General features: G+C 69.7%; 54 protein-coding genes, 1 tRNA gene and 1 pseudogene (1 of these 56 running past the window's edge). 17 read left to right on the forward strand and 39 right to left on the reverse strand.

Annotated features, from left to right (window positions below; all coding sequences use genetic code 11):
* Positions 1 to 24: 24 nt before the first annotated feature.
* Positions 25 to 1,476 (reverse strand): annotated as a pseudogene (gene murA, locus BDK92_RS11750) (UDP-N-acetylglucosamine 1-carboxyvinyltransferase); the annotation flags it as partial.
* A gap of 166 nt (positions 1,477 to 1,642) precedes the next feature.
* On the opposite strand from murA, the gene BDK92_RS11760 reads away from it, so the two are divergent.
* Both BDK92_RS11760 and BDK92_RS11765 read left to right on the forward strand, forming a co-directional pair.
* Positions 1,643 to 2,215, forward strand: coding sequence for a cob(I)yrinic acid a,c-diamide adenosyltransferase (locus tag BDK92_RS11760; protein ID WP_121156745.1), 573 nt, complete (start codon positions 1,643 to 1,645; stop codon positions 2,213 to 2,215).
* 137 nt (positions 2,216 to 2,352) lie between these two features.
* On the forward strand, positions 2,353 to 3,003 hold the full coding sequence (locus BDK92_RS11765; RefSeq protein WP_211349188.1) for a class I SAM-dependent methyltransferase: 651 nt from the start codon (positions 2,353 to 2,355) through the stop codon (positions 3,001 to 3,003).
* 155 nt (positions 3,004 to 3,158) lie between these two features.
* Here the strand turns inward: BDK92_RS11765 and BDK92_RS11770 are convergent, their stop codons facing one another.
* From BDK92_RS11770 to prmC, 16 genes are all read right to left on the reverse strand, one after another.
* Positions 3,159 to 3,614, reverse strand: a complete 456-nt coding sequence (locus tag BDK92_RS11770) for a DUF2550 domain-containing protein (protein ID WP_121156746.1) — start codon at positions 3,612 to 3,614, stop codon at positions 3,159 to 3,161.
* A gap of 12 nt (positions 3,615 to 3,626) precedes the next feature.
* Positions 3,627 to 3,911: a F0F1 ATP synthase subunit epsilon gene (locus BDK92_RS11775; protein ID WP_121156747.1), complete on the reverse strand. Its 285-nt coding sequence runs from the start codon at positions 3,909 to 3,911 to the stop codon at positions 3,627 to 3,629.
* Between the two features lie 142 nt (positions 3,912 to 4,053).
* Complete coding sequence (locus BDK92_RS11780) at positions 4,054 to 5,181, reverse strand: LCP family protein (protein WP_121156748.1); 1,128 nt, start codon at positions 5,179 to 5,181, stop codon at positions 4,054 to 4,056.
* Between the two features lie 192 nt (positions 5,182 to 5,373).
* Positions 5,374 to 6,810, reverse strand: a complete 1,437-nt coding sequence (gene atpD / locus BDK92_RS11785) for a F0F1 ATP synthase subunit beta (protein ID WP_121156749.1) — start codon at positions 6,808 to 6,810, stop codon at positions 5,374 to 5,376.
* A complete protein-coding gene (locus tag BDK92_RS11790) occupies positions 6,810 to 7,739 on the reverse strand; it encodes a F0F1 ATP synthase subunit gamma (protein ID WP_121156750.1) in 930 nt (309 codons plus the stop codon). Before BDK92_RS11790 ends, atpD begins: the two co-directional genes overlap by 1 nt.
* Before the next feature lie 9 nt (positions 7,740 to 7,748).
* Complete coding sequence (gene atpA, locus BDK92_RS11795; protein WP_121156751.1) at positions 7,749 to 9,401, reverse strand: F0F1 ATP synthase subunit alpha; 1,653 nt, start codon at positions 9,399 to 9,401, stop codon at positions 7,749 to 7,751.
* A 66-nt stretch (positions 9,402 to 9,467) separates the two neighbouring features.
* Positions 9,468 to 10,289 (reverse strand): F0F1 ATP synthase subunit delta, encoded by an 822-nt coding sequence (locus BDK92_RS11800; RefSeq protein ID WP_121156752.1) that lies wholly within the window; start codon positions 10,287 to 10,289, stop codon positions 9,468 to 9,470.
* Positions 10,289 to 10,825: a F0F1 ATP synthase subunit B gene (locus BDK92_RS11805; RefSeq protein WP_121156753.1), complete on the reverse strand. Its 537-nt coding sequence runs from the start codon at positions 10,823 to 10,825 to the stop codon at positions 10,289 to 10,291. Before BDK92_RS11805 ends, BDK92_RS11800 begins: the two co-directional genes overlap by 1 nt.
* Positions 10,826 to 10,857: 32 nt before the next feature.
* Positions 10,858 to 11,088, reverse strand: coding sequence for an ATP synthase F0 subunit C (locus BDK92_RS11810; protein WP_121156754.1), 231 nt, complete (start codon positions 11,086 to 11,088; stop codon positions 10,858 to 10,860).
* A gap of 68 nt (positions 11,089 to 11,156) precedes the next feature.
* Positions 11,157 to 11,951, reverse strand: a complete 795-nt coding sequence (gene atpB / locus BDK92_RS11815; protein ID WP_121156755.1) for a F0F1 ATP synthase subunit A — start codon at positions 11,949 to 11,951, stop codon at positions 11,157 to 11,159.
* Between the two features lie 12 nt (positions 11,952 to 11,963).
* Positions 11,964 to 12,206: an AtpZ/AtpI family protein gene (locus BDK92_RS11820; protein WP_121156756.1), complete on the reverse strand. Its 243-nt coding sequence runs from the start codon at positions 12,204 to 12,206 to the stop codon at positions 11,964 to 11,966.
* Positions 12,207 to 12,356: 150 nt separating this feature from the next.
* A complete protein-coding gene (locus tag BDK92_RS11825; protein ID WP_121162002.1) occupies positions 12,357 to 12,797 on the reverse strand; it encodes a hypothetical protein in 441 nt (146 codons plus the stop codon).
* 82 nt (positions 12,798 to 12,879) lie between these two features.
* A complete protein-coding gene (locus BDK92_RS11830) occupies positions 12,880 to 14,157 on the reverse strand; it encodes a serine hydroxymethyltransferase (RefSeq protein ID WP_121156757.1) in 1,278 nt (425 codons plus the stop codon).
* 121 nt (positions 14,158 to 14,278) lie between these two features.
* Positions 14,279 to 14,902, reverse strand: coding sequence for an arsenate reductase/protein-tyrosine-phosphatase family protein (locus tag BDK92_RS11835; protein WP_121156758.1), 624 nt, complete (start codon positions 14,900 to 14,902; stop codon positions 14,279 to 14,281).
* Positions 14,903 to 15,547 (reverse strand): L-threonylcarbamoyladenylate synthase, encoded by a 645-nt coding sequence (locus BDK92_RS11840; protein WP_121162004.1) that lies wholly within the window; start codon positions 15,545 to 15,547, stop codon positions 14,903 to 14,905.
* A complete protein-coding gene (gene prmC, locus BDK92_RS11845) occupies positions 15,547 to 16,524 on the reverse strand; it encodes a peptide chain release factor N(5)-glutamine methyltransferase (protein ID WP_121156759.1) in 978 nt (325 codons plus the stop codon). Before prmC ends, BDK92_RS11840 begins: the two co-directional genes overlap by 1 nt.
* Positions 16,525 to 16,597: 73 nt before the next feature.
* Between prmC and BDK92_RS11850 the strand changes: the two genes are divergently transcribed.
* Positions 16,598 to 18,154 carry a GGDEF domain-containing protein gene (locus BDK92_RS11850; protein ID WP_121156760.1) on the forward strand — a complete coding sequence of 519 codons (1,557 nt, stop codon included), beginning with the start codon at positions 16,598 to 16,600 and terminating at the stop codon, positions 18,152 to 18,154.
* 51 nt (positions 18,155 to 18,205) lie between these two features.
* Here BDK92_RS11850 and prfA read toward each other — a convergent pair whose 3' ends face one another.
* On the reverse strand, positions 18,206 to 19,294 hold the full coding sequence (gene prfA / locus BDK92_RS11855; RefSeq protein ID WP_121156761.1) for a peptide chain release factor 1: 1,089 nt from the start codon (positions 19,292 to 19,294) through the stop codon (positions 18,206 to 18,208).
* Between the two features lie 137 nt (positions 19,295 to 19,431).
* Complete coding sequence (gene rpmE, locus BDK92_RS11860; protein WP_121156762.1) at positions 19,432 to 19,656, reverse strand: 50S ribosomal protein L31; 225 nt, start codon at positions 19,654 to 19,656, stop codon at positions 19,432 to 19,434.
* 213 nt (positions 19,657 to 19,869) lie between these two features.
* Between rpmE and BDK92_RS11865 the strand changes: the two genes are divergently transcribed.
* Together BDK92_RS11865 and BDK92_RS11870 are read left to right on the forward strand one after the other, a co-directional pair.
* Positions 19,870 to 20,961 carry an RNA ligase gene (locus tag BDK92_RS11865; protein WP_246016975.1) on the forward strand — a complete coding sequence of 364 codons (1,092 nt, stop codon included), beginning with the start codon at positions 19,870 to 19,872 and terminating at the stop codon, positions 20,959 to 20,961.
* A gap of 3 nt (positions 20,962 to 20,964) precedes the next feature.
* A complete protein-coding gene (locus tag BDK92_RS11870) occupies positions 20,965 to 21,861 on the forward strand; it encodes a phosphatase domain-containing protein (protein ID WP_121156764.1) in 897 nt (298 codons plus the stop codon).
* A gap of 69 nt (positions 21,862 to 21,930) precedes the next feature.
* Here the strand turns inward: BDK92_RS11870 and rho are convergent, their stop codons facing one another.
* The 6 genes from rho to BDK92_RS11900 form a co-directional block, all read right to left on the reverse strand.
* Positions 21,931 to 23,955 (reverse strand): transcription termination factor Rho, encoded by a 2,025-nt coding sequence (gene rho, locus BDK92_RS11875; protein WP_121156765.1) that lies wholly within the window; start codon positions 23,953 to 23,955, stop codon positions 21,931 to 21,933.
* Between the two features lie 296 nt (positions 23,956 to 24,251).
* The gene (gene thrB / locus BDK92_RS11880) at positions 24,252 to 25,295 is read right to left on the reverse strand and encodes a homoserine kinase (protein WP_121156766.1); all 1,044 of its coding nucleotides are present in this window, start codon (positions 25,293 to 25,295) and stop codon (positions 24,252 to 24,254) included.
* An 81-nt stretch (positions 25,296 to 25,376) separates the two neighbouring features.
* Positions 25,377 to 25,583, reverse strand: a complete 207-nt coding sequence (locus tag BDK92_RS11885) for a type II toxin-antitoxin system antitoxin (protein WP_121156767.1) — start codon at positions 25,581 to 25,583, stop codon at positions 25,377 to 25,379.
* A 14-nt stretch (positions 25,584 to 25,597) separates the two neighbouring features.
* Positions 25,598 to 26,455, reverse strand: coding sequence for an SPFH domain-containing protein (locus BDK92_RS11890; protein WP_121156768.1), 858 nt, complete (start codon positions 26,453 to 26,455; stop codon positions 25,598 to 25,600).
* An 80-nt stretch (positions 26,456 to 26,535) separates the two neighbouring features.
* Positions 26,536 to 27,783 (reverse strand): MFS transporter, encoded by a 1,248-nt coding sequence (locus tag BDK92_RS11895; RefSeq protein ID WP_121156769.1) that lies wholly within the window; start codon positions 27,781 to 27,783, stop codon positions 26,536 to 26,538.
* A gap of 99 nt (positions 27,784 to 27,882) precedes the next feature.
* The gene (locus tag BDK92_RS11900) at positions 27,883 to 31,146 is read right to left on the reverse strand and encodes an efflux RND transporter permease subunit (protein ID WP_121156770.1); all 3,264 of its coding nucleotides are present in this window, start codon (positions 31,144 to 31,146) and stop codon (positions 27,883 to 27,885) included.
* Positions 31,147 to 31,240: 94 nt separating this feature from the next.
* On the opposite strand from BDK92_RS11900, the gene BDK92_RS11905 reads away from it, so the two are divergent.
* Positions 31,241 to 31,756, forward strand: coding sequence for a MarR family transcriptional regulator (locus BDK92_RS11905; RefSeq protein ID WP_246016976.1), 516 nt, complete (start codon positions 31,241 to 31,243; stop codon positions 31,754 to 31,756).
* Between the two features lie 19 nt (positions 31,757 to 31,775).
* Here the strand turns inward: BDK92_RS11905 and thrC are convergent, their stop codons facing one another.
* The 4 genes from thrC to argS form a co-directional block, all read right to left on the reverse strand.
* Positions 31,776 to 32,825 (reverse strand): threonine synthase, encoded by a 1,050-nt coding sequence (gene thrC, locus BDK92_RS11910; RefSeq protein WP_121162008.1) that lies wholly within the window; start codon positions 32,823 to 32,825, stop codon positions 31,776 to 31,778.
* A 128-nt stretch (positions 32,826 to 32,953) separates the two neighbouring features.
* Entirely contained in the window at positions 32,954 to 34,291 is a 1,338-nt protein-coding gene (locus tag BDK92_RS11915; protein ID WP_121156771.1) for a homoserine dehydrogenase, read from the reverse strand.
* A complete protein-coding gene (lysA, locus tag BDK92_RS11920; RefSeq protein ID WP_121156772.1) occupies positions 34,288 to 35,673 on the reverse strand; it encodes a diaminopimelate decarboxylase in 1,386 nt (461 codons plus the stop codon). Before lysA ends, BDK92_RS11915 begins: the two co-directional genes overlap by 4 nt.
* A gap of 5 nt (positions 35,674 to 35,678) precedes the next feature.
* Positions 35,679 to 37,346 (reverse strand): arginine--tRNA ligase, encoded by a 1,668-nt coding sequence (gene argS, locus BDK92_RS11925; RefSeq protein WP_121156773.1) that lies wholly within the window; start codon positions 37,344 to 37,346, stop codon positions 35,679 to 35,681.
* Between the two features lie 95 nt (positions 37,347 to 37,441).
* Between argS and BDK92_RS11930 the strand changes: the two genes are divergently transcribed.
* The 4 genes from BDK92_RS11930 (at position 37,442) to BDK92_RS11945 (ending at position 40,053) form a co-directional block, all read left to right on the forward strand.
* Positions 37,442 to 38,266 (forward strand): thioredoxin-like domain-containing protein, encoded by an 825-nt coding sequence (locus BDK92_RS11930; protein WP_121156774.1) that lies wholly within the window; start codon positions 37,442 to 37,444, stop codon positions 38,264 to 38,266.
* An 11-nt stretch (positions 38,267 to 38,277) separates the two neighbouring features.
* Positions 38,278 to 39,039 carry a DUF305 domain-containing protein gene (locus BDK92_RS11935; protein WP_211349189.1) on the forward strand — a complete coding sequence of 254 codons (762 nt, stop codon included), beginning with the start codon at positions 38,278 to 38,280 and terminating at the stop codon, positions 39,037 to 39,039.
* A 103-nt stretch (positions 39,040 to 39,142) separates the two neighbouring features.
* Positions 39,143 to 39,823: a winged helix-turn-helix domain-containing protein gene (locus BDK92_RS11940; RefSeq protein ID WP_121156775.1), complete on the forward strand. Its 681-nt coding sequence runs from the start codon at positions 39,143 to 39,145 to the stop codon at positions 39,821 to 39,823.
* A 155-nt stretch (positions 39,824 to 39,978) separates the two neighbouring features.
* Positions 39,979 to 40,053: transfer RNA gene (locus BDK92_RS11945), tRNA-Arg, on the forward strand.
* Between the two features lie 305 nt (positions 40,054 to 40,358).
* Here BDK92_RS11945 and BDK92_RS11950 read toward each other — a convergent pair.
* The 4 genes from BDK92_RS11950 to BDK92_RS11965 form a co-directional block, all read right to left on the reverse strand.
* Positions 40,359 to 40,652, reverse strand: a complete 294-nt coding sequence (locus BDK92_RS11950; RefSeq protein WP_095853412.1) for a DUF1330 domain-containing protein — start codon at positions 40,650 to 40,652, stop codon at positions 40,359 to 40,361.
* Between the two features lie 112 nt (positions 40,653 to 40,764).
* Positions 40,765 to 42,219, reverse strand: coding sequence for an MFS transporter (locus tag BDK92_RS11955; RefSeq protein WP_121156776.1), 1,455 nt, complete (start codon positions 42,217 to 42,219; stop codon positions 40,765 to 40,767).
* Positions 42,220 to 42,245: 26 nt separating this feature from the next.
* Positions 42,246 to 42,704, reverse strand: coding sequence for a MarR family winged helix-turn-helix transcriptional regulator (locus tag BDK92_RS11960; protein WP_229876805.1), 459 nt, complete (start codon positions 42,702 to 42,704; stop codon positions 42,246 to 42,248).
* A 294-nt stretch (positions 42,705 to 42,998) separates the two neighbouring features.
* A complete protein-coding gene (locus BDK92_RS11965; protein ID WP_121162012.1) occupies positions 42,999 to 44,069 on the reverse strand; it encodes an FAD-dependent monooxygenase in 1,071 nt (356 codons plus the stop codon).
* 66 nt (positions 44,070 to 44,135) lie between these two features.
* Between BDK92_RS11965 and BDK92_RS11970 the strand changes: the two genes are divergently transcribed.
* From BDK92_RS11970 to BDK92_RS11985, 3 genes are all read left to right on the forward strand, one after another.
* On the forward strand, positions 44,136 to 44,699 hold the full coding sequence (locus tag BDK92_RS11970) for a TetR/AcrR family transcriptional regulator (RefSeq protein WP_121156777.1): 564 nt from the start codon (positions 44,136 to 44,138) through the stop codon (positions 44,697 to 44,699).
* A gap of 210 nt (positions 44,700 to 44,909) precedes the next feature.
* Complete coding sequence (locus tag BDK92_RS11980) at positions 44,910 to 45,668, forward strand: class I SAM-dependent methyltransferase (RefSeq protein ID WP_121156779.1); 759 nt, start codon at positions 44,910 to 44,912, stop codon at positions 45,666 to 45,668.
* Between the two features lie 887 nt (positions 45,669 to 46,555).
* On the forward strand, positions 46,556 to 47,326 hold the full coding sequence (locus BDK92_RS11985; protein WP_147456965.1) for a hypothetical protein: 771 nt from the start codon (positions 46,556 to 46,558) through the stop codon (positions 47,324 to 47,326).
* A 247-nt stretch (positions 47,327 to 47,573) separates the two neighbouring features.
* Here the strand turns inward: BDK92_RS11985 and BDK92_RS38945 are convergent, their stop codons facing one another.
* From BDK92_RS38945 to BDK92_RS12000, 4 genes are read right to left on the reverse strand one after another with little or no spacing between them, the layout of a single operon-like run.
* A complete protein-coding gene (locus tag BDK92_RS38945; RefSeq protein WP_170208555.1) occupies positions 47,574 to 47,747 on the reverse strand; it encodes a hypothetical protein in 174 nt (57 codons plus the stop codon).
* Positions 47,744 to 48,001, reverse strand: a complete 258-nt coding sequence (locus BDK92_RS11990; RefSeq protein ID WP_121156781.1) for a hypothetical protein — start codon at positions 47,999 to 48,001, stop codon at positions 47,744 to 47,746. The genes BDK92_RS38945 and BDK92_RS11990 overlap by 4 nt, the downstream gene beginning before the upstream one ends.
* Entirely contained in the window at positions 47,967 to 48,281 is a 315-nt protein-coding gene (locus tag BDK92_RS11995; RefSeq protein ID WP_121156782.1) for a DivIVA domain-containing protein, read from the reverse strand. The genes BDK92_RS11990 and BDK92_RS11995 overlap by 35 nt, the downstream gene beginning before the upstream one ends.
* Positions 48,278 to 48,535, reverse strand: a complete 258-nt coding sequence (locus BDK92_RS12000; RefSeq protein WP_121156783.1) for a hypothetical protein — start codon at positions 48,533 to 48,535, stop codon at positions 48,278 to 48,280. The genes BDK92_RS11995 and BDK92_RS12000 overlap by 4 nt, the downstream gene beginning before the upstream one ends.
* Before the next feature lie 417 nt (positions 48,536 to 48,952).
* Between BDK92_RS12000 and BDK92_RS12005 the strand changes: the two genes are divergently transcribed.
* Together BDK92_RS12005 and BDK92_RS12010 are read left to right on the forward strand one after the other, a co-directional pair.
* The gene (locus BDK92_RS12005) at positions 48,953 to 49,825 is read left to right on the forward strand and encodes a helix-turn-helix domain-containing protein (protein ID WP_121156784.1); all 873 of its coding nucleotides are present in this window, start codon (positions 48,953 to 48,955) and stop codon (positions 49,823 to 49,825) included.
* Positions 49,826 to 49,854: 29 nt separating this feature from the next.
* A complete protein-coding gene (locus BDK92_RS12010) occupies positions 49,855 to 50,052 on the forward strand; it encodes a DUF397 domain-containing protein (RefSeq protein WP_121156785.1) in 198 nt (65 codons plus the stop codon).
* A gap of 151 nt (positions 50,053 to 50,203) precedes the next feature.
* Here BDK92_RS12010 and BDK92_RS12015 read toward each other — a convergent pair whose 3' ends face one another.
* Entirely contained in the window at positions 50,204 to 51,406 is a 1,203-nt protein-coding gene (locus tag BDK92_RS12015) for an erythromycin esterase family protein (protein ID WP_121156786.1), read from the reverse strand.
* Positions 51,407 to 51,636: 230 nt separating this feature from the next.
* Between BDK92_RS12015 and BDK92_RS12020 the strand changes: the two genes are divergently transcribed.
* Positions 51,637 to 52,614 carry an ATP-binding cassette domain-containing protein gene (locus tag BDK92_RS12020; protein ID WP_121156787.1) on the forward strand — a complete coding sequence of 326 codons (978 nt, stop codon included), beginning with the start codon at positions 51,637 to 51,639 and terminating at the stop codon, positions 52,612 to 52,614.
* Entirely contained in the window at positions 52,611 to 53,438 is an 828-nt protein-coding gene (locus BDK92_RS12025) for an ABC transporter permease (RefSeq protein ID WP_121156788.1), read from the forward strand. The genes BDK92_RS12020 and BDK92_RS12025 overlap by 4 nt, the downstream gene beginning before the upstream one ends.
* A gap of 1 nt (position 53,439) precedes the next feature.
* Here the strand turns inward: BDK92_RS12025 and BDK92_RS12030 are convergent, their stop codons facing one another.
* Positions 53,440 to 56,271, reverse strand: the 3' portion of a protein-coding gene (locus tag BDK92_RS12030) for an ATP-binding protein (RefSeq protein ID WP_121156789.1). 348 nt of this gene lie beyond the right edge of the window; the window shows 2,832 of its 3,180 coding nt (coding positions 349-3,180); its start codon lies off the right edge, out of view; it ends in the stop codon at positions 53,440 to 53,442.

A 56,271-nucleotide genomic window follows, 5' to 3' on the forward strand; every position in this document is an offset into this window, starting at 1 on the left:
TCGGCGTCAGCGGTGCCGCTCGGGTCAGAGGGTGAAGGCCTGCTCCGCCGGGGCGGTGGTCCGCTCGACCTCCACGCCGAGCGCGCGCAGGTCGGCGACGAAGTCCGGATAGCCCCGGTCGACATGGTGCACATGCGAGATCTCGGTCACCCCGTCCGCGCAGAGCCCGGCGATCACCAGGCCGGCGCCGGCCCGGATGTCGGTGGCCCGTACCGGGGCGCTGGAGAGACGCTCGCGGCCGCGTACCACCGCGTGGTGCCCGTCGGTCTTGATGTCGGCCCCGAGCCGGGCCATCTCGTTCACGAACATGAACCGGCCGTCGAAGATGTTCTCGGTGATCAGGGAGGCGCCCTCGCTGACCGAGGCCATCCCGATCGCCATCGGCAGCAGGTCGGTGGCGAAGCCCGGGAACGGCAGGGTGACCACGTCGACCGCGCGCGGCCGCCGGTCCATCCGGACCCGGAAGGCGTCGGTACGGGTCTCGACCAGTCCACCGGCGGAGATCACCTTGTCCAGCGCGATCTCCAGGAAACCGGGGCTGGCACCGGTCACGGTCACGTCCCCCTGGGTCATCGCCGCCGCGAACGCCCAGGTCCCGGCGACGATCCGGTCGCCGACCGTACGGTGCCGCACCGGGCGCAGCTCGCTGACGCCCTCGATCCGGATGGTGGAGGTGCCGGCGCCCTCGATCCTGGCCCCCATCGCGGAGAGCATCGCGCAGATGTCCACGATCTCCGGCTCCCGGGCCGCGTTGTCGATCTCCGTGGTCCCCTTGGCCAGCACCGCCGCCATGACCAGGTTCTCGGTCGCGCCGACGCTGGGAAAGTCCAGCCAGATGGTCGCCCCGTGCAGCCCGTTCGGTGCCGAGGCGATCACGAAGCCGTGTGAGCCGGATATTTCCGCACCCATCCTGGCCAGCCCCGACACGTGCATGTCCAGACCCCGCGAGCCGATCGCGTCCCCGCCGGGATGGGCCACCCGGACGTAACCGCGCCGGGCCAGCAACGGGCCGAGTACGCAGATCGACGCGCGCAGCCGGCGTACCAGGTCATAGTCGGCGTCGGTGCCCGGCTCCGCCGGTACGTCGATGGTGACCGTACGGGCCCGGCCGGGCGCCGCGCCGAGGTCGACCGCCGCCTGCGCCTCACCGCTGGGGGTGGTGGCGACGTCGCGAACCGGCCCGGCGCCGTCCACCGGCGGCACTTCCGCCGGTACCCCGTCCCCCACACCGACGACCGGGATGCCGTCGATGGTCCCGGTCGACGTGCCGTTGTCCTCCCCGAAGGAGACCTCGCAGCCGAGCCGGCGCAGCACCTCGCCCATGATCGCGATATCGGTGATCCGGGGTACGTTCGTGATCACGCTGCGGCCGGGGGCCAGCAGGGCCACCGCCATCAGTTTGAGCGCGGAGTTCTTGGCGCCCACGACGTGCACCTCACCGGCGAGTCGGGCACCGCCACTGACTCTGATCACGTCCACGTCGGCCATCGTAGAGTCGGCCGCCACCCCGGCCGTGACCCCTGCGGACAGGTCGGCCGGCACACCCGCCTCGCCGCCGGCCAGTGCGGGGCCGGGGTCGACTCCCCCACCCGGCACCGTCTGGGTGGGCGGCTCGCCGTCGGACCTCCGTACGCTGTCCGTCATGGCCGTTCACCTCACCCGCATCTACACCAGGACCGGCGACGCCGGCCAAACCAGGCTGAGCAACAACGAGCAGGTCGACAAGACGGATCCGCGGATCGCGGCGTACGCGGACGTGGACGAGTGCAACGCCGCGATCGGGGTGGCACTCGCGCTCGGGCAACTCCGCGACGACCTGGTCACGGTGCTGGCCGCGGTCCAGAACGACCTGTTCGACGTCGGAGCCGACCTGGCCACCCCGATCGAGCCCGACCCGGCGTATCCGCCGTTGCGGGTGACCGAGGAGTACGTGACCCGGTTGGAGGGCTGGTGCGACGAGTACAACGCGGAACTGGCCAAGCTCGACTCCTTCATCCTGCCCGGCGGTACCGCTGGGGCGGCCCTGCTGCACGTCGCGCGTACGGTGGCGCGGCGAGCCGAACGCGCTGCCTGGGCACTGGTGAACCACGATCAGGGACGAACCAGCATTCTTCCGGCAAAGTATCTCAACCGGCTTTCTGATCTGTTGTTCATCCTGGCAAGAACGGCCAATCCGGACGGCGACGTGCTATGGGTCCCCGGTGGCAAGCGCTAACCACCGGCGTCGCCGAAAATGACCGACGAGCGGCGCGGAGGCTCTCCGGCCACCGGTCGACGGGTCTCCTGACGTTGATCGAAGATCAGACCACCCGGACGACCGATTCCGCGCTCTGATCGCCTATTTTGGTGGCCGTGGCCAACGAGAAATTAACGTTCCTGACCCAGTTTGTCCGCCAGCCGATGTCGGTCGGCGCGGTCGCGCCCAGCTCGGCGGCGCTGGCCAACAAGATCACCGCACCGGTTCCACGTACGGGTGATCCAGTGGTGGTCGAACTCGGGCCCGGCACCGGCGCCTTCACCGGCGAAATCCAGCGCCGACTCGGCGGCCGTGGTCACCAACTGGCAATCGAGATCAACAGTGACTTCGCCGGTGCGCTGAGCCGGCGCTACCCGGCGGTGGAAGTCATCTCCGACGACGCCCGGAAGCTACGCGAACTGCTGGCAGCCCGGGGCCACAGCCAGGCGGACGTGATCGTGAGCGGCCTGCCCTGGGCCGCGTTCTCGTCGGACCTGCAGCACAACCTGCTCGACGCGGTCGCCGACGGGCTCGCCGACGACGGCGCCTTCACCACCTTCGCCTACCTCTTCGCCATCTGGACCCCGCCGGCCCAGCGGCTGCGCACCGCGCTACGGGCCCGGTTCGAGGAGGTCACGATGGGCCGTACGGTCTGGGCGAACCTGCCGCCGGCCCTGGTCTACCACTGCCGGCGCCCGATCCGGACCGACGCGTACGGCTCCGACCGGTCCCCGCTGCGCGTCGGTACGGCCGACTCCCTGGACTGACCCGTCCCGTCTGCCGGCCAGCCGGGGCGGCGACGACCAGGCCGCCGGAGCGATCCGGTCAGCGGCCGGTTATGTGGCCCGCAACGACCAGCGCCCGGTCCCGAGAATCGGGGCCGGGCGCGTTCGCGTACGACAAGCTTCGAACGGTGTCCGCCTCAGGCTGCGGGCCAGTCCTGGGCCCCGAGACGCGGCGAGACCGCCCCGGGTGGGGCGGCCTCGAGCCAGGAGAGGAACCCGGTCACCGTGGATTGCGCCATCGCGATCTCCACCGGCGCCTGGTGACTGGTACAGCGGAGAATCACCCAGTCGGCCGGCATGGAGAACTGCTCCTGGCCTTCCGGTAGCCGGCGCCGCTCGACCGCCAGACCACGACGGGCGAGCACCCGCTTCGGCCGGATGGCGAAGCTGAACATCCGGTACCAGCGCAGTTCGTCATCGGTGAAGCGACCGAACCCGGGCGACCAACCACGGCCGTCGAGCATCGTCGACACCCGTACGCTGAGCCGGATGATGCCGCCGGAGCGGGTCACCAGGGCGCGCCGGACGAAGAGCACCAGCAGGCCGGCGAGCACGACCAGTACGCCGACCCCGATCCATTCCAGAACCAGCACCGACGTGCCGGGTCAGCGCGTCGCGGCGGCGGTGACTGCGGTGGCGCTTTCCGCCAGAACCGTGACGCCCGAGCCGGTCACGGAGAGGAAACCGCCGGCGACCTCGAAGGCGATCTGCTCACCACCGGCGAGTTTGATTCGGACCTGGCCGGGCTCGGCAAGCTGGCCCAGCAGAGGAGCGTGGCCCGGCAGCACTCCGAGCTCGCCTTCGGTCGTCCGCGCGACGACCATCTCGGCCTCGCCGGACCAGACCTTCTCCTCGACGGCTACGAGCTCGACGTGTAGCTGATTTGCCACGCTGTCTCCTTGTATGGCGACGGGATTGCACAGAGTCTAGTCGCGTACCCGGCCGGCACCCACGGCGGGTGCCGAGAAGTACCACCGGGGTACTTCGGCGGGTGATCGGGCGAACGCCCCTCACCTGCGACGGGTCGCGATGTTACTTGTCCTTGTTGATCAAATCAGGATGTGCGGCGACGAACGAGTCCAGGGTGTCCGCCTCCACCGAGGCGAAGAAGTCCGGGGCCGGGTCCTGCAACTGCTCACCCTGGTAGTTGCTGGCGGTGCCGAGCGCGGCGTGCGGCAGCTTGATCAGGGTCATCGAGTCGGACCGCAGGTCACGCAGGGCGAAGGCCCAGTCGGCGACACTGTGCCCGCGACCGCTGAAGATCAGGGACTGGCCGGCGGCACGCAGCACCGCGTCGAGCTTGAGCGGGTTGGTCACCACGTCCCGGCTGAGCGCCTGGCTCGCCATCGCCCGGATGAACTGCTGCTGGTGGCGCTGACGCCCGTAGTCGCCGTCGACCAGGGTCTTGCGCTGCCGTACGTAGTCCAGCGCCTGCCAGCCGTTGAGGTGGGCCTCGCCCTTCTTGTACTCCCGCTGCGGGCCGATGTAACCCTCGCCGTTCGGGTTGCCCGGTCGCGGACTGCCGTCCGGCTGCAGGTGCTCGGACTTGGTGTCGGCGTCGATGTACATGTCGACGCCGCCCATCGCGTCGACGATCTTCTTGAAGCCGCTGAAGTTGAGGATCGCACCGGCGTCGAACCGCTTGATCCCGGTGTAGTTGCTGATCGTGGTCTGGAGCAGCTCGAAGCCGCGTGCCGCGTCCGGGTTCTTGCCGGGCACGATACTGCCGTGCGACATCGCCGAGTTGAGCCGGTCGTTACCGCCGGGGTAGTTGGCCTTGGGGAACGCCGGGATGTCCACCCGCAGGTCCCGGGGCAGGGAGAAGAGGTACGCCCGGTCCATTCCGGCGGGCACGTGCAGAATCATGATCGAGTCGGCCAGCGGCGGCGTTGACGGCTGCCGCGGGTCGATGCCGACCAGCAGGATGTTGACCGGGCCCTTGATGTCCGAGGTCTTCGGCGGCGGGGTGGCGGCCGTCTCGTCACCGAAGAGGTCGGCGCTGGCCACCGCGCCCTGGTAACGGGAGAGCAGCGCCTCGAACCCGACCAGTACGACACCACTGAGCAGCATCAGCGCCGTACCGAAGATGATCGAGACCCGCGCCCAGCGCGGCACCGTCGATCGTCTCCTGCGCTTGCCGTGGGTGGTGGTCGTATCCATGTCGGTCACCCGCGTCTCCCGTCCTCGCCTGCCCGGTCAGGCCGCCCCTCGCGGGCACGACGTTGCAGAGCGTAGCGCTGGATCCTGGGGAACCCCTCGGAAGATCAACTCGACCGACGGCCGTCGCGGGTGGCGACAGAAAAGGGACCGTGTCGGCTATCGCCGGCACGGTCCCTTTTCGTGGTACGGAAACTAGTCCTTCATCAGCTCGCGAGCGTTGCGCTCCAGGTCGTCGAGACCACCGCACATGAAGAATGCCTGCTCGGGGAAGTGATCGAACTCACCCTCGCTGATCTTCTTGAACGCCTCGACGGTGTCCTTGACCGGCACGTACGAACCCTTGATGCCGGTGAAGACCTCAGCCGCGTAGGTGTTCTGCGAGAGGAAGCGCTCGATCCGGCGGGCCCGGCCGACCGTGATCTTGTCTTCCTCGGAGAGCTCCTCGATACCGAGGATGGCGATGATGTCCTGCAGGTCCTTGTAGCGCTGCAGGATCCGCTTCACCTCGGAGGCGACGGTGTAGTGCTCCAGCCCGACGTACTCCGGCGCGAGGATCCGCGAGGAGGACGCCAGCGGGTCCACCGCCGGGTAGATGCCCTTGTCGGAGATCGACCGCTCCAGGTTGGTGGTCGCGTCCAGGTGGGCGAAGGTGGTCGCCGGCGCCGGGTCGGTGTAGTCGTCCGCGGGGACGTAGATCGCCTGCATCGAGGTGATCGCCTGGCCCCGGACCGACGTGATCCGCTCCTGCAGCTCGCCCATCTCGTCGGCGAGCGTCGGCTGGTAACCCACCGCACTCGGCATACGGCCGAGCAGGGTGGAGACCTCCGAACCGGCCTGGGTGAAGCGGAAGATGTTGTCGATGAAGAGCAGCACCTCCTGCTTCTGCACGTCCCGGAAGTACTCCGCCATGGTCAGCGCGGAGAGGGCGACCCGCAGACGCGTGCCCGGCGGCTCGTCCATCTGGCCGTAGACCAGGGCGGTCTTGTCGATGACGCCGGACTCGGTCATCTCGTGGATGAGGTCGTTGCCCTCACGGGTCCGCTCCCCCACCCCGGCGAAGACCGAGGTACCACCGAAGTTGTTCGCCACCCGGATGATCATTTCCTGGATGAGAACGGTCTTGCCAACACCCGCGCCACCGAAGAGGCCGATCTTGCCACCCTTGACGTACGGGGCGAGCAGGTCGAGCACCTTGATGCCGGTCTCCAGCATCTCGGTCTTCGGCTCAAGGTCGGCGAAGGCCGGGGCCTTCCGGTGGATGCCCCACCGGTCGGACACCTGGAGCTTCTCGCCTTCCTTGAGGTTCAGGCACTCGCCGATCGCGTTGAACACGTGACCCTTGGTGCCGTCACCCACCGGAACCATGATCGGGTTGCCGGTGTCGCGCACCTCGGCGCCGCGGACCATACCGTCGGTCGGCTGCATCGAGATGGCGCGGATCATGTTGTCGCCCAGGTGCTGGGCGACCTCGAGGGTCAGCGTCTTGTCTCCACCGGAGAGCGAGACGGTGACGTTGAGGGCGTTGAAGATTTCCGGCATCGCGTCGCGCGGGAACTCGGCGTCGACGACCGGGCCGATGACCCGTACCACCCGACCGGTGGCGGTCTTCGTCTCTACTGGTGCAGTCATCACACTTCACTTCCCGACGCGGCCAGCGCGTTGGCGCCGCCGACGATCTCACTGATCTCCTGGGTGATCCCGGCCTGGCGGGCCGAGTTCATCTCGCGGGTGTATCTGCCGATCATGTCCTCGGCGTTGTCGGTCGCGCTCTTCATCGCGCGCCGACGGGCCGCAGACTCGCTTGCCGCCGATTCGATCAACGCCGCGTAGATGCGGGTGTTGATGTACTTCGGCAGCAGCGCGTCGAGCAGCGCCTCCGCCTCCGGCTCGAACTCGTACGCCGGCAGCAGGCCCTCGGACCGGGGCCGGTCCTCGACCTCCATCGGACCGATGATCCGGGTGACCGGGTTCTGCGTCATCAGCGACTTGAACTCGGTGTAGACGATGTGCAACTCGTCCACGCCGAGCACGCCGTCGATGCCGGCCTCGCCGCCCTCGTCGTCCGCGCCGTGGGTGAACGCCTTGATCAGCGTCTCACCCACCTCACGGGCATCGGCGAACGTGGGCTGCTCCGAGAAGCCGGTCCAGCTCGCCGCGATCGGGCGGTTGCGGAACTTGTAGAACCCGACACCCTTACGGCCGATGACGTAGAGCACCGGCTCCTTGCCGTCACTGCGCAGCCGAGCCAGCAGCGACTCAGCCGTCTTGATCGCGTTGGAGCTGTAACCGCCGGCCAGGCCGCGGTCACTGGTGACCACCACGACCCCGGCCCGCCGGACCCGCGGACGGGCGGTGAGCAGCGGGTGATCGATCGCCGCGTTGGACGCCAGCGCGGTGAGCACACCGGTGATGGCCTGGGCGTACGGCAGGGATGCCGCCACCCGGGCCTGGGCCTTGGCGATCCGGCTCGTCGCCACGAGCTCCATCGCCTTGGTGATCTTCTTCATCGACTTCGCCGAGCGGATTCGTTGACGAAGAACGCGAACCTGGGCCGCCATTGCTCAGCCCTACTTCTCTGCCGGCTGGTCGGTCCCGCCATCGCGGTACCGGGTCACGGTCTCGCGGTTCTCGTCGCCCTCGAGCGGCGCGGCGGCCGGGTCGTTGACCTTCACCTCGTCCTGGTTACCCAGGAACTGCTGCTTGAACCGGCCGATGGCCTCGTCAAGCGCGGTGGTGATGTCGTCGTTCCAGTTGTTGGCGGCGATCGACTGCATGGTCGGCGCGTAGTTGCGGCCCAGGAAGTCGAGGAACTCGTTCTCGAACCGGCGGACGTCGGGCACCGCGATGTCGTCGAGCTTGCCCTCGGTGCCGGCCCAGACCGAGACCACCTGCTGCTCGACCGCGAACGGCGAGTAGTTCGGCTGCTTGAGCAGCTCGACCAGGCGGGCACCGCGCTCCAGCTGGTTACGGGAGGCCCGGTCCAGGTCCGAGGCGAAGGCGGCGAACGCCTCCAGCTCGCGGTACTGGGCCAGGTCCAGCCGGAGCCGGCCGGCGACCTTCTTCATCGGCTTGACCTGCGCCGCGCCACCGACCCGGGAGACCGAGGTACCGACGTTGATCGCCGGGCGGACACCCTGGTTGAACAGCTCACCCTCGAGGAAGATCTGCCCGTCGGTGATGGAGATGACGTTGGTCGGGATGAACGCCGAGATGTCGTTGCCCTTGGTCTCGATGATCGGCAGACCGGTCATCGAACCACCACCCAGCTCGTCGGAGAGCTTGGCGCAGCGCTCCAGCAGGCGGGAGTGGAGGTAGAAGACGTCACCCGGGTAGGCCTCGCGGCCCGGCGGGCGACGCAGCAGCAGCGACACGGCGCGGTACGCCTCGGCCTGCTTGGTCAGGTCGTCGAAGACGATCAGGACGTGCTTGCCGCCGTACATCCAGTGCTGCCCGATGGAGGAGCCGGCGTACGGAGCGATGTACTTGAAGCCGGCCGGGTCCGAGGCGGGCGAGGCGACGATGGTGGTGTACTCCATCGCGCCCTGCTCCTCGAGCAGGCCCTTCACCGAGGCGATGGTGGAGGCCTTCTGGCCGATCGCCACGTAGATGCAGCGGACCTGCTTGGCCGGGTCGCCCGACCGCCAGTTGTCCCGCTGGTTGAGGATCGTGTCGATGGCGACCGTGGTCTTGCCGGTCTTCCGGTCACCGATGATCAGCTGACGCTGACCCCGGCCGATCGCGGTCATCGCGTCGATGGCCTTGATGCCGGTCTGCAGCGCCTCGGTGACACCCTGACGGGCCATCACGTTCGGGGCCTGCAGCTCCAGCTCACGGTAGCCCTCGTTGGCGATCTCGCCGAGGCCGTCGATCGGGTCACCGAGTGCGTTGACCACACGACCAAGGAAGGCGTCGCCGACCGGGACCGAGAGCACCCGGCCGGTGCGCTTGACGCGCTGCCCCTCCTCGATGCCGGCGTAGTCGCCGAGCACCACGGTGCCGATCTCGCGGACGTCGAGGTTCAGCGCCACACCGAGCGTGCCGTCCTCGAACTCCAGCAGCTCGTTGGCCATCGTCGAGGGGAGTCCCTCGACGTGCGCGATGCCGTCACCGGCGTCGGCGACGGTGCCGACCTCCTCGCGGGAGATGTCGGGCGAATAGGAGGAGACGTAGCGCTCCAGGGCGCCGCGGATCTCCTCCGACGAGATGGTCAGCTCGGCCATCCTCTGCTTCCTCTATTCAGGGCCCGGAGTTAACTCAGAGCGGCAGCTAAGTACGGCGTTCTGCGTTCAGCGCTTGCTGAGCGCGTTACGGGTTTCGGTGAGTCGGCGCAGGATGGTGCCGTCGTAGAGATCGGCACCGACCTGGACGCTCAGCCCGCCGAGCACGTGCGGGTCGACCGTCTGCTTGACGGCGACCTCCCGACCGTAGATCTCGGTCAGCTTGGTGCTCAGCCGGCGCTCCTCATCCTCACCGAGGGGCGCCGCGACGGTCACGTAGGCCACCTGCCGGTCGCGGCGGTCGGCGGCCAGTTCCACCAGGCGGGTGAGCCCGTTGGAGAAGGACCGTCCGCCGAACCCGGCCAGGGCCACCTCAGCGAGGCGGATGGTCGACGGCTTGGCCTTGCCGGAGAGCAGCGTCCGGACCAGTTCGGCCCGCTGTGCAGCCGGCGCGATCGGGTCGGAGAGGGCGTTGCTCAGAGCGGTGTCCGCCCCGACCACCTGACCGAAGCGGAACAGCTCGTCCTCGACCTCACCGAGGTCGTCGGCCCGGTCGGCACTGGCGAGCAGCGCCTCGACCCCGAGCCGCTCGGTCCCGTCCAGCAGTTGCGACGGTGCCGACCAACGGCCGCCCACCAGTACGGTGAGCAGCTCCTTGGCGTCCGAGGTGACCTTGTCGCCGACCAGGCTGCCCAGCAGGCCGCCCCGCTCCTCGCCGGAACGGGCCGGGTCGGACAGGGCCCGCCGCAGCCGCGCCTCACGGCGCAGCAGATCGGCCACGGCGAGGATCCCGTCGGCGGTGTCGGTGATCGCCGACGGCTGGGCGGTCTGGGCGTACGCGTCCAGACGTTCCGCCGCGGCGGCGTACGACTCCCGGCTGGCGGCCTGCATCAGCGGGCCCCCGCGCTCTCGAGGCCGGTCAGGAACCGCTCGACCGTGCCCTTCTGGCGCGCCTCGTCGGCCAGCGACTCACCGACGATCTTGCTAGCCAGGTCGACGGCGAGCGTGCCGACCTCCGCGCGCAGTTCGCGCACGATGGTCTGCCGCTCGGCGGCGAGCTGTTCCTTGCCGAGCGCGATGATCCGGTCGGACTCCTCGCGCGCCTTGGCCAGGACGTCCTGTCGGATGCCCTCGGCGTCGGCCCGCGCGTCGTCACGGATCTTGGCGGCGTCGGTACGCGCCTCCGCCAACTGGGCCCGGTACTGCTCGAGCAGCTGGTTCGCCTCGGCCTGCGCGACCTCGGCCCGCTTGATGCCACCCTCGATCGCGTCGACCCGCGCCTGGAAGGTCTGCTCCATGCGTGGGAAGACGAACTTCATCAGCACGAAGCAGAGGATCGCGAAGGCGACCGATCCAACCACGATCTCCTGCCAGAGCGGCAGGATCGGGTTGTGCTCTGTCGCGCCTTCAGCAGCGAGTGAATACATGTGAACCCCTCCGTTGACGAAGGCCGGCGGAACTAGAGCTGTCCCTGCCAGATGAAGCCGAACGCGATGCCGAGCAGGGCGAGCGCCTCGATCACGGCGAAGCCGATCCAGACGTAGGGCAGGGTGATCCGGGACGACTCAGGCTGACGCGCGGTCGAGTTGATGTACGCGGCGAAGACCAGGCCGACGCCGATACCCGGGCCGATGGCGGCAAGGCCGTAACCGATGGCGGCGACGCTGCCCTCTACTGCGGCGATGTCCATTAGTGGGTTCCTCCTGGTTATCACGCGTGACGGTCACGCGGGACGACAACGGTTGTGCGGTTGTGGAATCAGTGCTCTTCGGCGACAGCGCCCTGGACGTAGCTGGCGGTCAGCACGACGAAGACGTATGCCTGCAGGACGATGACCAGTCCTTCGAGGAAGGTCAGCGCGACGGTCATCACCCAGGAGAGCACCGAGACCGGGGCCAGCAGCGGGGTCGCGTTGAGCATCGCGAATCCGCCGAGGGTGAAGACCAGCAGGAGCATGTGGCCGGCGAACATGTTCGCGAACAGACGCACGGCCAGTGAGAACGGGCGAACCAGGAACGTCGAGAAGAACTCGATCGGAATCAGCAGCGGCAGGATGTACCACGGCGCCGGCGGGATCAGCGAGTGCTTGAAGAACTTCGCCGCCCCGTGGTGCCGGATGCCCACCCAGATGAACATCACGTAGCTGATCGCCGCGAAGATCGCCGGGAAGGCGATGTGCGAGTTCGGCGAGATCTGGATCAACGGAACGATGCTGAACAGGTTCGTCAGCAGGATGAAGCAGAAGAGCGTGGTGAAGTACGGCGCGAAGGCGACTCCGCGGTGCCCGATCATCTCCACGGCGATGTTGTTGCGAACGAAGCCGTAGATCGACTCAGCGAACCACTGCTTCTTGGTCGGCACCAGCTGCGGGTTCCGGTAGCTCAACAGGAAGAAGAGGATGAGCAATCCGGCCGCGAGCCAGACCAGCAGGGTGATCTTGGTGACCCAGAGCGAATGTTCGCCCCAGGGGGCGATGCTGGGCAGGAAGAAGTCCCCCACGCTGGGTGGAAACGGGGAATCGCCCTCCGCGAGGACGACCGTTTGTCCGATCACCGCGTCCCTTCCCTAGTTAGGCGGCGCGCCGAGCCGGCGGATGACCAGGTAGATCCCCCCGGCCGCGCCGAGCACTACCCCGATCCCGATGGCGACGCCATCGGTTTCGAGCCATCGGTCGACCAGCCAGCCGATGAGGCCCCACACCAACATCCCTGCGATCAGGTATGCGAGCGCGGTCCATCCCTGTCCGGCGTTGGGCGGCGGATAGTCGCCCGTGCCGTCAGGGGAGTGGGGGGTTTGGTCACCGGCCATGACGGGGCGAACGATATCAGCCAGAAATACGAGGCAAGGAGGCACCCCCCGCACAACCGGTGTGTGTGGGCGTTCTGGGGCGCGGCGTCGTCTGGAGGCACGCTACTCCGCTTCGGCCCGCTGGGAAATGACCGATCACGGACAGTTTTTTTACGCGCTGGTCGTCTCGGCGAGTCGGCGAAGGTGAACGGTACTGATCCACCAGATGTGCACACCGGTCCAGACGGCCACCGCGACGGACAGTCCCAGCGCCAACGGCACCAGTCCTGGCCAGCCCGTAGCCGCCGCGGCGGCCATCAGCACCCCGAACACCGAGAATTTGGCCACGTACATCGCCAGACCGAACGGTAGGACCAGTTGTGGGTCCAGCGAATCGGCCCAGGCCACGACCAAGGTGGAGGATGTGTAACTGAAAGTGACCACAGCAACGCCGATCGCCGCGCCGAGTGCGCCGGCCGTACCGACGGTCAGGCCACCGACGAGCGCGGCCAGAGCGATCAGCGCCGCCGAGGCGGCCAACAGTGGCGGCAGATGCCGTAGTCGCCAGTAGCGGTCCGCCGGCACTACCGAATCCGCGGCACCGACGTCCAGTCCTCCCGGGTCGACGATCTGCTCGGCGGGGGCGGGTTCCGGGGCGCCGTCCGGGACCGCCTCGGCCCGGTCCCGCGTCAGCTCAGCCACGGGGGTACGCCGGAAAGCTCGCGACCAGGTCCGCGACATCGCGGGCGACCTCGGTCAGTGTGTCGGCGCCACCCGCGGCGGCCGGGTCGGTCCGGATCGCCCGGGAGATCAGTGTCGCGATCTGCCGCATCTCGCCCTCTCGCATGCCCTGTGTGGTGACGCTCGGCGTGCCGACCCGGATCCCGGAGGCGACCGCCGGCTTACGTGGGTCGTACGGAATCGCGTTCTTGTTCAGCGTGATCGTCGCCCGGTCCGCCCGCTCCTCCGCGTCCCGCCCGGTGACGTCCAGCTCACGCAGGTCGACCAGGGCCAGGTGGGTGTCGGTGCCCCCGGAGACGGGACGCATCCCCTCCGCCGCCAACCCGTCGGCCAACGCCTGCGCGTTCCGGACCACCTGGGTCGCGTACGCCTTGAAGTCAGGTTGCGCGGCCTCGCGCAACGCGACCGCCTTGGCCGCGACGGCGTGCATCAACGGCCCGCCCTGGGTGAACGGGAAGACCGCCTTGTCGATCCGGTCGGCGAGCGACTCCCGACAGAGGATCATTCCGCCGCGTGGCCCCCGGAGCACCTTGTGGGTGGTGAAGCAGACCACGTCCGCGTGCGGCACCGGCGACGGGATCGCCCCACCGGCGACCAGCCCGATGAAATGCGCGGCGTCCACCATCAGGTACGCCCCGACCTCGTCGGCGATCTCCCGGAACCGGGCGAAGTCGATCAGACGGGGGTACGCGGTGGCGCCACAAATGATCAGCTTCGGTCGGTGCGCGATCGCCAGGTCGCGAACCTCGTCATAGTCGATCAGCTCGGTGTCCCGGCGCACGGTGTATCCGACCGGCGCGAACCACTTGCCGGAGAAGTTGACCCGGCTGCCGTGGGTCAGGTGACCGCCGTGCGGCAGCTCCATCGCCAGCACCGTGTCACCCGGCTGCACCAGCGCCGCGTACGCGGCCAGGTTCGCGCTCGCCCCGGAGTGCGGTTGCAGGTTGGCGTGCTCGGCGCCGAACAGCTCCCTGGCCCGGGAGATTCCGATCTCCTCGGCCCGGTCCACCTCGGCGCAGCCGCCGTAGTAGCGCCGGCCCGGATAACCCTCGGCGTACTTGTTGGTCAGCGTCGAACCGAGCGCGGCCAGCACCGCCGGCGAGGTCAGGTTCTCGCTGGCGATCAGTTGCAGCCCGCCCCGCAGCCGGTCCAGCTCGCCCAGGACCACGCCCGCGATTTCCGGGTCGGTGGCCGCCAACTCATCGAAGTCGGGCCCAAAGAACGTGCTCATCGTGGTCTCCTCGTCGGGTGCGCCACCGCAGTGGAGTGTACGGAGCACCTCCCGCGTGATCCATGCACGCCCTGCTCAGGGGTGGGATGGGCGACCACGCTCGGGGACACGACGACCCGACTCAGGGCAGCAGCGTGGCGGCGAGCGGTTCCACCGTCTCTTCGATCTCGTCGGCGACCCGGCGGAACGACTGGTCGCCCCGCCCCCACGGATCATCGAGGTCGTCCGTCGGCAACGGCTCGCTGCCCTGCCGGGCCGCGTCGACCGCCGCCACCAGCTCGACCCCACGGGCGTAGACCGCCTCGGGGGTGGCCGCCGCGGCCGGCAGCCGGGAGAGGTCGACGGTGGCGAGCAGCCGGCCGAACTCACCGAGCACGAAGGTACGGGCGGCCGCGTCCGGGCGGAGCGCCACGACGTACTCCTGCTGGTCGGCGGTGGCGGTCAGCACCAGGTCGGCGGCGTCGATCTGGTCCGACCGGAGCTTGCGGGCGGCGAAACCCTCGACGGCACCGCCACGCAGCAGGACCTGACGGGCGGCCGGCGGGTTCATCTCCTCCCCCGCGTGCCAGCCACCGGTGCCGGCGCTGTGACTGTGCAGCAACTGGTCGGCGAGCGCCTGGTCGACCGGCGTACCGTCCGCGTGCCGGGCGAGCCGTTCGCGGATCGCGAAGGTGAGCAGCCGTTCGGCCATCGGCGAGCGGCAGATGTTGCCCATGCAGACGTGCAGGACGGTGAACGGCGGCACTCAGCCCCCCTGGGCCTGAAGATCGGGCACGACGTCGCGGAGCTTCTCCAACGGGATCGCCCCCTCCCGCACCACCCGGGGCACCGAGCCGGTGAGGTCGACGATGGTGCTCGGCACCGGGTCCGGGCAGGGCCCGGCCTCCAGGTAGGCCCGGACCGCGTAACCGAGCTGGTCGCGGGCCTCCTCGGCGGTGACCGCCGCCGGCTGTCCGTGCTTGTTCGCCGAGGAGACCGCCATCGGGCCGGTCTCCCGGAGCACCTCCAGCGCCACCGGGTGCAGCGGCATCCGTACGGCGACGGTGCCGGAGGTGTCGCCGAGGTCCCACTGGAGGCTCGGCGAATGTTCGACGATGATCGTCAGGGCGCCCGGCCAGAAGGCCGCGACCAGGTCACGGGCAGCCTGCGGCAGGGTGAAGACCAGCCCGTCCAGGGTGTGCCGGGAGCCGACCAGGACCGGCGAGGGGACGTTGCGGCCCCGCCCCTTGGCGTTCAGCATCGCGGTGACGGCGTAGGGCGTGAACGCGTCGGCGCCGACCCCGTAGACCGTGTCGGTCGGCAGGACGATCAGTTCACCGTTCTTGACCGCCTCGATCGCGGCGGCGATCCCACGGTCGCGTTCGGCGAGGGACCGGCAGTCGTAGAGCATCACGAGGAGCCAGTCTGCCACGCCGGAGCGGCTTCGTCGGCACGGGTGCCGACGGAACGGCGTGCGGTGACGAACCGGGGCCGACCAGCCAGGTCGGGATGATCCCGTACCTCCTCGAAGGCCCCGTACGCACGGAGCAACGCCGGCACCGCCTCGGCGTGGGTGTCATCGTGCTCGATGCCGAGCAGCCCACCGGGGCGCAGCAGGGCGGCGGCCCGGTCCAGCACCGGGCGGATCACCGCCAGGCCGTCGGCGCCACCGAAGACCGCCTCCGCCGGGTCGTGGTCGGCCACCTCCGGGGGTACGGCGATCGCCTCCGGCACGTACGGCGGATTGCAGAGCAGTACGTCCACCCGCCCGGCCAACTCGGCGAGCAGCCCCGGATCGGTCACGTCGCCGGCCACCACCTCGATCGGCCGGTCCCCGGCGGCGGCCCGCTCGGCCGCGTTGCGCCGCAGCCAGACCAGCGCCTCGGTGGACCGCTCGACCGCCACCACCCGGGCGCCCGGCACCTCGTCGGCGACGGAGAGGGCGATGGCACCGCTGCCGCTGCAGAGGTCGACCACCACCGGATCACCGGCACCACCCGTACCGCCGGCCTCGCCGGCGATCCGCTTCGCCGCGTCGACGCCGACGCCGGCGAGCAGTTCCGTCTCCGGTCGGGGGATGAAGACACCGGGCCCGACCGCCAGTTCCAGATAACGAAATGGCGCCGATCCGAGCAGGTGCTGCAACGGTTCACGGCCGGCCCGACGGGCGACCAACGCCTGGAACCGCTCCAGTTGGGCGGGGGTGAACCGGGCGGTCAGCGCCAGCCTTCCCCGCGAGGTGTCCAGCACGTACGCGGCCAGCAGTTCGGCCTCCACCCGTGCCGGCCCGATCCCGGCCGCGCTCAGCACCCCGGCCGCGTCGGCGACGGCGACCGGCGGCCGCAACCGTTCTGACCCTTCGGCGGGCTGCTGTAGGAAATCTGTCACGCCATAATCATGAGACGTCGGACCGGGCACCGGTTACGGGTGCCCGCCGTCCGCGATTCGTAGGAGGTTCCGCGTGAGCTGGCTCGACCAGGTCAAAGACCAGGCCGAGGTCCTCATGCACGCCCGCAGCCTGATGGAGGCTGGCCGGTCGGCGGCGGCGTGTCAGACCTTCGAGCAGGTGATCGACACCACCGACGACCCGTACTCGCGCGCCGACGCGCTGGTCCAACGCCTCTCCGCGCTGATCAACCTGGGCCGCACCGCCGAATACACCACCGCGGTCGAACGGGCCTTCGAAGCCGCCCGTGACCTGACCGAGCCGTACCTGCACGGGCACCTGCACGCGCTGGCCGCGCTCGCCGCCCACGACCACGGCGCGCTCGACCGGTGCGTCACCCACCTGGTACGCAGCGCCCAGGCACTGACCGCGGTGGAGGACCCGGACCGGGAGACCGCGTGGGGCTGGCACGACCTGGCGATGGCCTACTCCTACCTCAGCTTCCACGGTTACGCGCTGGCCGCGATCGAACGCGCCCGTCAACTCGGCGCCGCCGCCGGGATACCGGACGAGACCTTCGCCGCCCCCGGGATCAGGCTGCGCAACGCGGTCACCCTCGACCATCACGGCGACAGCGACGGCTGCCTGCGGGTGCTCCGCGACATCGGCGGCGACCTGGAGCGGTTCATCTCCGTCGGTGGCGGCGAGCGGCTCCGGCCGAGCAGCCTCTGCGCGTACGGCTACGCGGTCGCCCGGCGGGCCGCGCTCGGCGAGCAGACCGAACTGCCGGCCGGGATCTCCGCCGCCGCTCTGCTCGGCCAGGGCGGGGACGGCGCCCGCGCCAGGGACATGCGGCAGCTCGGCGAGGCATGTCTGGCGATCGCGGCCGGGCGTCCGATCGAGGCGATGACCCGACTGGAGCGGCTCACCGTCGCGGCCGAGACCCTGGGCGCGGCCGAACACGCCCGGTTGCGGAGCCTGGCGTACAGCAGGGCGGGCGACCATCCGGCCGCGCACCGGGCGGACCGGTTCGCGTTCCGGCTCGCCGCGCAACGCAACGACCGGCTCCGGGACGTGTACGTGGACGGGATCGCGGCCCGGATCGACCACGAGGAACTGCGCCGCGAGGCGGCCCGGTACGAGGACGAGGCCCTCACCGATCCGCTCACTGGCCTGCCGAACCGCCGCCGGCTGGAGCGTTACGTCGCGGCGATGGTCGGGCGGGGCGAGCGGGCGGTGATCGGGGTCTGCGACCTCGACGGGTTCAAGGCGGTCAACACCGCGCACGGCCACCACTCCGGGGACCTGGTGCTGCAACGCATCGCCGGGGTGATCAACCGGGTGATGCGGCGCGGCGATTTCGTGGCCCGCTTCGGCGGCGACGAGTTCGTGGTGGTGCTGCCGAGCGCCGGCATGGCCGAGGCCGCCGAGGTGGGGCGCCGGATCAGCGCAGCGGTGCAGGCCGAGGACTGGGCCTCACTGGTGCCGGGCACGCCGGTCGGGGTCAGTGTCGGCTTCGCCGAGGTGAGCGGCACCGCCGCCGGGCTGCGGGAGGCGCTCGGCACCGCTTTCAGGGTCGCCGACCGGGAGATGCTGCGGGCCAAGAGCCGGCCCCGCGCCACGCTTTCCTGACCACCGCCCGGCGGCGCCGGTCCGGCCCGCCGGGTGGTGCCGTCGGACGACTCAGCGCCGGGAGAGCTCGTTCTCGCCGGCCAGCCGGGCCGCCCGGTCCGCCTCGGTGAGCGCGCCGAGTACCGCGTCCAGGTCGCCGGCGAGCACCAGGTCGAGGTTGTAGGCGGTATAGCCGATCCGGTGGTCGGTGATCCGGTTCTGCGGGTAGTTGTAGGTTCGGATCCGCTCGGAGCGGTCGACCGTACGCACCTGCGAACGGCGGGCGTCGGAGGCGGCGGCGTCAGCCTGCTCCTGGGCGGCGGCGAGCAGTCGGGCACGCAGGATGCGCAGCGCCTGTTCCCGGTTCTGCAGCTGGCTCTTCTCGTTCTGGCAGGAGACCACGATCCCGGTCGGCAGGTGGGTGATCCGCACCGCCGAGTCGGTCGTGTTGACCGACTGGCCGCCGGGGCCGGACGAGCGGAACACGTCGATGCGCAGCTCGTTCGGGTCGATGGTGACGTCGACGTCCTCCGCCTCGGGCAGCACCAGGACGCCGGCGGCACTGGTGTGGATCCGCCCCTGGGACTCGGTCACCGGCACCCGCTGCACCCGGTGTACGCCGCCCTCCCACTTCAACCGGGACCAGACCCCGTTGCCGCCCTCCGGTACGCCCTTGGTCTTGACCGCGAGCGAGATGTCCTTCACCCCACCCAGATCGGAGTCCTGCACCTCGAGCACCTCGGTCACCCAGCCGTGCCGCTCGGCGTACCGGGTGTACATCCGGAGCAGGTCACCGGCGAAGAGCGCGGACTCGTCCCCGCCCTCACCCGCCTTGATCTCCAGAATCACGTCCTTGGCGTCGTGCGGGTCACGCGGGGCGAGCAGTTCGGACAGCCGCTGTTCGAGGACTGGCAGCGAGTCGGCCAGCGTCTCCGCCTCGGCGGCGAAGGAGGCGTCCTCGGCGGCGAGTTCCCGGGCGGCGTCGAGGTCCGACCGGGCCTGCGCCAGCTCACCGGCGGCCTTGTGGATGGGGGTCAGTTCCGCGAACCGGCGCCCGACCCGCCGGGCGACAGCCTGGTCGGCGTGGATGGCCGGATCGGCCAGCCGCTTCTCCAGTTCCGCGTACTCGCCGAGGAGTCCCGCCAACCGCTCACTGCTCATTGCCCGTACTCCTTATGGCGACCGGAGGAACGCGGCCTGTGCCGGCCGGGAAAACCGCGGCGGGATTCCTTCCGCGGGCAGATACGGACAGCGCCCGCGACCCGGTACGAACCGGGACGCGGGCGCCGTCGACGCAGCTACTTGGCCTTCTTGGCCTGAACCTTGGCGTACTTCTGCTGGAACTTCGCAACCCGGCCGGCGGTGTCGAGAACGCGCTGCTTACCGGTGTAGAACGGGTGGCAGGCGCTGCAGGTCTCGACGTGGATCGAGCCGCCCTTGGCGGTGCTGCGGGTGGTGAACGTGCTACCGCAGGAACAGGTCACCTCGGTGGTGACGTATTCCGGGTGGATGTTGGGCTTCATGTCGCCTCGGTCCCTTTCGTCAAGTGGTCGCCGGGTCGCCGTCAACGCTCGTCACGATCGCGTGGCGCGCTCGGGCGTGAACCGGAACCGGTGGCCGATTGACCAGTGTGCCATGGGCCTCGACCCACCCCGAAATCGGGCTGCACACCGGATCCGTGGTGGTTAACGTACCTCCACCCCTACGCATTCCCCTCACGCCGGAAGGCACACCCCGTGACCACCCCTGTGCACGTACCCGAGACCCCGCTCGACCGTCTCTTCGACCCCTCGGACCTGGTCACCGCGATCACCGAGGGGCAGGTACGCGCACAACGCCACCCCGAACTGCCACTGAGCGTCTACAACTACACCGAGGCGGCCAGCTACGCCGGTGCCTGGACACCGGTGACGTTGGCCTGTCGGGGGCTGATCGTGGACGACGTGACCGGTGCGGTGGTGGCCCGGCCGTACCCGAAGTTCTTCAACCACGACCAGCCGGAGGCGCCGGACCTGCGGTTCGACGCGGCGGTGACGGTGACCGACAAAGCCGACGGTTCGCTGGGTGTGATCTACCCGACTCCGGGCGGGTACGCGGTCGCCACCCGGGGCTCGTTCAGCTCGGACCAGGCCCGGCACGCCACCGGGGTGCTTCGCGCCCGGTACCCCGACTTCGTACCGCCGGCCGGGCTGACCGTGCTGGTCGAGATCATCTACCCGGGCAACCGGATCGTGCTCGACTATGCCGGCCTGGACGACCTGGTCCTGCTCGGCGCCGTCGAGATCGGCAGCGGGCGCAGCCACGGCCCGGCGGCGGTGCCCGACTGGCCCGGTCCGGTGGTGGACACGTTGCCGTACCGCACCCTCGCCGAGGCACTCGCCGCGCCGCCCCGGGAGAACCGGGAAGGGTTGGTGGTGCACTGGCCGGACACCGACCAGCGCGTGAAGATCAAATATGCGGACTACGTACGGCTGCACCGCCTGGTGTTCGGCCTCAGCGCCCGAAGCGTCTGGGACGTCATGGTCAACGGCGGCAGCCTGGCCGCGATGGTCGAGCCGCTGCCGGACGAGTTCCACGTCTGGGTGGAGAAAATCGCGGCCGAGCTGACCGCGACCGTCGAGGCCCGCGCCGACGCCATCGAAGCCGCGTACGGTGAGATCGTCGCCGGGCTACCGGACGGCTGGACCCGTCGCGACTTCGCCGGGCGGGCCCTGGCCCACCCGGAACGCGCCGCCCTCTTCCTCCGGCTCGGCAACCGGGACTACCGCTCGCTGCTCTGGCAGCAGGCCCGGCCGACCGGCGACCGCACCCCGCACAGCCCGGAGTAGAGAATGACCCGACTGATCCTCACCCGGGGGCTGCCCGCCTCCGGCAAGACCACCTTCGCCCGCAAACTCCAGCCGGGCGTGGTCCGGGTCAACCGCGACGACCTGCGCCGGATGCTGCACGGCACCCGCCTTTTCACCCAGTGGGCCGAGGGGCAGGTGACCGCCGTGCAGCGGGCCCAGGTCGAGGCGCTGCTCCGGGCCAAGGTCGACATCTGCATCGACGACACCAACCTGCGGTCGAAGACCGTACGGGAATGGGCCGAGCTCGGCGCCCGGTTCGACGCCACCCTGGAGGTGCACGACTTCACCGACGTACCGGTCGACGAGTGCGTACGCCGTGACGCCGACCGACCGGAGCAGGACCGGGTCGGCGAAGAGGCGATCCGGCGCATGCACGAGCGTTACCTGGCCGGGCGCAACCTGCCCCTGCCGGTGCCGTACGTGGCCCCGGGCGGCCCGGCCACCGTCTACCAGCCGACCCCGGACAAACCCGAGATCGTGCTGGTCGACATCGACGGCACGGTGGCACTGATGGGGGCCCGCAGCCCGTACGACATGAGCCGGGTCGGTGACGACCTACCGAACCCGTCGGTGATCGCCGCGGTCCGGGCGATGCACTCGGCCGGCTACGGCATCGTCTTCTGCTCCGGTCGGGACGACTCCTGCCGCGCGGAGACCGAGGCCTGGCTCGACCTGCACGTGGCCGTGCCGTACCTGGGCCTGTTCATGCGTCCGTACGGCGACAGCCGCAAGGACGCGGTGGTCAAGCGGGAGATCTTCAAACGGGAGATCCATCCCCGTTACCAGGTGGTCGGCGTCTTCGACGATCGGATGCAGGTGGTCCGGATGTGGCGCGACCTCGGCCTCACCGTCTTCCAGGTCGCCGACGGCAACTTCTGAGGCGGTGTAAGGAAGGGCCCCTTGTTAACGCTATGCGTTAACAAGGGGCCCTTCCTTACATGCGGTGGATTACTCCCCCGGGGTGGACTTCGCGATCTGCATCAGGAACTCGATGTTGGTACGGCTCTGCTTGAGCCGGTCCAGCAGCAGGTCCAGTGCGGCCTGCGAGTCCAGCGAGTGCAACACCTTGCGGAGCTTGTGCGTGATGGCCAGCTCCTCCGGCGCGAGCAGAATCTCTTCCTTACGCGTACCGGACGGGTGGATGTCGATGGCCGGGAAGACCCGCTTGTCGGCGATCTTCCGGTCCAGCTTCAGCTCCGCGTTACCGGTGCCCTTGAACTCCTCGAAGATGACCGTGTCCATCATGGAGCCGGTCTCCACCAGGGCGGTGGCGAGGATGGTCAGCGAGCCGCCGTTCTCGATGTTGCGGGCCGCACCCAGGAACCGCTTGGGCGGGTAGAGCGCCGTCGAGTCGATACCACCGGACATGATCCGGCCGCTGGCCGGCGCCGCCAGGTTGTACGACCGACCCAGCCGGGTCACCGAGTCGAGCAGGACGACCACGTCGTGGCCGAGCTCGACCAGGCGCTTGGCCCGCTCGATCGCCAGCTCCGCGACGGTGGTGTGGTCCTGCGGCGGCCGGTCGAACGTGGCCGCGATGACCTCGCCCTTGACCGAGCGCTGCATGTCGGTGACCTCTTCGGGCCGCTCGTCGACCAGCACCACCATCAGGTGGCACTCCGGGTTGTTGTGGGTGATCGCGTTGGCGATCGCCTGCAACACCATGGTCTTACCCGCCTTCGGCGGGGAGACGATGAGCGCCCGCTGGCCCTTGCCGATCGGCATGACCAGGTCGATGACCCGGGTGGTGAGGATGTGCGGCTCGGTCTCCAGGCGGAGCCGTTCCTGCGGGTAGAGCGGGGTCAGCTTGTAGAACTCCGGCCGCCGCTTCGCCTCGTCCGGCTCCATCCCGTTGATCGTGTCGAGCCGCACCAGCGGGTTGTACTTGTCCCGGCGCTGCTCACCGTCACGGGCCGCGCGGACCGCGCCGGTGACCGCGTCACCGCGACGCAGGCCGTACTTCTTGACCTGGGACATCGACACGTAGACGTCGTTCGGGCCGGAAAGGTAGCCGGTGGTCCGGACGAAGGCGTAGTTGTCCAGCACGTCGATGATGCCGGCGACCGGGACGAGCACGTCGTCCTCGTTGACCTGGGGCTCGCGGCCACCGGTCGTCTCGGTGCCCTCCGGCCGGTCGTTGCGGCCCCGACGGCGGTCGCGGAACCGGCTACGACGGCTGCGACGGCCACCGCCCTCGCCGTCGTCGTCCATGTCGTCGTTGCGGTCGTTGTTGCGGTCGCCGTTGCGGTCACTGCCGCGTTCGACGTTGCGCTCGTTGTTCCGGTCTCCGTTGCGCTGACCGCGCTCGGCCCGGTCGTTGCGCTCGCCCCGTTCGGCGCGGTCACCACGTTCGGCGCGCTCGCCCCGGTCACCACGCTCGGCCCGGTCACCACGCTCGGCCCGGTCACCACGCTCGGCGCGCTCGGCCCGGTCACCGCGCTCGGCCCGGTCACCACGGTCAGCCCGTTCCCGGCCACCACGGGCCTCGCCCCGCTCGGCCCGATCGGCCCGCTCAGCGGTCTCCGCCGCCGGCTCCTCGGCCTTCGGCTCGGCAGTGGTGGTGGTGGCAGCGGTCGCCGCGGCGGCACGGTTGGACCGACGAGAGGAACGCTCACGCCCGGTCGGCTCGGCGGTCGCCGGCTGGGACTCGTCCGCGCCACGCCGCTCGGCGGTGTCGCGCACCTCGGCGCGTACCTCTTCGCGCGCCGGAGCGGCCGCGGCCGCGACCTCGGCCCGGGGACGCGGCGGGCTACCCGCGGCAGCGCCGCCCTGTCGCTCGGAGATCGCGCTGATCAGTTCGCCCTTGCGCATCCGGGCGGTACCGGAGATGCCGAGCGACGCGGCCAGGCTCTGCAGCTCCGGCAGCAGCATCGCCGACAAGCCGGTGCCAGTCCGGCGGCGACGGACGGGACCCGCGGTGGCTTCGCCAGCGACGTTGGAAACATCCGACGTCACGTCGGTGGTGTCGCTCAATGGATTCCTTCCCTCGATAAGGCCGGGGCTACCCGGGATCGACTAACAAGGTGGCCGGGCGGCCTCGGTACACCCGCCTCGCGTCGCGCGTAACGGGAGTCTTAACACAGCAGCCGGTTTTCCCGACTCACCAACGTCGGTGAGCAGTCTTCGCCGTCTGCGGCGACCGGTTGGAAAAACTGCGGTGCGGCGTGGGCCTAGGCAAGGGTGAGACGGGCTAACCGCCGAAAGCTTCGGGGGTGCACCGACCCGCAGGAGATCGCATGCTTCGCGGCTGTGCTAAGTCTAGAGCGTAATCAACTCTTCCGACCTGCGGCAACAGGGTCCCGCTCGGCGTGTCCAAGTCTAACCCTATCAACCAGGGCGCCGGTCACGTCTACTGGCAACAACCGAACCGACCAGCCGATTCCCGGGTCGAACTCCTCCGGCACCGTGGACAGGGCCAGCACGGTCGGACCGGCCCCACTGACCACCGCCGCCACACCTGCCTCTCGCAACGCCGTGACCAGGGCGGCTGTTCCAGGCATGCCGGTCGCCCGGTAGTCCTGGTGCAACCGATCCTCGGTGGCGGGGAAGAGCAGCGACGGGTCCACGGTGAGCGCGTGCACGAGCAGTGCGGCCCGTCCGGCGTTACGCGCCGCGTCGTGGTGCGGCACCGTGGCCGGCAACGCCGCCCGGGCCACCGCCGTGAGCCCACGTTCCTCCGGTACAAAAAGAACGGGCGTGACGGCGGCGGACGGCCGCAGCGTGACCGCACGTGCCCCGTCAGCCGGGTTCGTCACAGCGGCATCAGCGGCATCAGCGGCCTCAGCGGCCACTGCGTTCACACTCGCCACGCCGGCCATGCCGGCCACGGCCGGAGCGGTGGTTTCGGTCCAGGCGATGGTGAAACCGCCGAGCAGGCAGGGCGCCACGTTGTCCGGGTGTCCCTCGATCTCGGCCGCCAGCCGCAGCGCGCCCGCGTCGTCGAGCCGGTCCGCGCCGTCGGCGACCAGCGCCCGCGCCAACTCGACACCCGCGACGATCGCCGCCGACGAGGAACCTAGGCCACGGGCCTGCGGTATGCCGTTCACGCAGTCCAACGCGAGTCCGCGCGGCTGACCGCCGAGCAGGTCGAAGGTGGCGCGCATGGCCCGTACCACCAGGTGGGTGTCGTCGTCGGGGAGTTCGCCGGCACCGGCGCCGGTCACCGTGACCTGGCAGCCGCCAGCGGTCACCCGGGCGCTGACCTGGTCGTGGAGCGCGAGCGCCAGGCCGAGCGAGTCGAAGCCCGGTCCGAGGTTGGCGCTGGTCGCGGGCACTCGGACCCGGACCGGCTCGGAAACGAAGGACAACCCCATCCGGTCATGCTAGAGCGGGCGGCCGGCAGGTCTGCCGGACGCCCGCAGGGTGATCAGCATTCGGACGGCGGTTCGCCGTTGCTACTCGTCAGGGTCGGCCGGCGCCGGCGGTACGGCGTCGTCCGGCTGCGCCGGCTGTCTCGGTTGCCGCCCGACGCTGCGCAGTGCCAGCCGTAGGGCGTACTCGATCTGGGCGTTGACGCTTCGTAGGTCGTCGGCGGCCCACTTGGCGATCGTGTCGTACACCTGCGGATCGAGTCGGAGCAGGAGTTTCTTGCGTTCGGCCATCAGCCGGACCGCCTCTAGCTGTAGAGAGACCCGGCGTTGACCACCGGCTGGGCTGCCCGGTCTCCGCAGAGTACGACGAGCAGGTTCGCCACCATCTGCGCCTTGCGTTCCTCGTCCAATTCGACCACGTGCTCCTCGCGGAGCCGCTCCAGGGCATTGGAGACCATGCCGACCGCGCCCTCGACAATCTTGAACCGGGCTCCGACGATTGCGCTCGCCTGCTGACGGGCGAGCATCGCCTGGGCGATCTCCGGAGCGTAGGCCAGGTGGGTGGTACGGGATTCGAGCACCTCGACCCCGGCCATTTCGGAGCGTTCCCGCAGTTCGTGGGTGAGTTCCTCGCTCACCACGGCGCTGTCGCGCAGGCTGGCCCGACCGGAGTCGTGTGCCTCGTACGGGTAGCTGGTGGCGAGATGGCGGACCGCCGTCTCGGCCTGGACTGCGACGTACTCGACGTGGTCGTCAACGGCGAAGACGGCCTTGGCCGCGTCGACCACCCGCCACACCACGACGGCCGCGATCTCGACCGGGTTGCCGTCGGCGTCGGAGACCTTCAGCCGGGCGGTTTCGAAGTTGCGTATGCGCAGCGTCACCTGGGTGCGGGCGGTCAGCGGCCAGGTCCAGTGGAAGCCGGCGTCCCGGATGGTGCCAACGTATCGGCCGAAGAACTGGACCACCTGGGCGTTGTTGGGGTTGACGATGGTGAATCCGGTACCGATCATCGCGAGGACCACGACGTAGCTGGCCGCGCCGGCGATCACCGCCGCATCGCTGGCCCCGGTGGCGGCGATGGCACCGGCCGCCGCGCCGGCGAGCAGCACCAGCAACGCGACCATGGCGAATCCGGACATTCGGTAGACCACTCGCTCCATGACATCTCCTTAGTAGCAAAGTGATATCACTAAGATAGCGATCCATCGACCGTGGAGCAAGGCGGAACGAACGGCGACCGCTACCCGACAGCGTCCGCCGGCACGACGGCGTCAGCATTGGAGAGGGAGAGCCGGCGGGTGGCGATCCGCCAGCCGATCGCGTACACCAGGGTGACCAGGCCACAGCCGGCGAGCACCACCCGCTCGTCAACGTGGTCCACCACCGCGGCGACCGCGAGCTGGCTGATCGAGATGGCGAACGTGGCCAGCATCAGGTCGGTGGCGAAGACCCGGCCGCGCAACCGGTCGGGCACCTCGCCCTGGAGCGCGAAATTGGAGAGCACCCAGTTGCTGCCACCGGCGAAGTGGGCGACGAAGACCAGCGCCAGGACCAGCGGGAACCAGTTGACCACCGACGCGCCGAGATAGGCCAAACCGTAGCCGGACATCGACAGCGCCAGCCCCGGCAGCAACCAGGACCGCCGGTTCAGCACCCGACGCATCAGCACCGGACCGGCGACCGACCCGGCGCCCCGAGCGGCGAAGAGCAGCCCGGCGCCGACCGCACCCACCCCGTACACGCCGGCCAGCAGCGGGAAGACGGTGAGCACGCCGTTGCCCAGCCCGACCGCCGACTTGACCGTCACCAGGGCCCGCAGCCGTGGCCGGGCGGAGATGTAACGCAGCGCCTCACCCAGCGCCGCCCAGCCCCGCTGTGCCGGCTCGGCGTGGTCGCGGGGCACCTGCAACGGGCGGCGGATCAGCGTGGCCAGGCCGGCGGCCACGGCCAGTGCCGCCGCCGCGATCCAGAAGCAGGCGTACGGACCGACGGCCTGGCTGAGCACCCCGCCGAGCGAGGCCCCGACGACCGCCATCGTGCCCCAGGCGGCTCCGGCGACCGCGTTGCCGGCCGCGAGATCCTCCGGCGCCAGCACGTTCGGCAGGGCCGCCTGTGCGGCAGGCGAGTAGAACGCCTTCGACACCGCCACCGCGCCGACCGCGACCAGGGCCAGCCAGGCGGTGCCGGCATCGCGTACCGCGAGCAGCAGCAGGATCGCCACCAGCGCGCACAGGTTCGCCACCATCATGATCTTCTTGCGGTCGAGCCGGTCGGCGATCATGCCGCTGTACGGCAGCATCAGCGCGGTCAACCCGGTGTCGACGGCCAGTACCAGCGCGCCCCATACCCCACTGCCGGTGAGCTGTGGCAGCAGCACCAACAGCGGCACCATGACAAACCAGTCGGCACCAAAGACCACAAGTTGCGCGCAGAACAGGTTCCGGAAGTCACGGTTTCGGGCGAGGACCCGCAGTGGAGACGACGACACGTTCCCGGACCCTACTCCCGCACCGAACCCGGAAACGCGTCGTCCCGGACCAATGGATCATCGGCCCGGGACGACGCTGTGCTGACGCCTGGTTGACGCCTACTCGGTCGGCGGCAACGGCGAACGCTTGGTCCGCGGCAGCCGCAGCACCTCGAACTGGTCCGTACCGTCGATCAGCGCGCCGGACGGCCGAGCGGCCGGTTCGGAGGCGGAGGTGCCCGCCGCCGGAGCGGAGGTGGCCGCCGACGATCCGGCCCCCGCCACACCCGCTCCGACCAGCACCGGCTCCCGCTCCAACCCGGTCGGGGCGATGTCGCCCACGCCCTGGCCGCGCCGCTGTCGGCGCCGCTCCTTCCGGCCCTCGACCATCGTGTAGAGGGTCGGCACCAGCAGCAGCGTGAGCAGGGTGCTGCTGAGCAGACCACCGATCACGACCACGGCGAGCGGCTGGGAGATGAACCCGCCCTCGCCGGTCAGGCCGAGCGCCATCGGCAGCAGGGCGAAGATGGTCGCGATGGCGGTCATCAGGATCGGCCGCAACCGCCGCCGGGCCCCCTCGACCACCGCGTCCTGAACGCTCAGTCCCTGTTCCCGGTACTGGTTGATCAGGTCCAGCAGGACGATCGCGTTGGTCACCACGATGCCGACCAGCATCAGTGCCCCGATCAGCGCCGGCACGCCCAGCGGCGTACCGGTGACCAGCAGCAGGATGATCGTGCCGGTGGCCGCGAACGGGATCGAGACCAGCAGGATCAGCGGCTGGATCAGGCTCCGGAAGGTCGCCACCATGATCACGAAGACGATCGCGATCGCGGCGAGTACGGCAAGTCCCAGGTCAGCGAAGGCGTCGGCCTGGTCCGCGCTGACACCGCCGAGGGTGAAGGTCGCCCCCGGTACGTCCAGCGCGTCCAGCTTCTTGGTCAGCTCGGCGCTGGTGGCACCGAGGTTCGCACCGGTGGCCGTACCGGTGACGGTGACGCTGCGTTCGCCGTCGATCCGGGTCACCGAGACCGGACCGGCCACCTCGTTGACCGTGGCGAGGTCACCGAGCTTGACCGGGCCGACCGGGAGCGCCTTGAGCTGGTCCACCGTGGCCGGAGCGGCACCGAAGCGGAGCACCACGTCCTGCTGGTCGTTGTCGAAGGTGACCTGTCCGAGCGGGCTGCCCCGGAACGACTGCGCGACGAGCTGCCCGACGGCCGCCTCGGAGAGCCCGAACTGGGCCGCCTTGGCCCGGTCCACGGCCACGTCGATACGGGGCGCGCTGTCGGCCAGGCCGGACTCGATGTCCTCCACACCCGGGGTGTCGGCCATCGCCTGCCGCGCCTGCTCGGTCGCACGGGCCAGTACGTCGTTGTCGGACGCCTGCACGACCACCGCGACCTGGTTGGTCGACTGCCCGCCCCCGCCGAAGGTGATCTCACCGGCGTTGCTCAGCTTGTCGAACTCGGCCCGGAGGGTGTCCTTGAGCGGGCCGGCCTCGGTGCCCTCCTTCAGCGCGACGGAGAAGCTGGCGTTGGCCGCGCCGCCGCCGCCCTCCCACGGGTTGCTCCCGCCCCCGGCGGTCACCTGGTACGTCTCGATTCCGTCGTGCCGGGCCAGGATCCCCTCGATCTGCTTGGCCGCCGCGTCGGTGGTGGCCAGGCTGGTGCCGACCGGCATCTTCTGGCTGATGCTGATCGTGTCCTGGCCGGAGTCGTCCAGGAAGTTGGTCTTGAGCTGGGTGGCGAGGCCACCGGTCGCGAAGAGCACCACCAGCCCGATCAGCAGCGTCGCCACCCGGCGCTTGGTGGCGAACCCGATCAGCGGCAGGTACGCCCGCTGCAACGGGCTACGCAGTTCCTTCTCCTCGGCCGCCGCCCGGACCGCCGCCTCGCCCTCGCCACCGGCTGCCGGCTTGAGGAACCAGTACGCCAGCACCGGGATGACGGTCAGCGACACCAGCAGGGAGGCGAGCAGCGCCACCGTGACGGTGATCGCGAACGGGGCGAAGATCTGCCCGACGAAACCACCGACCAGCGCGATCGGTGCGAAGACCGCGACCGTGGTGAGGGTGGAGGCGGTCACCGCGCCGGAGACCTCACGGACACCGGTGATGATCGCGTCGCGCTTGTCCTCGCCGTACCCGAGGTGTCGTTTGATGTTCTCCAGCACGACGATCGAGTCGTCCACGACCCGGCCGACCGCGATGGTCAACGCGCCGAGGGTGAGCAGGTTGAGCGAGTAGTCGCCGATCCAGAGGGCGATCAGCGCGACCAGCACGGAGAGCGGGATGGAAACCGCGGTGACCAGGGTCGACCGAACCGACAGCAGGAACACCAGGATGACCAGGACCGCCATCACCAGGCCGAGCAGGCCCTCGGTGGTCAGGCTCTCGATCGACTTCTCCACGTACGGCGCCTGATCGAAGACCACCGCCATCTCGGAGCCGGACGCCTTGCCGAGGTCGGCGAGCTTCTCCCGGATCTCGTGCGAGATCTGCACCGCGTTGCCGTCCGGCGACGCGGTGACCTGGATGCCGAGGCTCTCCTTGCCGTTGGTCCGGGTGAACGCGGTCGCCGGGGCGACCTGCTGCTCGACGGTGGCGATGTCGCCGAGCTTGGCCGGGGCGGCACCGGGGTTGGTCGGGCTGACGAAGATGCCGCGCAGTTCCTCGATGGTGGCGATCCGGGAGCCGATCTGGACCGTACGCGCCTGGGCGCCCTCGACCAGGGTGCCGGCCGGGATGGCGACCCCGTTGGCCTTGAGAGCGGTGCCGATGGCGGTCGGCGCGATGCCGGTCGCGGCGAGCTTGGCCGGGTCGGGAGTGATCACGACCTGCTGCTCGGGGGCACCGGTGACCTCGACCGTGCGTACCCCGTCGATGCCCTCGAGTTCGGGTACGACCGTGGTCCGTAGCCGCTCGACCAGGGCCTGCTTGTCCCCGTTACCGCTGGCGGCGAGCACCACCGCCGGCAGGTCGTCGGTGCTGCCGGCGAAGACCAGCGGGTCGACGCCCTCGGGCAGCTGGGTGCTGATCCGGTTGAGCGCCGTCTCCATCTTGTTGACGACACTGTCGAGGTCGATGCCGAACTCGTACTCGACCTGGACGGTTGCCGCGCCTTCCCGGGAGGTCGAGGAGACCTTGGTCAGGCCGGCGATTCCCTGGATGCTGTTCTCGATCGGCTCGGCGACCTGCGCCTCGACGATCTCGGGCGAGGCGCCCGGGTAGCTGGCAACGATGAAGGCCGCCGGGAACTCCAGCGACGGTAGGAGTTGCTGCTTCAGCGAGGGGACGGCGAACAGCCCGAAGCCCGTGATCACCACCGCGATGAGGGCGACCAGCCCTCGGTTGGCGAGACTGAGTCTGGCAAACAACGACATGGGCGAGCTCTCCTGGGGAAAGTCAGGGCGCGACACGAATATTTTGCCTGATACGAACAATTAGCCTGAGGTCGGGGGTGCCTGCTAACGTCCGGTGGCCAGTGGCAACGACCTCGGTCACCGCCACCACCGCGACGACAGGGAGGCGGGCGAAGCGTTGACCGACCGGGCCCGACTCATGGCGGCCATCATGGATGGTCAACGTCGGATGCAACATCTGCTCGCCTCGGAGCGCTCCGATCCACTCCTCTCGCTCCACCTGACCCTGCCGCAGCTGAAAATACTGCTGCTGCTCTCGTCGCGCGGCAGCGCGTCCGGCCGGGAACTCTCCGACACCGTCGGGGTCAGCCTCGCGACCATGACCGGCATCGTGGACCGCCTGGTCGGACAGGATCTCGTCGTACGGGGTGAGGACCCGCGTGACCGTCGAGTTCGCCGGGTCGAACTGAGTCCGGCCGGCCGCACCCTCATGGAGGGCATCGTCACGGCCGGGAACGCGCGGATGCAAAGCATCCTCAGCCGGCTCTCAGTAGACGAACTGGCAATCGTCGAACGGGCTACCGCCCTGATAGCGGCCGCCGCCGAGGACGAACGCGACGCCGAGCGGTAACCCGGCGAGCACCGACCGGTCAGGCCAGGTCGAGCGCGCGGGCGGCGGCGATCACGTCGTTGCGGATCGTGATCGGCGAGGGGGCGGTGGAGATCGCCCACTCCGGATCCTTCAGGCCGTGCCCGGTGACCGTGCACACGATCGTCGAGCCGGCCGGCACCGTACCCGCCTCGGCCTGCTGGAGCAGGCCCGCCACGCTCGCCGCGCTGCCCAACTCCACGAAGGCGCCGACCTCACGGGCGAGCAGCCGGTACGCCGAGAGGATCTCCCGGTCGGTCACCGCCGCGATCAGCCCACCCGAGGCGTCCCGCGCGTCCAACGCCCCGGTCCAGCTCGCCGGGTTGCCGATCCGGATCGCGGTGGCGATGGTGGACGGCTCCCGTACCGCCTCGCCGTGCACGATCGGCGCGGCGCCGGCCGCCTGGAAGCCGTACATCTTCGGGTGTCGGGTGGCGTTGCCGGCCGCCACGTCCTCCCGGTAGCCCAGCCAGTACGCGGTGATGTTGCCGGCGTTGCCGACCGGCAGGCAGTGGATGTCCGGGGCGTCACCGAGCGCCTCGACGATCTCGAACGCGGCGGTCTTCTGGCCGTGCACCCGGTCCGGGTTGACCGAGTTGACCAACGCCACCGGATAGTCCTGGGAGAGCTTGGAGGCGAGTGCCAGGCAGTCGTCGAAGTTCCCCTCGACCTGCAACAGCTTCGCCCCGTGCACCAGCGCCTGGGCCAGCTTGCCCAGCGTGATCTTGCCCTGGGGCACCAGCACCGCGCAGCTCAGTCCGCCCCGGGCCGCGTACGCGGCAGCCGAGGCGCTGGTGTTGCCGGTGGAGGCGCAGATGATGGCCTTGTTGCCGACCTCGACCGCGCGGGAGACCGCCACGGTCATCCCCCGGTCCTTGAACGAACCGGTCGGGTTGGCGCCTTCCACCTTCAGGTAGACGTCACAGCCGGTACGGGCGGAGAGCACCGGCGCGGGCAGCAGCGGGGTGTTCCCCTCGTGCAGCGTGACGACCGGCGTGGCGTCGGTGACCGGCAACCGGTCCCGATAGGTCTCGATCAAACCCCGCCACATGTCGCTCTCCTCGTCGAGGTGCTGCCGCCGCACGGGACGGACACCGGGTGAAGGTGGGTCAAGCGTGACCCAGGGTGCCGGTCCTCGCGCCCGCGCGCCCATCGTTACCCACCTGGCGGGACACCGACTCAGACACCGCCCTCGACCCGCAGCACGCTGGCGATCGAGCGGACGATGTCGAGTCCACGCAGTTCCTCGACGGTCGCGGCGAGCGCGGCGTCCGGCGCGGCGTGGGTGACGATGACCAGGATCGCGTCGACGCCCCGGGCCGCCGGGGTCGCGCCACCGGAGCTCGACGCCGACGCCTGGCGGACGGTGGCGATCGACACCTCGTGCCGGGCGAAGACCCCGGCCACGGTGGCGAGCACACCGGCGCGGTCGGCCACGTCGAGACTGATGTGGTAGCGGGTGACCGCCTCCCCCATCGGCCGGATCGGCAGCGCCGCGTACGAGGACTCGCTCGGTGTCCGTACGCCGGCCAGCCGGTTGCGGGAGACCGCGACCACGTCGCCGAGGACGGCGCTCGCGGTGGGCGACCCGCCCGCTCCCCGGCCGTAGAACATGAGCTGCCCGGCGGCGGCCGCCTCCACGAACACGGCGTTGAAGGCGTCCCCGACGCTGGCCAGCGGGTGGCTGCGCGGGATCATCGCCGGGTAGACCCGGACGCTGATCGACTCGGTGCCGGTGGAGTCCGGGCCGCGCGAGGCGATGCAGAGCAGCTTGATCGTGCAGCCCATGGCCTTGGCGCTGGCCACGTCGGCGGCGGTGACCTCGGTGATCCCCTCGCGGTAGACGTCGGCGGCGCTGACCCGGGTGTGGAAGGCCAGCGAGGCGAGGATGGCGGCCTTGGCGGCGGCGTCGAACCCCTCGACGTCGGCGGTCGGATCCGCCTCGGCGTATCCCAGCTCGGTCGCCTCGTCGAGCGCCTCGGCGAAGCCCGCCCCGGTGGCGTCCATGGCGGAGAGAATGAAGTTCGTCGTCCCGTTGACGATGCCGGTGACCCGGGTGATCGTGTCCCCCTGCAACGACTCACGCAGCGGGCGCAGCAGCGGGATCGCGCCCGCGACGGAGGCCTCGTAGTAGAGGTCCGCGCCGCTCTCCGCGGCGGCGTCGTGCAGGGTGCCGCCGTCCTCGGCGAGCAGGGCCTTGTTCGCGGTCACCACGCTCTTGCCGGCCCGCAGCGCCTCGACCAGCCAGGTACGGGCCGGCTCGATGCCGCCGACCATCTCCACCACCACGTCGACGTCGTCGCGCTTGATCAGGCCGAGCGCGTCGGTGGTGAAGACCCCCGGGTCGACCGGGAGCCCGCCCCGGTCCCGCCCCTGCCGGCGGACCGCGATGCCGGCGATCTCCAACGGTGCGCCGATGCGGGCGGCCAGGTCGGCCGCCTGCTCATGCAGTAGCCGCACCACCTCGGCGCCGACCGTGCCACAACCGAGCAGCGCCAAGCGGAGAGGTCTTGTCATCCCACATCCAATGCCAGCAGATCGTCTTCGGTCTCCCGCCGGACGATCACGCGTGCCTCGTCGCCGCGGACCGCCACCACCGGGGGCCTCGGGACATGGTTGTAGTTGCTGGCCATGCTCCGGCAGTAGGCACCCGTGCCGGGCACGGCGAGAAGATCTCCGGGCTGTACGTCGGCGGGCAAGAATTCATCCTTCACCACCACATCCCCGGACTCGCAATGCTTTCCCACCACACGGGCGAGAATCGGCTCGGCGTCCGAGGCCCGGTTGGCCAGGGTGGCGGAGTACGAGGCGCCGTAGAGCGCGGTACGGATGTTGTCGCTCATCCCACCGTCGACGCTGACGTAGGTCCGCAGGCCATCGACGTCCTTGACGGTGCCGACCTCGTAGACGGTGAACACCGCCGGCCCGATGATCGCCCGGCCGGGCTCGAAGCTCAGGTGCGGCTTGGCCAGTCGCAGCCCCTCACACTCACCCTCGACGATCTTGTGGATCCGCTTCGACAGCTCGTGTGGGGTGGACGGGTCGTCCTGGGTCGTGTACGCGATGCCGAAGCCGCCGCCGAGGTCCAGCTCGGGCAGTTCGACGCCGCGGGCGTCACGGATCTGCGCCTGGAGGGCGAGCACCCGCCGGGCCGAGACCTCGAACCCGCTGGTGTCGAAGATCTGCGACCCGATGTGCGAGTGCAGCCCGCGCAGCTCCAGCACGTTGTCGTCGAGGATCCGGAACGCGGCGGCGGCGGCCGCCCCGCCGGCCAGCGAGAAGCCGAACTTCTGGTCCTCGTGCGAGGTGGCGATGAACTCGTGCGTGTGCGCCTCGACCCCGACGGTCACCCGGATCAGCACCCGGGGCCGGACCCCACGCTCCCGGGCCAGCTCGGTCAGGCGGTCGATCTCGTCGAACGAGTCGACGATGATCCGGCCCACCCCGGCGTCCAGCGCCCGGGTCAGCTCCGCCACCGACTTGTTGTTGCCGTGGAAACCGATCCGCTCGGCCGGCATGTCGGCGGCGAGCGCCACCGCCAGCTCACCGCCGGAGCAGACGTCGAGGTGCAGCCCCTCCTCGGCGATGATCCGTACCACCGCCTTGCAGAGGAACGCCTTGCCGGCGTAGTAGACGTCCTCGTCAGCGAAGGCGGCGCGGAAGTCCCGGCAGCGCGACCGCAGGTCGTCCTCGTCGAGCACGAAGAGCGGCGTACCGAACATCTTGGTAAGCACGCCGATCCGCAGGTTGCCGACGGTCAACTCACCGTCTTCGTCGCGGGTCACGGTCCGCGGCCACAGTTGCGGCAGGAGGGCGTTCACGTCCTCGGGCGTACGCAGCCAGGCGGGTCCCCGGTTGCCGAGGTCGCCGTGCAGCGCCCCCGCCTCGTGAGCACGCATTTCCGTTACATCCTCTCCGGGGCCGAGACCCCGAGCAGTTCCAACCCGTTGGCGATCACCGTGCGGGTGGCGTCGTTGAGCCAGAGGCGGGCCCGGTGCAGGTCGGTGATCTCCTCGTCGCCCTGCGGCAGGACCCGGCAGTTGTCGTAGAACCGGTGGTAGGAGAGCGCCACCTTCTCCTCAAGGAAATGCGCCAGCTTGTGTGGTTCACGCAACGCGGCGGCATTGGCCACCACGGCCGGATACTCGGCGAGCGCCTTGAGTAGTTCGTTCTCCTTGTCGTGGTCGAGCAGCTCGGGGCGGAACGCGTCGGCGTCGCCCCGGGTCAGTCCGACCTCGGCGGCCTGCCGGCTGACACCGGCGGTCCGGGCGCCGACGTACTGGACGTAGTAGAGCGGGTTGTCGCTCTTGGCCCGGGTCCAGAGTTCGACGTCGATGTCGATCGGCGAGTCGCTGGAGTAGCGGGCCAGGGCGTACCGGGCGGCGTCCACTCCGATCGCCTCGACCAGGTCCTCCAGCGTAACCACGGTGCCGGCCCGCTTGGACATCCGGACCGGCTGGCCGTCGCGGACCAGGTTGACCAGCTGCCCGATCAGGATCTCCAGGTTCTGGTCCGGGTCGTCGCCGAAGCAGGCCGACATGGCCTTCATCCGCCCGATGTAGCCGTGGTGGTCGGCGCCGAGCATGATCACGACCCGGCCGAAGCCCCGCTCCCGCTTGTCGAGGTAGTAGGCGCAGTCGGCGGCGAAGTAGGTCCACTCGCCGTTCGACTTGCGCAGCACCCGGTCCTTGTCGTCACCGAAGTCGGTGGTCCGCAGCCAGGTGGCGCCGTCCAGCTCGTACGTCCGGCCCTGCTCGGTCAACCGGGCCAGCGCGAGGTCCAGCTCACCCCGGTCGTGCAGGTCCTTCTCGTTGAAGTAGACGTCGAACCGGACCCCGAACTGGTCGAGCGAGGAGCGGATCTCGTCGAACATCAGCGCGACGCCCTCGACCCGGAAGACCTCCTGGGCGGCCGCGTCCGGCCGGTCGAGCACGTCCGGGTGCAGCGCCCGGACCGCGTCGGCGATCTCGGCGATGTACGCCCCGCCGTAGCCGTCCTCGGGGGCCGGTTCACCCTTCGCCGCGGCGAGCAGCGAACGGGCGAACCGGTCGATCTGCGAGCCGGCGTCGTTGAAGTAGTACTCCGTGGTCACGTCGGCACCGGTGGCCCGGAGCAGGCGGCTGAGCGCGTCGCCGACCGCCGCCCACCGGACCCCGCCGATGTGCACCGGCCCGGTCGGGTTCGCCGAGACGAACTCGAGGTTGATCCGCTCACCGGCGAGGGCGTCGCTACGTCCGTACTCCCGGCCGGCCTGGACCACGACGCGGGCCAGCTGCCCGGCGGCGGCCGCGTCGAGACGGATGTTGAGGAAGCCGGGTCCGGCGATCTCGACCGATTTGATGCCGACCGCACGGGTCAGCTCGTCGGCGAGGCCCGCCGCCAACTCACGCGGCGGCACCCCGACCCGCTTGGCCAGTTGCAGTGCGAGCGTCGAGGCGTAGTCGCCGTGCTCAGGATTGCGGGGTCGCTCCAGGGTCACCGACTCCGGCAGTACGGAGGGGTCGAGCCCACGGGAGATGAAGACCGCCTGGGCGGCGGTACGGACGACCTCGGCGAGATTGGCGGGAGTCACCGAAACATGTTACCGGGGGTAGACTCAGTCACTCGGCGGACACCCTGCGCCTTTGTGACCCGCCACCCCCTGACCGACCGACCTGACGAGGCACCATGAGCATCAGCACCCAGGGTGGCGATCAAAGCCGTCCGTCCGTGGTCAGCACCGGTAAGAAGCCGGCGGCCGGTGGGAAGCCGGCAGCGGGTGGCAAGCCAGCGGCCGGGAACTCCGGTGGCGCTCGCCCCGGCGGAGGAGGTCGGGGCGCGGGTGGCGGCGGCAAGGGCCCGCGTAAGCCGATCGCCCCGGTCAAGGTCAGCCAGGGCCGCAACTGGGGCCCGATCGCCCTCTTCGTCGCCGTCGGCGTGCTCGCCGTCGGGATCATCGGCTGGGGTGCCTTCGCCGTGTTCCAGGGTGCCAAGCCCTGGGCGGAGCAGGCGGCCGGCATCGACGGGATCAAGAACTACCGGGAGTCGTCCGACAAGTCCCTGACCGCCTCGGAACACGCGTGGGGTCCGCTGACCTACTCGCTCACCCCGCCGGTCGGCGGCAAGCACAACTTCAACTGGCAGAACTGCATGGGCGACGTCTACGACGCCCCGATCGCCAACGAGCACGCGGTGCACAGCATGGAGCACGGCGCGGTCTGGGTCGCGTACCGCAGCGGCCTTCCCGCCGACCAGGTCTCGAAGCTGGCCGAGAAGGTGCGCGGCAACGAGTACATGCTGATGAGCCCGATCGACAACCTGGACAAGCCGATCTCGCTCCAGGCGTGGGGCTACCAGCTCAAGGTCGACAACGCGGACGACGGCCGGATCGACACCTTCATCCGGGCGCTGCGCACCAACGCCACGATCGAGCCGAACGCGACCTGCTCCGGCGGTATCACCGCGACCGGCACCACCCCGCGTGACCTCGGCAAGGACGGCGCGCAGCAGTAGTTAGGAACCCGATGGGCGCATCAACCCGCTCCGACGCGCCGGCTCAGGCCGGCGCGTCGGGCGCCGGGGTCCCGGACCCCGAGGAGTTCGAGTACGACGGCGTCGAGGGCGGTGACGACAACGTCGACGACCCGGGCGACGACCCGGGCGACGACTCGGCCGTCGGCGAGGGCCGCCGCCGGTTCAGTACCGGTTGGGTGACGATCGCGCTCGTGGTGGGCCTGGCCCTCGGCGTCGCGGTTGGGCTGCTCATCCCGGGCCTGACCCGGCCGGGAGAGACCTCGGTCGAGGCCGGGTTCGCCCGGGACATGTCGACCCACCACGCCCAGGCTGTCGAGATGTCCCTGCTCGCCCACGAGAAGGCCACCGACCCGGACGTACGGACCCTGGGCGCGGACATCGCGCTCACCCAGCAGGGCCAGATCGGCACCATGCAGACCTGGCTGCGGAACTGGCACCTGACGCCGACCGGTTCCCAGCCCCGGATGGCCTGGATGCCCGATGGCGGTGGCACGATCCGCGACGGCCTGATGCCGGGAATGGCCACCGACGCCGAGCGGGCGCAGCTGCGCGCAGCCACCGGCCGGGACTTCGACGTCATGTTCCTCCGGCTGATGCTCAACCACCACCTCGGCGGCATCCACATGGCCGAGGCGGCGCTGGAGCTCTCCGACGACGAGCAGGTGCAGGCCCTCGCCGAGACCATGGTCGCCGGACAAAAGAAGGAAATCGCCGCGATTCAGGCACTGCTCGACAAACTAGGCGCCAAGTAGTCCCTTCTGGCCCGATACGCGGCGTTATGCCCGACTGTGCACTTTAGGGAGTTTTCTCCGCAGATATCGTGACCAGTCATGATCCGGGCTCGTTGCCCCAGACGTGGGGGTTGTTCTTAAAGACGCGCGACGTTCCGTCACCAGCTGGTGCCGGCGGCACACCATCGGCGGCGACGGCGCGGTGGCCGCTCGCCGGGGGCAGCGGTCAGGCCCGGCAGAGGCACTCAGCCGCGATCAGGAACTCGAGCTGATCGACGCGCTACGGGGCCGGTACCCGGACCAGTTCGGGCTCGACGATCCGCTCTGGACCCGGCAGAGCGTCACCGCCCTGATCGAGCGCCAGTTCGGGCTCACCATCGATCCCGGCATCGTCGGCGAATACCTGCATGCCTGGGGACTCGGACCACGGGAGCCCACCGACCGCGCCTGCGGCCTCTGCGTCGACGCGGTACGGATCTGGGTGCGCCAGGAGTACCCGGCGATCGTCCGCTCCGCCCAGGAGCACCGCGCCGAACTCTGCTGGCTCGGGCGTACCCGGCTGCACGGGGTGGCGCCGGCGGCGGACGTGATCTCGGCGATGTCCCAGCGGGGGCGGGTCAAATTCATGATCACGACACCGACGGTGGACCCGCCACTGCCCCGGGACTTCCTGCTCCGGCTGAGCGGGGCGGACGGACGGTTGGTGCACGTGGTGGTGGACGGGTCCTGGGGACGGGGCGAGTGGCCACGACGGCTTCCGCCGCGCATCGCGCCGTACGCGTTGCCTTCGTGTGGGCGTTCCTGATCCAGGTGGGGTTGGGGGCGGCGTACCCCACTCTGGGCGGTCAGGCCTGATCCCGTCGTGGGGCACGCCGCCCCCAACCGGACACGCTGTTCACGTCCGACGGATACCGATTCGGTGCTCGGGGCGGGTGTTTGCTACTCTTTCCCGGTCGCTGAGCCCCCGTAGCTCAGGGGATAGAGCACCGCCCTCCGGAGGCGGGGGCGCAGGTTCGAATCCTGCCGGGGGCACCAGGCAAGATCAGCACAAGAGGCCGCCGACCAGGGCAAACCTGGACAGCGGCCTTCTTCATGTGTCGGACTGTGTCCGGTGATCTACGGCCCTCAGCGGCCAGCCACGGCAAATACACGGCCAAGTTCTCGCGCCTTCCATGCCCGGTACCGCTCCAGTCCGCCGCCACTATCAAGCCTTGGTCGCCGGACTGGACATCACCGCCGATGCCGCTGGCCTGACGCTGTTCGCGACGGTGCGGCGCGCTGACGAGCCGGGGTGATCCCCGCAGTCGGCTTCGGGTTCGTCGCCGACGCAGCCTCGATCGTCAGTCGAGGCCTTCGATGATGCGGAAGTCGCGCTCGACGCCGTCAGCAAGTGCGGCCAGCGCCTCCTGGTAGGCCGCACTCGCATGTGCGGCGACCGCCTGTTCGAAGCTGTCGAACTCGATCAGGACGGTGCGCTCGGCGATTCCGGCGTCGTGTGCGACGACCCGGCTGCCGCGGGCGAGCAGCCGCCCGCCCGCGGCCTCGACGGCTGGACCAGCCAGCTTGTTGTAGGCAGCCAGCTTCTCGGGGTCCGCAATGGTGCGGTAGGCGCTGACCCAATAGCCCTTGGCCACGGTACCTCCTGTGTTCGGAATTGATGCTCAGAAGCATGCTCAGATCCATGGCCGGCGCGCTGTGGGTCAGCGAGCCGACGGAGACGGCGTCGAAGTCGGACGGCTTCGATCCTCAGCTTCCGGTTCGACTCGACCGGCCCAGGCCCGGCACACCGACTGGGGCTGTGATCGGATTGGTCTCGGGTGAGCGTCGGCGGGCGAGGGCGAGGCTGGCCATCGTCGTGATCGCCATCGCGGCGACGCCGACCAGCGCCGCGGTCGTGTAGGCGTCGTCGTTCGGGAAGAGGCGGCCCGTGGCGGTGCCGGCGGCCAGGACCAGACCGCCGATGGCGCTGCCCAGGGAGTACCCGACGCTGCGGACGACGTAGTTGAAGCTCATGGCGCTCGACGTCTCGCTCCTGGGGGTGACGGCCAGGATGACGCCGGGCATGGCGGCCGAGAAGCTGCCGACGCCGAAGCCCAGCACGCCCATGGCCGCGAGCAGTTCGGCCAGGTTGGACCGGGCGGTGGCGAACAGGACGAACCCGCCGCCGACGATGGCGGCGCTGCCGGCCAGGAGCAGGGGGCCGTCGATCCGTTCGCGGATCCGCGGCGTGAGCTTGCCGGCGACGAACCCCAGCACGGAGAACGGGATGAGGACCAGCCCCGCCACGAAGGTGGTCAGTCCGAAGCCGTAGCCGGCGCTGTGCGGCGTCTGCGCGTAGCGGGTAATGAGCGTGAGCAGGAGGTACATGCCGCTCCCGCCGACGAACATGGCGATGTTCGCCCCGGCGACCGCCGGGTGCCGTACCGCCCGGACGTCGACCAGGGGCGTCTTGGTTCGCAGTTCGGAAACGGTCCAGACGCAGAGCAGGAGTACGGCGGCGACGGCAACGGTCACCGCCACGGCGAGGTGTCGGCTCCACAGGCTCCTCTCGCCGGCCAGGAACAGGACGAGGAGCAGTCCACCCGCCAGGACGAGCGCACCGGCCACGTTCACGTGAGCGGAGCGGCCTTCGGGAGCTGCGGGCATGGAGTGCCACGCGGTCACGAAGGCGATGGCGGTGACGAGCAGGCCGAGGCCGTAGGCGGCCCGCAGTCCGCCGAACTCGGCGAGCAGCGCAGCCAGCGGGTAGCCGACGCCGGCTCCGATGATGGAGACCACTGAGATCAGGGCGATCGTGGCCGCGCTGCGCTCCTCGGGAAGATGGTCGCGGGCCACGCCCATCATCAGCGCCGTGAGACCGAGTCCGACGCCTTGGGCCGCTCTGCCCACGAGCAGCCAGGCGAACGGCAGCGGCAGCACGGTGAGCGCGCTGCCGACGACGACGATCGCCAGCGTGGCGAGAATCGTGGCCCGCCGGTGCGGACCGGCTCCGAGCCGGCCGAGGACGGGTGTGGCGACGGCGCCGCTGAGCAGGGCGATGGTCAGCGTCCACTGCGCGCTGTCGAGGGAGACGTGGAACGTGGTCGCCACGCTGGTGATGAGCGGCGTCCCGAGGCTGGCGACCGCCGCCACGACCAGGGCGATGAACATCAGGGCGGGGACCAGCAGACGTGCCTCGGAACGTATCAGGGCAGTGCTCATGGGCTGGTCATGAGCCTGGGCCGCGGTCACCGGTCCGACTCCTCTCGGGCGTGGCTTTCGAGCTCCGCCAGATGCAGCAGCGCCGGAAGGGCTGCTGCCAGGGCCTCGACCTCGTCACCGGTGAGTTCGTCGATCAACCGCGCGTACGCGTCGACGCCCGCCTGGCGTCGCGTCCGGACGTACGACGCGCCGGCCTCGGTCAGGCACACCAGCGTGACCCGCTTGTCGGACGGATCGCCCTTCCGCTCGACCAGCCCGGATTCCTCCATCACCCGGACCAGGACGGTCATCGCGGGCTGGGTGACACCCTCGGCCACCGCCAGATCGGTGATCCGTCGCGGGCCGGTCTTGTCCAGGGTGGCCAAGGTGGCGGCGGACGTCAGGCTCATGTCGCGGGGAAGGCGTCTCACGGCCCTGGTGGCCAGACCGTAGAGGGCTGACCCGATGGCATCGGAAGCGCCGTGCGCGGCGTCTCGGCGACTCACACCTGAAGCATAGCAGTTTTATATGAATCCTTTATGCATCTCCCGATCGGGGTTCGGTGATACCTGACCGACCTCCGGAGGCGGGGCGCAGGTTCGAATCCTGCCCGGGGCACGTGGCAGAACCGCAAACGCGCGACGCGACCGGGCGATCACTGATTGCGGAAGCCAGTTTCGCGTTCGAGTAGCGATTGAGGATGCCCCGGCCGTTCGGCCGGGGCATCCTTGCGATGGGTCGATGTACGGGCGCCGAACGAGCCCGGATCGCGGCTACCGAGCACCAATTGTGGTTGGCGTTTACGTGCCGGGCGGGCCGGCCACCATGCTCGCGCGCAGGAGTTGGTCGCGGACTGGTATCGCGTACCGCAGGTGAGTCATCCGTGCAGCCAGGCCAGCTATGCGGGCCAGCCTCTGGGTGGCTGGCCGACGCTGGCGATCGTATTCGTGCAGAGCCTGCTCGACCGTGAGCGTCTTGCGCAGGTGGGAGGCCAGCGCTACCGCATCGATGATCGCCTCGCACGCGCCGCGCCCCAGGTCGGGTGTCATGGCGTGGGCGGCGTCGCCAAGGAAAGCCACCGTGCCGCGCGTGAAGGACGGTAGCGGCGGCGTCACGTACACGTCGTGTCGCAGCACCGCGGACTCGTTGATCGCGTCCAGGACGGTATGGACCGGCGGCGCCCAGCGGCCGAACATTCCCCGTAGTTCGGCGACTTCCTCGCCCGGGCGGAACTGGCCCTCCGGTGCCGCCGCGGACGCGTACCAGTTGGTGCGACCGCCCTCCTGCGGTGTCACGCCGAACTTGAGGCCCCGGCCCCACACTTCCACGAACATGTCGGTGGGCATGTCTTCCACCACGCCGCGCCACGCCGTGCTGCCGGAGAATCGTGCTCGGTACGCCGGGCCGAACACTTTCTCGCGGGCTTGGCTGAACACTCCGTCGGCCACCACGACCAGATCGACATCACCCACCTCGGTAGCGTCGTCCACTGGATCGCCGGTCCGTAGCTCCACCCCGGCCTCCATCGCCGTCTCGTGCAGGATGGCGAGCAGTCCCGGCCGGGACAACAGGTAAACATGGTCGCCGGTGCGCCGGTGCAGCCGTTCGACGTCAATCGTCGCGATGCGGGAGCCGTCCGGACGAAGAAAGACCCCGGCTTGCTGTCGTCGCCCGGCCCGGCGGACCATGTCGCCGACGCCGATCGCGTCCAGCGCGCGCAGCGCCACGGGCCACATGCCGAGCGCCGTGCCCGTGATCGGCAGCCCCTTGTCCCGCTCCCGGACGGTGACCCTCCAGCGTGCGCGTCGCAGCGCGATCGCCGCCGTCAGCCCACCGATGCCCCCGCCAATGATCAACGCACGTCTCTCCATGTTCACCACGCTACAACACCTGTTGTTTTCCGACTACGGATGTTGTGAATCGAATAAGGTGTCGGCGTGCCATCCCGCGAAGAAAACCTGCTCGATGCCGCCATCGGCATCCTCGGAAACCAAGGCGTACGGGCGTTGACGCATCGCGCGGTCGACGCGGCCGCCGCGGTGCCAACCGGCTCCACAGCGAACTACTTCAAGACCCGCGACATGCTGCTCAGCGCCGTAGCCGACCGATTCGCCGACCGCGACCGCGCCACCTGGCAGGCGATCGCGGGCTTCGTCCGCCCCACCACCGCGGTCGAGCTGGCGGCTGCGCTCGCCGCATACGTGCACCGTGCGCTCGGCCCAGAGCGCGCCCTGACCATCGCCCGATACGGTCTGTTCGTCGAGGCCGCACTGCGCCCGGAACTACAGGGGCGACTTGCCGAGGCGGCCCTCTCGATCCGGACGTGGGGCACGGAGTGGCTGCGCGCGATCGGCTCCACCGACCCGGAGAGCGAATGCGCGGCAATCCTCGACTACCTGGACGGTCTCATCTTCCACCAGCTCACGTTTCCCGGTCCGGTCGACCAGTTGGAGGCGGCGATCACGCAGACGGTGAGCCGACTGTGCACCACTGCGGCGTGACCAGCGAACGGCCTGCGGAATGGCCAGACCATGCCTCACACAGGAGGCGAGGCAAGCAACCTCGACGGGCATCCGCATCTCGGCTACGTGCGTCGCGGCGGTCACGCAAGGCACCTTGTGGAGCCAGGCGACGACGCCTATCGTTCCGATGTATCGGCTCGATATATCGGCCTGGGGCTTCGCGGTCGCCCGGCTGACCCAGGAGGTGCGATGAGGTCGATCGACTACGACGCGGAGCAGCACCAGGACTACGCGCGCGGCCGCGCGCTCAACCAGCGGCAACTGGATGTGTGGATCAGCGCCTTCGAAGCGGTGCTGCCCGAGCGGCGTCCGCTGGCGGGCCTGGACGTCGGCTCAGGGACCGGCAGGTTCACCCCCGCGCTGGCCCAGGCGTTCGGGCCGGTCACCGGTGTCGAGCCGTCGGTCCGCATGCGCGAGGTCGCGCAGACGCAGTCCCAGCATCCGGATGTGCGATACCTGGCGGGCGCCGCCGAGGACATGCCGGTGCCGTCGGACAGCGCCGACTACGCGCTCATGTTCCTGTCCTGGCACCACGTCCAGGACAAACCCCGGGCAGCCCGGGAGCTGGCCAGGGTGCTCAGGCCCGGCGGGCGGCTGCTGCTGCGCGCGAATTTCAGGGACCACCATCCCCGGCCGTGGTGGCTGGAGCATTTCCCTCACGGCTACGAAAGGGACGCCTCGCTGTTCCAGCCACTGCACGAGGTCATCGCGACGTTCACGTCGGTCGGCTGGCGCGTTGCCAATTTCGACACGGTCACCGAACCGTCCCCGGGCACCTACGCCGACATGCTCGAACGGCTGCGCCTGCGCACCCTCTCGTTCTTCGCGCAGCTCAGTCCAGACGAGTTGGAGGCCGGCTTCCGCCGACTTGAGCAGGCCGTTGCCGCAAATCCCGACGCTCCAGCGCCGGTTTTTGCCGAGCCGCTACTCACGCTCGAACTGCGCTGACCAGGACGGTGGTTCTCCGGGCGTCTCCTGGGTCGCCCGGGGACGCCCGGAGTGGCAGCGGTTACGGCCGGTATCGGGCACAGTGCTTCAGCCAGAGCAACTCAAGGACCCCAGCAATACAGTTACGAGTGTCGCACTCCGGAGGCAGGGGTGCGCGGCGGCGCCGGTCCGGACGGCGCCGCCGCACGCTGTAGGGACGGTGAATGCTTGGCCGGCAACTGCACCCCGGCCCGCCGGGCCTCAGCTTCCTCAAACCGCCCGGGCATCGCCGCCCACCGGATCGGCCCGCCTTCACATTGCCGCTGAAGGACGGGCCGCCGAATGGGCGCCTTTACTCTCAGCTGAGGTTTACGATCAACTCGATCAACCGGAAGATCACCTGGGTCACGGATAGGCATCGCACCGCATCGCCCATGACCGCACTGCGGCTCGTTGCACGGCGACGACTACGGGGCGGCTTCAGCTTCGGCGTCCTTCGTCGCCGGACGCGATGTGGCTCTACCATTCGGGTTGCTCCTAACTAAGTCCTCGACCTGGGACTTCGGGGTAACGGGCGGGCGGCCGTAGGCGCGGCCGTCCGCCCTTGTGTGGGTACATACGTCCCCGTCTCATCCGGACCGACATGACCCTTCTTCAGGCCGCGCCAGGCGAGACATTCCAATCGTCCCAGTCACGCAATCCCTGGCCAAACGGCTCGCACCTACCTCGGCAGCGGCTTCATAGAGCGCCCCCTGCGGAGTGATGGGGAGGGTGTAGCGGCATTCGCAGATGTTTGTGGCGGCGTAACATCGAGGCTGCAGCGGAAAGTTAAGAGGAAAGAACTGCTAGGACCCCCATACCCCCGTTACCCCCAGACCCCTGGTCTCTCCGCTACAAAGGTGGATCGAATGTCGAAATCTTCTACCGTCGAGCCGACCGCCGAGGGCCGCCGCCTCCTGCGCCGGCTGGTCGAGCGGTCGAAGCGCACAGGCGGGGTGCAGCTCCCGCCCGGCTTCCTGCGCGACGACACACTCTCCGCAACTCCGCCGCTCGCCCACATGCTGCGCGGCGGGCAAGGCGGAGAGGTAAGACTGAAGCTGTACCTGACCATGACGATGCTCGCGGCGCGGCCGCCGCACGACATCAAATCCATCCCGGCGCGCACCTGGGCACGCGTACTAGCGTTGCCTGACCCCGAGGTCAACGGCGCCCGCCGTATCACCGACGCCCTCAACTGGCTCCAGGAAGCACGCCTGGTCAGGCTGGACAGCCGGCAAGGCATGCCCAAAGACGTCACCCTCTTGAGCCCATCCGGAACCGGCAAGGCGTACAGCTGGCGCGGCTCGTGGTATATCAGCATGCCGCTTGGCTTCTGGCAGAATGAGTGGGTTTACCAACTCTCCGGCAGTGCCGTGGGGTTCCTGCTCGTCCTACGCGACATGCGGAGCAACAAGACGGAGACCGACCCGCCCTGGCTCACGATGACTCAGAAGCAGCGGTACGGCTTCTCCGAAGACACCTGGACAAGAGCCTCCAAGGAACTGCGGGACCATAGCCTGCTGGTCGTACGCCGGAAGCCTCAGGGCAAGGAGTTCGATCACCGCCGTCTCCGCAACACGTACTGGATCAACATCGAGCGGCTCGACCGGGCCAACGAGCCGTTCATTCCGGCAGCGTGATTCATAATCAAAGCCGAAACCTGACCACATCAGCCTGATCGGCGCCTGGGGTGAACCTCTTGCGGGAGCCCAATCTAGGACCGCCTGGTCCTGATGCGGGTAGCAGGGCCACCTGTCGGATCAGCCCGGCAGCGGCACCGACGGCCAGGTTGACCGACTCGGTCTTTATGTCGTGGGCCGAGCCGTAGCACCGTCGAGAGCGTCAACGGCTGCGGCGGGCGGTTCACCGTGACCTTCAGCAGGGCACTCAGGTCGTGCATGGTGGCTCCGGTGCGGGCTCTGACTCGTCGGGGACATCCACCAGGATCGTCAGCGCCAGCATGGCGTCAACCGTCAGGTTCCGTCGCCACGCCTCACGAGCAAGCTGGTGCATAGCCGCGTAGAACTTGGCCTCAACGGTCAGGTCTTGAATCAGGCTCACTCACGCCCCCGAGGTGTCAACCGGCGCAGCCCTTCGATCAGGACGAAGATCTCCCGACGCGTAACAGCCTCGCCCTTGGCGTCCAACACGTAACCGGTCAGCCACACCCAGCCGGGATAGGTGAGCCTCTTGTCCACTGCGGTGATACGGAAGGTGAAGCCCTGCTCGCCGCCGAACTGGACGCTGGCCGCCTTGCCCACGACCACCAGGTCGCCCGGTTCAGGCCGACGGGCGGGCCTGGACTTGTTCGCCATGCTGGTTCCTGGCCTGATCGGAATGCCACGCGCGCAGTGCTCCCTTGAGCCGCTGTAACTCCTCGGCTTGGCGCAGGATGACCCCGTCCCGCCTACGCAGCTCCGCCGCGACATGAGCCACGTAGGCGCGCACCTGAGATTGGTTAAACCCCTTGAGTTGGTAACCGAACTCGACGTTTCCAGCCTGCTCGGGGGTCAGAATCAAGGGCGAGGCAGCTTCCTTGTACGACTCGCCGTTGATCCTGGGGCTCATCGGCACCCGAGCGACGTACCCGTTCATCGGGGACCCTTCCGCACGGAACGGAGCATGTAAACCTCGGCTTTGCGCAACCCGTCGCGCACCACGTGCACCTGCCGCTTTCTGCTGGCGGTGCCCCGCTGATTGATCTCGTACCCGTGCAGCCACAGCCATCCCGGTTGGGTTTCCTCGACACGGATGACCCGCAGGAAGATCTGGCCGTCCCCGTCGAAGTCACTGTTGGCCGCGCCGTTGATCAGGAGCGCGTCGCCGGGCTTGGGTTCAAGGCCGGGCATGAGGAGGGGCCTTGTGCTGGAGAGTGCTGGTGGTCGTCTCCCCGCAGGTGGGGCACCACCGGCTCTTGACCCGGAAGGCAAACAGTCCTGCGAGGAACCCCAGAAGGGCGCATCCAACGGCTGCACCGAAGATCGCCAAGATGACCTCCTTCTCAAAGGGGGACTCCGGCAACTGGTTGCCGCCAGCACTGGCCGGAGTCCCCCATCCGGGAGCGGCCGGCGGGGCGTGTTCGAGGCGGGTAACACGCACCACCAGCCCATGCCACCTGGGCGGTCACCCTATGACATGCTGTGCCCATCGTGCTACTGCCTATAGGAAAATGCAAGGTAGGCATTTGCCCCTTGAGCATCTGACTCCCCGGCTTGTCTGTGCATCTGCACGGCAGGGAGACTCGTACCAAGGACGGAGCGAAGGGGATGGACTTGTCGGCCAGGCGGCAACCACCAACAGTGCGACTACGCAGGCTCGCCGCTGAGCTGCGCGGCTTGCGCACAGACGCCGGCCTTACTCGCGAGGAAGTCAGCGAGCAGACCAATATCAACAGTGCGACGCTCTACCGCATCGAGACCGCCAAGGTCCGCCCGCAGCGACGCACCCTGCTCGCACTCCTCGATAAATACGGCGTAGCGGACGAAACCAGACGCAACGAGTTGATCGACCTCTCCAAGCAGGCCACGCAGCTTGGTTGGTTGCAGGCGTACGAGTCAGAACTTCCCGAGGAGTACACGGCCTACATCAGCTTCGAGGCCGAGGCGCGCGGCGTACGGAACTACGAAAGTCTGTTCGTACCGGGTCTGCTACAGACAGAGGACTACGCCCGCGCCGTCATCAAAGGTGCGCTACCGCTCGCCAGCGACGACGAGGTTGAGCGACGAGTTGAAGCACGCATGCAGCGGCAGGCGACGCTGACGAAAGACGACCCGATCAGGCTCTGGGCCATCCTCGATGAAGCCGTCCTGCACCGCGCCGTTGGCGGCGCCGAGGTGATGGCGAAGCAACTACACGCGCTGGTCGAGTCAGCGCGGCTGCCCCACATCACGCTCCAGGTCATTCCGTTCAAGGCCGGCGCCCACGCCGGTATGCCTGGATCATTTGTCGTGATGGACTTCCCGGACGCTGCCGACCCGGACCTGGTTTACATCGACAGCATGGCGGGTGACCTGTTCCTGGAACGTGAACCCGACGTACGTCGCTACAGCGTTATCTTCGAGCACCTTCGGGCCGTGGCACTCGACCCAGCCAGCTCCGTTCAGTTGGTCGAAGCGAGAATGAATGCGGTCGACACATAGAGATCAACGCTAGAAGGGGGGTCGAGGACATGAACGCCCCCGACCTTGGCAACGTGGTGTGGAAGAAATCGAGCCGCTCATCGGGCAACGGTCAATGCACAGAGATCGCTAGCTTCGGCAACCAGGTTGCCGTACGCGACAGCAAGGACCCCAACGGCCCGGTGCTGGTCTTCACCCCGGGCGCCTGGGCCACGTTCGTGATCTCGATCAGCAGCGAACGACGGTAGCGGGAAGACCCCGGGCAAAGCCGCTTCAAGCAGCTCCCATCGACGGACGACAGACAACGGCCCGTGACACTCGCACGGGCCGTTGTCGTATCCCAGGACGTACGGGGCCGGGATGCACTCGGGGCCGTCCGTGGGTGGCGCGTACGCCACCTCAGCTGCGCTGGACGTCCTTGACGTACACGATCCCTTCGTTGTTGGCCAGGTGGGCCGGGTCCAGCGGGGCGTAGCCGAACCAGGAAGACCTGCGAGGGGCCGGTTGCGGGTCAACGAGGGCGGCGGCCAGTTGGCGGGCGTCGACGACGTAGTGGTCCTCCGGGAGTGCGTACAAATGCCCTTCGATGGTGTCCGGCGGTGGGGTGTCCACTCCCTGGTGGCGGATCGTGCCGAGGGCCGTGGCCAGGAAGGCGTACTCCTCGCCCAGGTGGGCGCTGACGATCGCGCCGGCGCTCCACCACTCCAGCGGCAGGCCGCCCATCCGCATCGAGCTCTTGTCCCGCTGGAGATGAGCGTTGTGGGCGTGGACCAGCGTCGGGCCCCGCTCGGCGAGGGCGAGCAGGTTGGCTGCCATCATCGAATCCCGCAGCGCGCAGAGCCGCGCCAGGCGGCTCGGTGACGTGTCGGCCAACCAGTAGTGGTAGCGCAGCAGCCCCGTGGCGGTGCGCCCGTACAGGCGGGCCCGGTCCCAGTCCTCCCGCGAGGACGCCGCGATGAGGTACGGCGTCTGCACGTCGAGCAGTGCCACCAGGTCGTCGGCGAGCACCCGCACTTCCCTGACCTCGGCTGACTGCCCCACGGACCGGGACGGGTCCATCAGTCCGGCGGGATCGGTCCACCGGTCGTCAGCGCCGAGCACGCGGTCGAGCGTCTCCGCGGTGCAGGGGAGCAGATCCGCGTCCACCCAGGTCGCGAGGTAGCCGTGAAGTGCGGTGAGGGCCTGCCGGGGGCTCGCGGCGCCGGTCATCTCCAGCGGGCCGTCGAACCCGGCGAAACGCAGTTGCTCGGACGCCGGCCGGCCGTCGTTGTACGCGCGCATCCAGCCCACGAGTTCGCGGTTGGCCGCGGACGCGCCGAACCCGTGGCTGAAACCGCGTGCCATGACCTCGTCGAGGGTGCCGGTGCCCGAGGTGACGTAGTCGTCCACGACCAGGCCCATCATGCAGTCGCTCTCGATCGTGATCGTCCGGTATCCCTCCTCCTCGATGAGCTGCCGGAAGAGTTCGTTGCGCAGGCCGAGCAGGACGTCCTCGCCGTGGGTGGGCTCGCCCAGGGCGAGCAGCCGAGGTCGGGTCGGGAGCAGCCGCATGACGGAAGCGCTCTCGACAGGATGGGCGCTGTTCTTGACACCAAGAATCATGCCTTCAACGCTATCGTTGAACCGACGGTTGAGACTTTGTCGGCGAAGCCAGCAAGGCGATGCGTTGTAACCCTCAAAGCCACGTTCACCACGTCGGCGATCAACCGGGCCACGGCCGAGGACGGGCTGCGGCTCGTCGTGGGTCGGGCCGCCTCCGGCCGGGGGCGCTGTCGGCGCCGTGTCGGCGGGGTGTCGGTGACGTGTCAGCCGGCCGCCGCAGGCTGGGTGGCATGACAAATGACCTGGTGATCGAGGCCGAGGGCCTCGTGAAGAGTTTCGGGAAGACGAGGGCGCTCCAGGGCGTCGACCTCGCCGTGCCCCGGGGAACTGTGCTCGGCGTACTCGGTCCCAACGGGGCCGGCAAGACCACCGCCGTACGCATCCTCTCCACGCTGCTCACCCCCGACGGCGGCACCGCCCGGATCAGCGGCTTCGACGTCGTACGCGACGCCGAGCGGGTCCGGCAGACGATCGGCCTCACCGGGCAGTACGCCTCGGTCGACGAGGACCTGACCGGGCGGCAGAACCTGGAGCTGTTCGGCACCCTGCTGGAGTTGGGTCGCGCCGGCTCCCGGCGTCGCGCCGCCGAGCTGCTCGAATGGTTCGACCTCACCGAGGCGGCCGGTCGACCGGCGAAGACCTACTCGGGTGGTATGCGGCGGCGGCTGGACCTGGCCGCCAGCCTGGTCGGCTCACCGGACGTGATCTTCCTCGACGAGCCGACCACGGGTCTCGACCCGGCCAAGCGCGAGGACATGTGGGACGTGGTCCGCTCGCTGGTCACGAACGGCTCGACCGTGCTGCTCACCACCCAGTACCTCGAAGAGGCGGACGCGCTCGCCGACGCCATCACGGTCATCGACCACGGGCGGGTCATCGCGTACGACACCCCGGAAGGGCTGAAGCGGGTGGTCGGCGGCCAGACCCTCGAGGTGCGGCCGGCCGATCCGGCGGAGCTGGCCCGTACCGCGACGATCCTGAGCGAGGTCTCCTCGGGCGCCCGCGCCGACGAGATCCGCAAGGGCGTGCTCGCGGTGCCGGTCGTCAACGACGCGGCCCTGACCGAGGCCGTCGCGCGGTTCGCCGTCGCGGGCATCACGGTCACCGAACTCTCCCTGCATCTGCCGAGCCTCGACGAGGTCTTCTTCACCCTCACCGGGCGTACGGCAGCCGACGACGACACCAGCCTGAAGGAGGTGGCGGCATGAGCACCCTGCTCGACGCACCGCCCACGACGAGCCGCGCACTGTCGACGGTCGCCCCGAACCCACGACCGTTCCGGCTGGTCCGGCACTCGCTCGCGCTGGCCAAGCGCAGTCTCATCAAGACCTGGCGTACGCCCGAGGCGCTGATCGACGTCACGTTGCAACCGGTGCTGTTCCTGGTCATCTTCGTGTACATCTTCGGTGGCGCGGTCAGCGGATCCACCCACGACTACCTCCAGTTCCTGCTGCCCGGAATCCTGGCGCAGACGATCGCGACCGGATCCATCGCGATCGGGGTGAACCTCAACACCGACATCGCCAAGGGCATCTTCGACCGGTTCCGGTCACTGCCGATCCCCCGTTCGGCGCCGCTCGTCGGCGCGGTCCTGGGCGACGTCGTACGGTATGTGATCGTCACCGTCTCGACCCTCGCGATCGGCTATGCGCTCGGCTTCCGGATCGACGCCAACCCGCTGCGTGCGCTCGCCGGTTGCCTGCTCGCGGTCCTGTTCGCGCTCTGCCTGAGCTGGTTGCCGGTCTTCGTGTCGATGAAGGTACGCACCCCGGGTGCGGTGCAGGGCCTGATGTTCGCACTGATCATGCCGCTGAGCTTCGGGTCCAACGTGTTCGTCGGCACCGACACCCTGCCGGGCTGGATGCAGGCGTTCGTGAAGGTCAACCCGATGACCCACCTGGTCGACGCGATGCGCGGGCTCTTCCTCGGCACGCCGGTCGGCCCGCACGTCTGGTGGACACTCGCCTGGTGTGCCGGGTTCGTGGTGCTGTTCATGCCGCTCGCGCTGCGCGCGTACCGCAGAAAGGTCTGAACTAGCCGAGCAGGTCGTCCATCACCTGCTGGATGCGCGCGACGACCGAGGCGGGCGGCTGGGCCCGCAGGGCGGCCACCTTCGGCTCACGCCGCTCCTCGTCCCCGAGGGCGGCGGTGAGCCGTTCGCTCTCCCCCGGCGGGAGCAGCATTCCGATGTTGGTGCCGATCCGGGTGCCGAGCGCCCACAGCTCCAGCGTGGTCGGCACATCACCCCGGTACGCCGCGAGTTCGGCACCGCCGAGCGCCCACGCCCCGATCACCGGCAGGTCCTTCGAGGACACCGCCTCGTCGCGGGCGAGCGTCAGCAACGCGGCCGCGTGCGCGTCGGCGGCCTCGCCCGACGTCGGCCGGACTGACGCCACCCGCAGGTAGAGCACCGCGACCGCGACCCGGAACATGATGCGCGGCTGGGGCGGCGGGCTGGTGGACCCGGCCACGACCCGGGTCGCCGCGTCGGCGTGGGCGAGGGCCTCGTCGTACCGCTCCCGCTGCCAGGCGAGGTGGGCGAGTCCGAGGCACGCCTGCGCGGCGTCGAACTCCTCGGCCTGGCCCGGTGCCGCTGTCTCCCGCAGCCGCCGCTCCGCCTCCGGGTCACCGGTCAGGGCCAGTTGCGCGTCCAGCAGCACCCGGATCGACCGGGCGTCCTGGGTCGCACCGACCAGGTCCATGTGCCGGACGCCGCGCGCCAGCCACTCGGTGGCCCGGGCGTTCCCCCGTGGCGTGATGGAGTGCCCGACCGCCTGCGCCGCCATCGCCATGCCCCAGTGGTCACCGACGAGCTCGAAGCGGTGGTACGCCTGCTCCGCGTCGACGACCGACGCCTCCGGCATGCCACCGTTCTCCCGTACGGCCGCGCGGGCGAAGAAGCCGAGCCCCTGCACGTACGGGTCCGGGTGCGCGATCATCTCCTCGGCGCCCTGCATGCTCTCCTCCGGGTCGAACGTGTCGAAGGCGGGCAACGCCGACGCGAGCACGCTCTGCCTCGGTGAGAGGTCACCGGGCCGCTCGACGAGGAGCGTGCGCAGCGCCCGCCGGGCGAGTACGGCGAGTCGGAGCGCGCCGCTGATGCCGGCGTTGACCCCGATCACCAGACACATCCAGGCGAGCCGGTCGGCGTTGGGCAACGGTCGGCCGGCGGCCCGACCAACCGCGATCGCGGAGCGCCGCCGCCGGTCCGGCTCGTCGGCCCAGAGCAGTCCGCTCGCCCACCCGATGACCTCGAGGTGCAGCCCGCGCACCGACCAGAAGTGGAACAGCGCGTTGGCGATGTCGACCTCGGCCGGCTCGTCGTCCTGCTGGGTCGCCCAGCGCAGTGCGGCGAGCAGGTTGTCCTGCTCGGCCGCGCAGCGCGTGAACGCGTCGAGCTGGCCCTGACCGACGAACCGGTCGGCGAGCGTGACGGCCTGCTCCCGAGCCCAGCCGAGCAGCCCGGCCATTGCCGGATCACGGTCACCGGCCGCGTCGAGACGGGCCTCGCCGTACTCGCGGACGGTTTCCAGCATCCGGTACCGGGGCGGGCCGTCCCCCTCGACCAGGGTCAGCAGGGACTGCTCGACCAGGGTCGCCAGTCCGCGCCGTACGTCCGGGGTGTGGGCGACCGAGGCGGCGAGATCCGCGGTGAACGGCGCCGGGATGACGGCGAGGCGCTGGAGCAGTTCGCGGTCGTCGGGGGCGAGCAGTTCGCGGCTCCAGTCGACCATCGCCCAGAGGCTCGCGTGCCGCTCGGGCAGCCCCCGCAACGCGTCGTCGAGCAGCGCGAACCGGTCGGTCAGGCCGGCGAGTACGTCGTCGATCGGCATGTGCCGCAGCCGGGCGGCGGCCAGTTCGAGCGCCAGCGGCAGGTTGTCGAGCCGGTGGCAGAGCGCCAGCGCCCGTTCGGTGTCCCAGGTCGGCACCGCGCCGCCGGCCCGCGCCCGGGACTCGACCAGCCCGAGCGCGTCGGCGTCGGGCAACGCGGTCAGCCGGTGCACCCGCTCACCGGCCAGGCCGAGCGGGGCTCGGCTCGTCGCGAGCACCGCGACCTCGGGTGACGTCACCGCGAGCAGGTCCGCGACGACGGTGGCCACGGCTTCGAGGACGTGCTCGCAGTTGTCGAGCACCACCAGGCCGTCGAGGTCCGGCGCGACCGCGCGCAGCCGTTCCTCGGGGCTGAGTACCCGCCGTTCGAGGCCCAGGTTGCCACCGGTCGCGGAGGTGTCCGCACCGCCGAACGCGCCGAGCACGGTGGGCAGCACCTCGTCGGGCGAGCGCAGCCCGGCGAGTTCGACGACCCGTACCGTCCGCCCGGCCGCCGCCCCGCGCCGGGCCACCTCGGCGGCGAGGCGGGTCTTGCCCGCCCCACCGGTGGCCACGATCGTCACCAGCGGCGCCTCGGTGAGCGCCGCGCCCACGGCTTCGACGTCCCGCTCCCGCCCCATGAGGGCGGTCATCGGGCGGCGCCATCCGGCGGGGAGGGCGATCCGCGCCGGCTGCCGGGGTGCCGCCGGGACGGCCGGGACGGTGAGCTCGCCACGGAGCAACGCCAGGTGGACCTCGGTGATCACGGGTGAGGGATCGGTGCCGTACCGGTCGGCCAGTTCGGTGCGGAGCCGCTCGACCACCTCCAGCGCCTCGGCGTCACGGCCCTGTGCGGCGAGCACCCGGACGAGGAGCGCGGCGGACGGCTCGTCGGGTGGCGTGTGCGCGGCGAGCCGTCGCAGGTCTGCCTCGTCGTACGGCCCGGCGCCGCCGAGGGCCGCCTGGGCGCGTACCGCGGCGAGGTCCGCGAACAGGCGGGTCTGGTCGGCGCTGGCGAGCTCCGGGACCTCCGGGAACAGGGCACGGGCCTGGTC

This window comes from Micromonospora pisi, from assembly GCF_003633685.1.
In the GTDB taxonomy this organism is placed as follows: domain Bacteria; phylum Actinomycetota; class Actinomycetes; order Mycobacteriales; family Micromonosporaceae; genus Micromonospora_G; species Micromonospora_G pisi.

Bases quoted from the DNA above. Each gene is read 5' to 3' on its own strand.
- BDK92_RS11760 (WP_121156745.1), top strand. From the start codon at position 1,643: ATGGCCGTTCACCTCACCCGCATCTACACCAGGACCGGCGACGCCGGC.
- BDK92_RS11780 (WP_121156748.1), bottom strand. From the start codon at position 5,181: ATGGATACGACCACCACCCACGGCAAGCGCAGGAGACGATCGACGGTG.
- atpD (WP_121156749.1), bottom strand. From the start codon at position 6,810: ATGACTGCACCAGTAGAGACGAAGACCGCCACCGGTCGGGTGGTACGG.
- BDK92_RS11790 (WP_121156750.1), bottom strand. From the start codon at position 7,739: ATGGCGGCCCAGGTTCGCGTTCTTCGTCAACGAATCCGCTCGGCGAAG.
- atpA (WP_121156751.1), bottom strand. From the start codon at position 9,401: ATGGCCGAGCTGACCATCTCGTCGGAGGAGATCCGCGGCGCCCTGGAG.
- BDK92_RS11800 (WP_121156752.1), bottom strand. From the start codon at position 10,289: ATGCAGGCCGCCAGCCGGGAGTCGTACGCCGCCGCGGCGGAACGTCTG.
- BDK92_RS11805 (WP_121156753.1), bottom strand. From the start codon at position 10,825: ATGTATTCACTCGCTGCTGAAGGCGCGACAGAGCACAACCCGATCCTG.
- BDK92_RS11810 (WP_121156754.1), bottom strand. From the start codon at position 11,088: ATGGACATCGCCGCAGTAGAGGGCAGCGTCGCCGCCATCGGTTACGGC.
- BDK92_RS11820 (WP_121156756.1), bottom strand. From the start codon at position 12,206: ATGGCCGGTGACCAAACCCCCCACTCCCCTGACGGCACGGGCGACTAT.
- BDK92_RS11830 (WP_121156757.1), bottom strand. From the start codon at position 14,157: ATGAGCACGTTCTTTGGGCCCGACTTCGATGAGTTGGCGGCCACCGAC.
- BDK92_RS11840 (WP_121162004.1), bottom strand. From the start codon at position 15,547: ATGCTCTACGACTGCCGGTCCCTCGCCGAACGCGACCGTGGGATCGCC.
- prfA (WP_121156761.1), bottom strand. From the start codon at position 19,294: ATGAGCAGTGAGCGGTTGGCGGGACTCCTCGGCGAGTACGCGGAACTG.
- rpmE (WP_121156762.1), bottom strand. From the start codon at position 19,656: ATGAAGCCCAACATCCACCCGGAATACGTCACCACCGAGGTGACCTGT.
- BDK92_RS11870 (WP_121156764.1), top strand. From the start codon at position 20,965: ATGACCCGACTGATCCTCACCCGGGGGCTGCCCGCCTCCGGCAAGACC.
- thrB (WP_121156766.1), bottom strand. From the start codon at position 25,295: ATGGGGTTGTCCTTCGTTTCCGAGCCGGTCCGGGTCCGAGTGCCCGCG.
- BDK92_RS11885 (WP_121156767.1), bottom strand. From the start codon at position 25,583: ATGGCCGAACGCAAGAAACTCCTGCTCCGACTCGATCCGCAGGTGTAC.
- BDK92_RS11890 (WP_121156768.1), bottom strand. From the start codon at position 26,455: ATGGAGCGAGTGGTCTACCGAATGTCCGGATTCGCCATGGTCGCGTTG.
- BDK92_RS11900 (WP_121156770.1), bottom strand. From the start codon at position 31,146: ATGTCGTTGTTTGCCAGACTCAGTCTCGCCAACCGAGGGCTGGTCGCC.
- thrC (WP_121162008.1), bottom strand. From the start codon at position 32,825: ATGTGGCGGGGTTTGATCGAGACCTATCGGGACCGGTTGCCGGTCACC.
- BDK92_RS11915 (WP_121156771.1), bottom strand. From the start codon at position 34,291: ATGACAAGACCTCTCCGCTTGGCGCTGCTCGGTTGTGGCACGGTCGGC.
- lysA (WP_121156772.1), bottom strand. From the start codon at position 35,673: ATGCGTGCTCACGAGGCGGGGGCGCTGCACGGCGACCTCGGCAACCGG.
- BDK92_RS11930 (WP_121156774.1), top strand. From the start codon at position 37,442: ATGAGCATCAGCACCCAGGGTGGCGATCAAAGCCGTCCGTCCGTGGTC.
- BDK92_RS11935 (WP_211349189.1), top strand. From the start codon at position 38,278: ATGGGCGCATCAACCCGCTCCGACGCGCCGGCTCAGGCCGGCGCGTCG.
- BDK92_RS11955 (WP_121156776.1), bottom strand. From the start codon at position 42,219: ATGAGCACTGCCCTGATACGTTCCGAGGCACGTCTGCTGGTCCCCGCC.
- BDK92_RS11965 (WP_121162012.1), bottom strand. From the start codon at position 44,069: ATGGAGAGACGTGCGTTGATCATTGGCGGGGGCATCGGTGGGCTGACG.
- BDK92_RS11980 (WP_121156779.1), top strand. From the start codon at position 44,910: ATGAGGTCGATCGACTACGACGCGGAGCAGCACCAGGACTACGCGCGC.
- BDK92_RS11985 (WP_147456965.1), top strand. From the start codon at position 46,556: ATGTCGAAATCTTCTACCGTCGAGCCGACCGCCGAGGGCCGCCGCCTC.
- BDK92_RS11990 (WP_121156781.1), bottom strand. From the start codon at position 48,001: ATGGCGAACAAGTCCAGGCCCGCCCGTCGGCCTGAACCGGGCGACCTG.
- BDK92_RS11995 (WP_121156782.1), bottom strand. From the start codon at position 48,281: ATGAACGGGTACGTCGCTCGGGTGCCGATGAGCCCCAGGATCAACGGC.
- BDK92_RS12000 (WP_121156783.1), bottom strand. From the start codon at position 48,535: ATGCCCGGCCTTGAACCCAAGCCCGGCGACGCGCTCCTGATCAACGGC.
- BDK92_RS12005 (WP_121156784.1), top strand. From the start codon at position 48,953: ATGGACTTGTCGGCCAGGCGGCAACCACCAACAGTGCGACTACGCAGG.
- BDK92_RS12010 (WP_121156785.1), top strand. From the start codon at position 49,855: ATGAACGCCCCCGACCTTGGCAACGTGGTGTGGAAGAAATCGAGCCGC.
- BDK92_RS12015 (WP_121156786.1), bottom strand. From the start codon at position 51,406: ATGATTCTTGGTGTCAAGAACAGCGCCCATCCTGTCGAGAGCGCTTCC.
- BDK92_RS12020 (WP_121156787.1), top strand. From the start codon at position 51,637: ATGACAAATGACCTGGTGATCGAGGCCGAGGGCCTCGTGAAGAGTTTC.
- BDK92_RS12025 (WP_121156788.1), top strand. From the start codon at position 52,611: ATGAGCACCCTGCTCGACGCACCGCCCACGACGAGCCGCGCACTGTCG.